This is a genomic window from Lentzea sp. CC55 (assembly GCF_021056325.1).
Classification (GTDB): Bacteria; Actinomycetota; Actinomycetes; order Mycobacteriales; family Pseudonocardiaceae; genus Lentzea; species Lentzea jiangxiensis.
In genome coordinates, this window is sequence record NZ_JAJCXE010000002.1 from 1 (window position 1) to 55571 (window position 55571).

Annotated in this window: 60 protein-coding genes and 1 pseudogene (1 of these 61 running past the window's edge); 32 read left to right on the forward strand and 29 right to left on the reverse strand. The window is 70.8% G+C overall.

The features are described from left to right. The 3 genes and pseudogenes from L6E10_RS00630 to L6E10_RS00640 form a co-directional block, all read right to left on the reverse strand. Nucleotides 1-1239 (reverse strand): annotated as a pseudogene (locus L6E10_RS00630) (hypothetical protein); the annotation flags it as partial. Nucleotide 1240: 1 nt separating this feature from the next. Further along, on the reverse strand, nucleotides 1241-1555 hold the full coding sequence (locus L6E10_RS00635; protein ID WP_236215822.1) for a WXG100 family type VII secretion target: 315 nt from the start codon (nucleotides 1553-1555) through the stop codon (nucleotides 1241-1243). After that, the gene (locus L6E10_RS00640) at nucleotides 1552-2022 is read right to left on the reverse strand and encodes a YbaB/EbfC family nucleoid-associated protein (protein WP_236215823.1); all 471 of its coding nucleotides are present in this window, start codon (nucleotides 2020-2022) and stop codon (nucleotides 1552-1554) included. The genes L6E10_RS00635 and L6E10_RS00640 overlap by 4 nt, the downstream gene beginning before the upstream one ends. 96 nt (nucleotides 2023-2118) lie before the next feature. On the opposite strand from L6E10_RS00640, the gene L6E10_RS00645 reads away from it, so the two are divergent. Further along, nucleotides 2119-2568: a MaoC family dehydratase gene (locus L6E10_RS00645; RefSeq protein WP_236215824.1), complete on the forward strand. Its 450-nt coding sequence runs from the start codon at nucleotides 2119-2121 to the stop codon at nucleotides 2566-2568. 474 nt (nucleotides 2569-3042) lie between these two features. Here L6E10_RS00645 and L6E10_RS00650 read toward each other — a convergent pair whose 3' ends face one another. From L6E10_RS00650 to L6E10_RS00660, 3 genes are read right to left on the reverse strand one after another with little or no spacing between them, the layout of a single operon-like run. Continuing rightward, entirely contained in the window at nucleotides 3043-3972 is a 930-nt protein-coding gene (locus L6E10_RS00650) for a hydroxymethylglutaryl-CoA lyase (RefSeq protein WP_236215825.1), read from the reverse strand. Then, on the reverse strand, nucleotides 3959-4483 hold the full coding sequence (locus L6E10_RS00655; RefSeq protein WP_236215826.1) for a PH domain-containing protein: 525 nt from the start codon (nucleotides 4481-4483) through the stop codon (nucleotides 3959-3961). Before L6E10_RS00655 ends, L6E10_RS00650 begins: the two co-directional genes overlap by 14 nt. A 13-nt stretch (nucleotides 4484-4496) precedes the next feature. After that, nucleotides 4497-5303, reverse strand: a complete 807-nt coding sequence (locus L6E10_RS00660) for a biotin--[acetyl-CoA-carboxylase] ligase (RefSeq protein ID WP_236215827.1) — start codon at nucleotides 5301-5303, stop codon at nucleotides 4497-4499. Between the two features lie 117 nt (nucleotides 5304-5420). Between L6E10_RS00660 and L6E10_RS00665 the strand changes: the two genes are divergently transcribed. Both L6E10_RS00665 and L6E10_RS00670 read left to right on the forward strand, forming a co-directional pair. Further along, a complete protein-coding gene (locus tag L6E10_RS00665) occupies nucleotides 5421-7067 on the forward strand; it encodes an acyl-CoA carboxylase subunit beta (protein ID WP_236215828.1) in 1647 nt (548 codons plus the stop codon). After that, complete coding sequence (locus L6E10_RS00670) at nucleotides 7064-7300, forward strand: acyl-CoA carboxylase subunit epsilon (protein ID WP_236215829.1); 237 nt, start codon at nucleotides 7064-7066, stop codon at nucleotides 7298-7300. The genes L6E10_RS00665 and L6E10_RS00670 overlap by 4 nt, the downstream gene beginning before the upstream one ends. Nucleotides 7301-7306: 6 nt before the next feature. On the opposite strand, the gene L6E10_RS00675 is transcribed toward L6E10_RS00670, so the two are convergent. Further along, complete coding sequence (locus L6E10_RS00675; protein ID WP_236215830.1) at nucleotides 7307-7696, reverse strand: hypothetical protein; 390 nt, start codon at nucleotides 7694-7696, stop codon at nucleotides 7307-7309. A gap of 77 nt (nucleotides 7697-7773) precedes the next feature. Between L6E10_RS00675 and L6E10_RS00680 the strand changes: the two genes are divergently transcribed. The 3 genes from L6E10_RS00680 to L6E10_RS00690 all read left to right on the forward strand — a co-directional run bounded on the left by L6E10_RS00680 (nucleotide 7774) and on the right by L6E10_RS00690 (nucleotide 11217). Then, nucleotides 7774-9186, forward strand: coding sequence for an MFS transporter (locus L6E10_RS00680; protein ID WP_236215831.1), 1413 nt, complete (start codon nucleotides 7774-7776; stop codon nucleotides 9184-9186). Continuing rightward, complete coding sequence (locus L6E10_RS00685; protein ID WP_236215832.1) at nucleotides 9146-9745, forward strand: nucleoside triphosphate pyrophosphatase; 600 nt, start codon at nucleotides 9146-9148, stop codon at nucleotides 9743-9745. The genes L6E10_RS00680 and L6E10_RS00685 overlap by 41 nt, the downstream gene beginning before the upstream one ends. Nucleotides 9746-9930: 185 nt before the next feature. After that, the gene (locus L6E10_RS00690; protein WP_236215833.1) at nucleotides 9931-11217 is read left to right on the forward strand and encodes a dicarboxylate/amino acid:cation symporter; all 1287 of its coding nucleotides are present in this window, start codon (nucleotides 9931-9933) and stop codon (nucleotides 11215-11217) included. An 87-nt stretch (nucleotides 11218-11304) separates the two neighbouring features. Here L6E10_RS00690 and L6E10_RS00695 read toward each other — a convergent pair whose 3' ends face one another. Next, nucleotides 11305-11961 carry a hypothetical protein gene (locus L6E10_RS00695; protein WP_236215834.1) on the reverse strand — a complete coding sequence of 219 codons (657 nt, stop codon included), beginning with the start codon at nucleotides 11959-11961 and terminating at the stop codon, nucleotides 11305-11307. A gap of 133 nt (nucleotides 11962-12094) precedes the next feature. Here L6E10_RS00695 and L6E10_RS00700 point away from each other — a divergent pair, with 133 nt between their 5' ends. The 8 genes from L6E10_RS00700 to L6E10_RS00735 all read left to right on the forward strand — a co-directional run bounded on the left by L6E10_RS00700 (nucleotide 12095) and on the right by L6E10_RS00735 (nucleotide 18729). Further along, nucleotides 12095-13867 (forward strand): biotin carboxylase N-terminal domain-containing protein, encoded by a 1773-nt coding sequence (locus tag L6E10_RS00700; protein WP_236215835.1) that lies wholly within the window; start codon nucleotides 12095-12097, stop codon nucleotides 13865-13867. Between the two features lie 31 nt (nucleotides 13868-13898). Then, a complete protein-coding gene (locus tag L6E10_RS00705; RefSeq protein WP_090094886.1) occupies nucleotides 13899-14285 on the forward strand; it encodes a DUF1707 domain-containing protein in 387 nt (128 codons plus the stop codon). Next, complete coding sequence (locus tag L6E10_RS00710) at nucleotides 14264-15061, forward strand: HAD-IA family hydrolase (protein ID WP_236215836.1); 798 nt, start codon at nucleotides 14264-14266, stop codon at nucleotides 15059-15061. The genes L6E10_RS00705 and L6E10_RS00710 overlap by 22 nt, the downstream gene beginning before the upstream one ends. Before the next feature lie 11 nt (nucleotides 15062-15072). Then, nucleotides 15073-15639: a GNAT family N-acetyltransferase gene (locus L6E10_RS00715; RefSeq protein ID WP_236215837.1), complete on the forward strand. Its 567-nt coding sequence runs from the start codon at nucleotides 15073-15075 to the stop codon at nucleotides 15637-15639. A gap of 6 nt (nucleotides 15640-15645) precedes the next feature. Next, entirely contained in the window at nucleotides 15646-16230 is a 585-nt protein-coding gene (locus tag L6E10_RS00720) for a DUF3558 domain-containing protein (RefSeq protein ID WP_236215838.1), read from the forward strand. A gap of 95 nt (nucleotides 16231-16325) precedes the next feature. Next, nucleotides 16326-16691 (forward strand): transcriptional regulator, encoded by a 366-nt coding sequence (locus tag L6E10_RS00725; protein WP_236215839.1) that lies wholly within the window; start codon nucleotides 16326-16328, stop codon nucleotides 16689-16691. A gap of 2 nt (nucleotides 16692-16693) precedes the next feature. After that, nucleotides 16694-17923: a PPE domain-containing protein gene (locus L6E10_RS00730; protein WP_236215840.1), complete on the forward strand. Its 1230-nt coding sequence runs from the start codon at nucleotides 16694-16696 to the stop codon at nucleotides 17921-17923. 14 nt (nucleotides 17924-17937) lie between these two features. Further along, nucleotides 17938-18729 (forward strand): ESX secretion-associated protein EspG, encoded by a 792-nt coding sequence (locus L6E10_RS00735; protein WP_308102640.1) that lies wholly within the window; start codon nucleotides 17938-17940, stop codon nucleotides 18727-18729. A gap of 750 nt (nucleotides 18730-19479) precedes the next feature. Here L6E10_RS00735 and L6E10_RS00740 read toward each other — a convergent pair. After that, nucleotides 19480-19929 (reverse strand): gamma-glutamylcyclotransferase family protein, encoded by a 450-nt coding sequence (locus L6E10_RS00740; RefSeq protein WP_090048059.1) that lies wholly within the window; start codon nucleotides 19927-19929, stop codon nucleotides 19480-19482. A gap of 109 nt (nucleotides 19930-20038) precedes the next feature. Between L6E10_RS00740 and L6E10_RS00745 the strand changes: the two genes are divergently transcribed. Both L6E10_RS00745 and L6E10_RS40620 read left to right on the forward strand, forming a co-directional pair. Next, the gene (locus L6E10_RS00745; protein WP_236215842.1) at nucleotides 20039-21442 is read left to right on the forward strand and encodes an NAD(P)H-quinone dehydrogenase; all 1404 of its coding nucleotides are present in this window, start codon (nucleotides 20039-20041) and stop codon (nucleotides 21440-21442) included. A 186-nt stretch (nucleotides 21443-21628) separates the two neighbouring features. Next, nucleotides 21629-22168: a sortase domain-bontaining protein gene (locus tag L6E10_RS40620; protein WP_236215843.1), complete on the forward strand. Its 540-nt coding sequence runs from the start codon at nucleotides 21629-21631 to the stop codon at nucleotides 22166-22168. A gap of 54 nt (nucleotides 22169-22222) precedes the next feature. Here L6E10_RS40620 and glpK read toward each other — a convergent pair whose 3' ends face one another. Together glpK and L6E10_RS00760 are read right to left on the reverse strand one after the other, a co-directional pair. Beyond that, a complete protein-coding gene (gene glpK, locus L6E10_RS00755; protein WP_236215844.1) occupies nucleotides 22223-23731 on the reverse strand; it encodes a glycerol kinase GlpK in 1509 nt (502 codons plus the stop codon). Between the two features lie 13 nt (nucleotides 23732-23744). Continuing rightward, complete coding sequence (locus L6E10_RS00760) at nucleotides 23745-24488, reverse strand: MIP/aquaporin family protein (protein WP_236215845.1); 744 nt, start codon at nucleotides 24486-24488, stop codon at nucleotides 23745-23747. A gap of 298 nt (nucleotides 24489-24786) precedes the next feature. Here L6E10_RS00760 and L6E10_RS00765 point away from each other — a divergent pair, with 298 nt between their 5' ends. Beyond that, nucleotides 24787-26484 carry a glycerol-3-phosphate dehydrogenase/oxidase gene (locus L6E10_RS00765; protein WP_236216155.1) on the forward strand — a complete coding sequence of 566 codons (1698 nt, stop codon included), beginning with the start codon at nucleotides 24787-24789 and terminating at the stop codon, nucleotides 26482-26484. A 78-nt stretch (nucleotides 26485-26562) separates the two neighbouring features. Here L6E10_RS00765 and L6E10_RS00770 read toward each other — a convergent pair whose 3' ends face one another. The 7 genes from L6E10_RS00770 to L6E10_RS00800 all read right to left on the reverse strand — a co-directional run bounded on the left by L6E10_RS00770 (nucleotide 26563) and on the right by L6E10_RS00800 (nucleotide 34992). Then, nucleotides 26563-26910: a hypothetical protein gene (locus tag L6E10_RS00770; protein WP_236215846.1), complete on the reverse strand. Its 348-nt coding sequence runs from the start codon at nucleotides 26908-26910 to the stop codon at nucleotides 26563-26565. A gap of 195 nt (nucleotides 26911-27105) precedes the next feature. Continuing rightward, nucleotides 27106-28326: a M20 family metallopeptidase gene (locus L6E10_RS00775; protein WP_374235533.1), complete on the reverse strand. Its 1221-nt coding sequence runs from the start codon at nucleotides 28324-28326 to the stop codon at nucleotides 27106-27108. 53 nt (nucleotides 28327-28379) lie between these two features. Continuing rightward, entirely contained in the window at nucleotides 28380-29552 is a 1173-nt protein-coding gene (locus tag L6E10_RS00780; RefSeq protein ID WP_236215848.1) for a M20 family metallopeptidase, read from the reverse strand. Between the two features lie 215 nt (nucleotides 29553-29767). Then, entirely contained in the window at nucleotides 29768-30061 is a 294-nt protein-coding gene (locus tag L6E10_RS00785) for a hypothetical protein (RefSeq protein ID WP_236215849.1), read from the reverse strand. 56 nt (nucleotides 30062-30117) lie between these two features. Continuing rightward, on the reverse strand, nucleotides 30118-31110 hold the full coding sequence (gene meaB, locus L6E10_RS00790) for a methylmalonyl Co-A mutase-associated GTPase MeaB (protein ID WP_236215850.1): 993 nt from the start codon (nucleotides 31108-31110) through the stop codon (nucleotides 30118-30120). After that, entirely contained in the window at nucleotides 31103-33238 is a 2136-nt protein-coding gene (gene scpA / locus L6E10_RS00795) for a methylmalonyl-CoA mutase (RefSeq protein ID WP_236215851.1), read from the reverse strand. The genes meaB and scpA overlap by 8 nt, the downstream gene beginning before the upstream one ends. Next, nucleotides 33235-34992, reverse strand: coding sequence for a methylmalonyl-CoA mutase family protein (locus L6E10_RS00800; protein ID WP_308102641.1), 1758 nt, complete (start codon nucleotides 34990-34992; stop codon nucleotides 33235-33237). The genes scpA and L6E10_RS00800 overlap by 4 nt, the downstream gene beginning before the upstream one ends. Nucleotides 34993-35148: 156 nt before the next feature. Between L6E10_RS00800 and L6E10_RS00805 the strand changes: the two genes are divergently transcribed. From L6E10_RS00805 to L6E10_RS00815, 3 genes are read left to right on the forward strand one after another with little or no spacing between them, the layout of a single operon-like run. Then, on the forward strand, nucleotides 35149-36759 hold the full coding sequence (locus tag L6E10_RS00805) for a serine/threonine-protein kinase (RefSeq protein ID WP_236215852.1): 1611 nt from the start codon (nucleotides 35149-35151) through the stop codon (nucleotides 36757-36759). Between the two features lie 9 nt (nucleotides 36760-36768). Then, entirely contained in the window at nucleotides 36769-37560 is a 792-nt protein-coding gene (locus tag L6E10_RS00810; RefSeq protein ID WP_374235448.1) for a purine-nucleoside phosphorylase, read from the forward strand. Further along, on the forward strand, nucleotides 37557-39158 hold the full coding sequence (locus tag L6E10_RS00815; protein WP_236215853.1) for a phospho-sugar mutase: 1602 nt from the start codon (nucleotides 37557-37559) through the stop codon (nucleotides 39156-39158). The genes L6E10_RS00810 and L6E10_RS00815 overlap by 4 nt, the downstream gene beginning before the upstream one ends. Here the strand turns inward: L6E10_RS00815 and L6E10_RS00820 are convergent. Both L6E10_RS00820 and L6E10_RS00825 read right to left on the reverse strand, forming a co-directional pair. Beyond that, nucleotides 39151-39486 carry a hypothetical protein gene (locus tag L6E10_RS00820; RefSeq protein WP_236215854.1) on the reverse strand — a complete coding sequence of 112 codons (336 nt, stop codon included), beginning with the start codon at nucleotides 39484-39486 and terminating at the stop codon, nucleotides 39151-39153. The two genes, L6E10_RS00815 and L6E10_RS00820, sit on opposite strands and share 8 nt — an antisense overlap. A 21-nt stretch (nucleotides 39487-39507) precedes the next feature. Continuing rightward, nucleotides 39508-40134, reverse strand: a complete 627-nt coding sequence (locus L6E10_RS00825; protein WP_236215855.1) for a class I SAM-dependent methyltransferase — start codon at nucleotides 40132-40134, stop codon at nucleotides 39508-39510. A gap of 93 nt (nucleotides 40135-40227) precedes the next feature. Between L6E10_RS00825 and L6E10_RS00830 the strand changes: the two genes are divergently transcribed. Then, entirely contained in the window at nucleotides 40228-40680 is a 453-nt protein-coding gene (locus L6E10_RS00830; protein ID WP_236215856.1) for a flavodoxin family protein, read from the forward strand. Between the two features lie 70 nt (nucleotides 40681-40750). Here L6E10_RS00830 and L6E10_RS00835 read toward each other — a convergent pair whose 3' ends face one another. From L6E10_RS00835 to L6E10_RS00850, 4 genes are read right to left on the reverse strand one after another with little or no spacing between them, the layout of a single operon-like run. After that, on the reverse strand, nucleotides 40751-41662 hold the full coding sequence (locus tag L6E10_RS00835) for an aldo/keto reductase (protein WP_236216161.1): 912 nt from the start codon (nucleotides 41660-41662) through the stop codon (nucleotides 40751-40753). 47 nt (nucleotides 41663-41709) lie between these two features. Beyond that, nucleotides 41710-42087, reverse strand: coding sequence for a MerR family transcriptional regulator (locus tag L6E10_RS00840; protein WP_236215857.1), 378 nt, complete (start codon nucleotides 42085-42087; stop codon nucleotides 41710-41712). Nucleotides 42088-42121: 34 nt separating this feature from the next. Then, the gene (locus L6E10_RS00845; protein WP_090094863.1) at nucleotides 42122-42508 is read right to left on the reverse strand and encodes a type II toxin-antitoxin system death-on-curing family toxin; all 387 of its coding nucleotides are present in this window, start codon (nucleotides 42506-42508) and stop codon (nucleotides 42122-42124) included. A 32-nt stretch (nucleotides 42509-42540) separates the two neighbouring features. Further along, a complete protein-coding gene (locus L6E10_RS00850; protein ID WP_090094862.1) occupies nucleotides 42541-42747 on the reverse strand; it encodes a type II toxin-antitoxin system VapB family antitoxin in 207 nt (68 codons plus the stop codon). Between the two features lie 56 nt (nucleotides 42748-42803). Between L6E10_RS00850 and L6E10_RS00855 the strand changes: the two genes are divergently transcribed. Further along, nucleotides 42804-43403, forward strand: coding sequence for a TetR/AcrR family transcriptional regulator (locus L6E10_RS00855; RefSeq protein WP_090094861.1), 600 nt, complete (start codon nucleotides 42804-42806; stop codon nucleotides 43401-43403). A gap of 87 nt (nucleotides 43404-43490) precedes the next feature. Here L6E10_RS00855 and L6E10_RS00860 read toward each other — a convergent pair whose 3' ends face one another. Then, nucleotides 43491-44789: a glycoside hydrolase family 18 protein gene (locus tag L6E10_RS00860; RefSeq protein WP_236215858.1), complete on the reverse strand. Its 1299-nt coding sequence runs from the start codon at nucleotides 44787-44789 to the stop codon at nucleotides 43491-43493. Between the two features lie 95 nt (nucleotides 44790-44884). Then, a complete protein-coding gene (gene upp / locus L6E10_RS00865) occupies nucleotides 44885-45508 on the reverse strand; it encodes a uracil phosphoribosyltransferase (RefSeq protein WP_236215859.1) in 624 nt (207 codons plus the stop codon). A gap of 33 nt (nucleotides 45509-45541) precedes the next feature. Between upp and L6E10_RS00870 the strand changes: the two genes are divergently transcribed. The 8 genes from L6E10_RS00870 to L6E10_RS00905 all read left to right on the forward strand — a co-directional run bounded on the left by L6E10_RS00870 (nucleotide 45542) and on the right by L6E10_RS00905 (nucleotide 51922). After that, nucleotides 45542-46153: a maleylpyruvate isomerase N-terminal domain-containing protein gene (locus L6E10_RS00870; protein WP_236215860.1), complete on the forward strand. Its 612-nt coding sequence runs from the start codon at nucleotides 45542-45544 to the stop codon at nucleotides 46151-46153. Between the two features lie 33 nt (nucleotides 46154-46186). Continuing rightward, nucleotides 46187-47179 carry a Gfo/Idh/MocA family protein gene (locus L6E10_RS40625; RefSeq protein ID WP_236215861.1) on the forward strand — a complete coding sequence of 331 codons (993 nt, stop codon included), beginning with the start codon at nucleotides 46187-46189 and terminating at the stop codon, nucleotides 47177-47179. A gap of 111 nt (nucleotides 47180-47290) precedes the next feature. Further along, nucleotides 47291-47488, forward strand: a complete 198-nt coding sequence (locus L6E10_RS00880) for a hypothetical protein (protein ID WP_236215862.1) — start codon at nucleotides 47291-47293, stop codon at nucleotides 47486-47488. Between the two features lie 19 nt (nucleotides 47489-47507). Beyond that, nucleotides 47508-48152: a DUF1707 domain-containing protein gene (locus tag L6E10_RS00885; RefSeq protein ID WP_236215863.1), complete on the forward strand. Its 645-nt coding sequence runs from the start codon at nucleotides 47508-47510 to the stop codon at nucleotides 48150-48152. Further along, a complete protein-coding gene (locus L6E10_RS00890) occupies nucleotides 48152-48466 on the forward strand; it encodes a hypothetical protein (RefSeq protein ID WP_236215864.1) in 315 nt (104 codons plus the stop codon). Before L6E10_RS00885 ends, L6E10_RS00890 begins: the two co-directional genes overlap by 1 nt. A gap of 211 nt (nucleotides 48467-48677) precedes the next feature. Continuing rightward, on the forward strand, nucleotides 48678-49634 hold the full coding sequence (gene deoC / locus L6E10_RS00895; protein WP_236215865.1) for a deoxyribose-phosphate aldolase: 957 nt from the start codon (nucleotides 48678-48680) through the stop codon (nucleotides 49632-49634). 4 nt (nucleotides 49635-49638) lie between these two features. Then, nucleotides 49639-51066 carry an aldehyde dehydrogenase family protein gene (locus L6E10_RS00900; protein WP_236215866.1) on the forward strand — a complete coding sequence of 476 codons (1428 nt, stop codon included), beginning with the start codon at nucleotides 49639-49641 and terminating at the stop codon, nucleotides 51064-51066. Continuing rightward, on the forward strand, nucleotides 51059-51922 hold the full coding sequence (locus L6E10_RS00905; protein ID WP_236215867.1) for an aldehyde dehydrogenase family protein: 864 nt from the start codon (nucleotides 51059-51061) through the stop codon (nucleotides 51920-51922). Before L6E10_RS00900 ends, L6E10_RS00905 begins: the two co-directional genes overlap by 8 nt. A gap of 5 nt (nucleotides 51923-51927) precedes the next feature. Here the strand turns inward: L6E10_RS00905 and L6E10_RS00910 are convergent, their stop codons facing one another. The 3 genes from L6E10_RS00910 to L6E10_RS40630 form a co-directional block, all read right to left on the reverse strand. Beyond that, nucleotides 51928-52125 carry a hypothetical protein gene (locus tag L6E10_RS00910; RefSeq protein ID WP_236215868.1) on the reverse strand — a complete coding sequence of 66 codons (198 nt, stop codon included), beginning with the start codon at nucleotides 52123-52125 and terminating at the stop codon, nucleotides 51928-51930. Nucleotides 52126-52285: 160 nt separating this feature from the next. Then, nucleotides 52286-52912, reverse strand: a complete 627-nt coding sequence (locus L6E10_RS00915; protein WP_236215869.1) for a response regulator — start codon at nucleotides 52910-52912, stop codon at nucleotides 52286-52288. Further along, on the reverse strand, nucleotides 52909-54039 hold the full coding sequence (locus L6E10_RS40630; protein WP_236215870.1) for a sensor histidine kinase: 1131 nt from the start codon (nucleotides 54037-54039) through the stop codon (nucleotides 52909-52911). The genes L6E10_RS00915 and L6E10_RS40630 overlap by 4 nt, the downstream gene beginning before the upstream one ends. A 109-nt stretch (nucleotides 54040-54148) precedes the next feature. On the opposite strand from L6E10_RS40630, the gene L6E10_RS00925 reads away from it, so the two are divergent. Both L6E10_RS00925 and L6E10_RS00930 read left to right on the forward strand, forming a co-directional pair. After that, complete coding sequence (locus tag L6E10_RS00925; RefSeq protein WP_236215871.1) at nucleotides 54149-54838, forward strand: ABC transporter ATP-binding protein; 690 nt, start codon at nucleotides 54149-54151, stop codon at nucleotides 54836-54838. Then, on the forward strand, nucleotides 54835-55571 hold the 5' end (the start) of the coding sequence (locus L6E10_RS00930) for an FtsX-like permease family protein (RefSeq protein ID WP_236215872.1). It continues 1453 nt past the right edge of the window; only the first 737 of its 2190 coding nucleotides appear in the window; its start codon is at nucleotides 54835-54837; its stop codon lies beyond the right edge, outside the window. The genes L6E10_RS00925 and L6E10_RS00930 overlap by 4 nt, the downstream gene beginning before the upstream one ends.

Here is a 55571-nt window from a genome sequence, read left to right on the forward strand (position 1 = left end):
GGCGGGAGCGGCAGGAGCCGCGGGCGCGGACGCCTGCGCCGCCGCAGCCGCCTGGCCGGGCACGTCACCGCGGACCAGCGGCTGCTCGAGCACGGCGGCCGACGCCCGGGTCGTGCCCTCGGCGATCGGGCCGAGAGTGCCCTGAACACTCGGAATCGCTTCCGCCGCGTGGTGCGCGGCAGGCGCGACGGCGTGCCCCACGGCGTGACCCGTGTCGGCCACGAGCCCCGGAAGACCCCGGCCCTCGCCTCGTCCCTGCCCTTCGCCGCGGCCGTGCCCGTCACCGGGACCGTCACCACGCGGCCCGTCGCCCCGCGGCCCGTCACCGTCGCCACGGCCGTCGAGCACCGGGCCGACGGCCTGGTGGGCGCCGGGCACCGCGTCGACGACGGGCTGCACCACGGCGGCGGCGGGGGCCGTCACGGGAGCAGCGGCGTCCAGCACGGGCGCGACGGCCTCGGTCACCGCGCCGGCGACCGGTGCGACGGGCGCCGTCACGGCACCGACGACAGGGGCGACCGGAGCGGTCACCGCACCGACGACGGGTGCGACGGCCTCGGTGACCGGGGCGACCACGGCCGCGACGGGCTCGACGACGGGAGCGACGACGCTCGCCACCGGAGCCACGACGCCACCGACGACGTCCGTGATCGGCGACAGCAGCCCACCGCCCCCTCCGCCACCGGGACCGTGGGCACCGGGCGAGGTGTTGACGGGCGGGGAACCCTGGCTCATGTCCACGCCGCTGTCGAGGCGGATGGCGGACGACAGCAGGTTGGTGAGGTTCGCGACGTTGGCCGCCGCGCCCTTGGTCAGCGTGTCGAGGCCGAGCAGCGCGTTGGGGTTGCCGGCGCTGGCCGACGCCGTCGCCGCGTCGTTGTTCTTGGCGAGCGCCACGAGTTCGCGGACGATCTCCACCTTGGCCGCACCGACCTGCTGGGCGGCGTGGTCGAGCCGGTCGGCGGCCGCGTGGCACCCGCGCGCCGCGCGCTGGAAGTCGCCGTCCGGCGCCACGACCTCGGCCCACCGGCCGCGCGCAGCGTCACCCGTGCCGCCCGTCAGCCCGTCGAGCGCGCGCGTGGCGACGCCGTCGGACGAGGTGCCCAGAGTCTTGATCTTGTCGCCCGCCTCGCGCCACGCGGTGGCGCTGGAGCGCATGGCGTCCTCGTCGGCCTTGGGCCACGAGACGCCCGCCTTGGCGGCGATGCCGGCGAGTTCGGCGGGAAGCTCGATGCCCATGTCAGCCGTCCAACCTTCTCATCGCGGAGGCGTTGCTCTGCTCGACGTGCCGGTACGTCTCGGCCGTCGCGGCGAGCTTCTCGCCCACGTCCCCCAACGTCGTCGCGAGCCCGGCCAGCGCCCCGGCGGCATCCCCGGAGGGCTTCTCGTGCGAGGCGGCGAAGCTCTGCCCCACGGCGTCGTCCCCCCAGCAGGCGCCGAACGCGGCCAGCGCCCTGTCGAGCGCCCCCGCGATCTCGGTGGCCTGCCCGGCGAAGCCCTTGAGGTCGCGCGCCCCGGCGTCCAGCCGCCCGAGGTCGGCCCCGTACCCGGTCATCGGACCCTCCTGTCGATGAGCTCGGAGTCGAGCCAGCTCTCCCGTTGCTCGTTGTCCTCGTCGTCGACGACACGACCACGAACGGGCTGCTGCACCCGATCCACGGTTTCGTATTCCGAGGGCCGCAGATCGGCGGTACCGGCGACCAGCGCGGCGGGGTCGGTGGCGGCGGGCAACACAGTGCTCAACGCCTTGTAGGTGTCCTCAGCCGCACCGGCGGCAGCAGCCGCCACGGTCCGCACGATCAACTCGGCCAGCTGCTCCGGCCGGTGCCGCCGGTAGGCCAGCTCGGAGAGCTCCAGCGAGGCGAGCTTCCCCCCGCCGTCCACGGTCGCGGTGACGGTCCCGTCAGGACTGGACGCCTGCCCGGACACGGCAGCGAGCTCGCGCTGGACGGCAACCAGCTGCTCGCGGCTGCGCCGGTAGTCGGCGAGCAGCTCCTCGACCTGCGCACGGTGGTCGTCCACCGAGTCCCCCTCACACGCATAGCCCTGGGCTCGGGCTCTAGGACGCCCCCGCCCGGGAATCGGTTCCCAGCGAATTCAGTTACGTACGATCAACGCGTGATCGCCTACGAGGATCTGCCCGCAGGCCGCATCATCCCGCTCGGCGAGATGATCGTCGACCGGGAGGACATGCTGGACTTCGCGAGGAAGTTCGACCCGCAACCCTTCCACCTGGACGAGCAAGCGGGCAGGAACTCGATTTTCGGCGGTTTGTCCGCCTCCGGCTGGTACACGGCCTCCCTCTGGATGCGCCGCTGGGTGGACGAGGTCCTCTCCGACAGCACCTCCCAGGGCTCACCGGGCGGCCGCGAACTCTCGTGGCTGGCCCCGGTCCACCCCGGCGACCGCCTGACCTTCGCGGCAACGGTGCTCAGCGCCCGCCGCTCGAAGAAGCGCCCGGAGCTGGGCCTGGTGGAGTTCGAGGGAACGGCGAAGCGCGGCGACGAGCTGGTCTACCGCTTCGTGGCGACGGGCATGTTCACGTCCCGGGCCGCTCAGGACGCCTGACAGCGCGAAGCTGAAGGCGAGCCGAGCCCCAGCGCGAAGCCGAAGGCGAGCAGTCCCGGCTTTTCAGCAAGGCCGCCCGGTGGGGTGCCCCATCACGAGTCGCACCTCAGCTCTCGCTGGCTCGCTCCGGTGCGGCTCGGGACGGGGCGCCACACCGGGACGCACCCCGCTACGCACCAGGCAGCCGCCCAACGCAACAGGCGTGCCATCAACCCGCGAGCGGCGCGGGCCCCTGATCAGATTGCCGGGGGTCTGGGGGCAGAGCCCCCAGGGGAACAACGCAACGCAACCAGGCCGCACGCAACAGCAAGAACCCACGGACAGAGCGCGCACACCCACGCCAAATCCGCCAAACCGCAAGCTGACGCAGGCGTCCCCCCACTCTCAGGACCCCTCGCAACACAACCTACCCAGCACCCCCGACAAGATCGCCGACCCGAGCCGGCCACCCGCGGACAACGCGTCCGGGAGTCGTCACCCGGCCAGCGCCCGGACCACCCGGGAAGGACTGGGCCGCCCCAGCCGCTCGGCCATCCACACCGAGGTCTCCACCAACCTGTCCAGGTCGACCCCGGTCTCGACGCCCAGCCCGTCGAGCATCCACACCAGGTCCTCGGTGGCGAGGTTGCCGGTGGCGGACTCCGCATAGGGACAGCCGCCGAGCCCGCCGGCGGAGGAGTCCACGGTGGTCACCCCGCACCGCAGCGCGGCCAGGGTGTTGGACAACGCCTGCCCGTAGGTGTCGTGGAAGTGCACGGCCAACGACGACACGTCCGAGAACCCCGCCAGCAAAGCCTCGACCTGCCCCGGCGTGGCGACCCCGATGGTGTCGCCGAGGGAGAGCTGCGAACAGCCCATCTCCAGCAGCCGCTGCCCGACCTCCACGACCTGGGAGCGGGCGACGGGACCCTCCCAGGGGTCCCCGAAGCACATCGACACGTACCCGCGGACCTGCAGCCCGGCGGCCAGCGCACGGGAGACGGTCGGCTCGAACATCTCGAACTGCGAGTCGAGCGTCCGGTTCAGGTTCCGGGAGGCGAAGGTCTCCGTGGCCGACGCGAAGATCGCGATGTGCGAGACCCCGGCCTCCAGCGCCCGGTCCAGGCCGCGCTCGTTGGGGACCAGCACGGGGTACACGACGCCGGGCGCGGGTTCCAGCCCGGCCAGCAACTCGGCGGCGTCGGCCAGTTGCGGCACCCACTTGGGGTGCACGAACGACGTGGCCTCCAGAACGGACAGTCCCGAGGCGGCCAAGCGCGCCAGGAACTCGAGCTTCACCGAGACCGGCACCACGACCGACTCGTTCTGCAGGCCGTCGCGGGCGCCGACCTCCCAGATCGTCACCCGCGAGGGCAGCGACCCGGACCCCACGACGTCGGGCAGGCCGACCTCACGCGCGCCCATCGACGACTCCCGGGTGGTGGTCGTCGCCGGGGTTGTCGTTGACCTCTCGGTACAACATCGTGTGCACCTTCTCCACGGACGGGATGTCGTCGAACTCGAGCGGCTCGTCCGAGGCCGACTCGATGACCAGCGTGCCGCAACCGAGCAGCCTGTCCACGAAAGAGTGCTCGAAGCGGACGCTGTTCACACGAGCCAAAGGGATGTCGAGGCCTGTGCGCTTGAACACTCCCTCGCGGTACATCACGCGGTCCGACGTGAGGGTGAAGTGCGTCGTCCGCCAGCGCACGAGCGGGGCGATCGTCAGCCAGAGGACCAGCACGGCGCCGATCACGGCCAGCGCGATCAGCGCGACGGAGGCCCACGACTGGTCCGCGACGAGTCCTGCGAGGTAGGTGCCGAGAGCGACCACCACCAGCAGCCAGAACACCGGGAAGATCAGCACCTTCCAGTGGGGGTGCCGGTGGATCACGACGTGCTCGCCGGAACTCAGCAGGTCGTCGGGGTAGGCCATGGGCCAACCCTAATCACGCCCGGCGCAAATGCACCACGTCACCAGCGGACACGCCGTGGTCCACCCCATCGGTGCCGCGCACGGTCAGCGTGCCGTCGGGTTCGATGCGCACAGCGACGCCTTCCAGCTCCACGCCACCCGAAAGCTCGACGCGCACCCGCTGCCCGATGGTCGCCGAGTGCTCCTGGTACTCCTCCAGCACGCCGGACTCCTCGGCGTCGCCGCCGTTCTTGCGCCACACGCCTTCGAGGCCGGCCAGCTCGACCAGCAGCCGGAACGCCAGCTCCTCGCGGTCGAGTCCGGCGGCACCCGCGTCCTCCAGCGACGTCGGGGCGAGGCCGCCGGGGGCGGGCTGGACGTCGGAGGGCAGCTTCGCGACGTTCAGGCCGATGCCGACGACGACCGAGCCGTCGGCGGTGATCTCGGACAGGATCCCGGCGCCCTTGCCCGCGTCCGGGCCGAGCAGCAGGTCGTTCGGCCACTTCAGCGAGGCCTCGACGCCGACGGACTGGGCGACGCGCACGAGGGCCAGGCCGGCGATCAGGTTCAGCCACGGCAGCCGCGACGGCGGCACGTCGGCGGGGCGGAACAGCACGCTGACGTAGAGGCCACCGCGCGGTGACGACCAGGTGCGGCCGCGACGGCCCTGGCCGGCGGTCTGCTCCAGCGCGATCAGCACGGTCCGGTCGGCGGCACCGGGCGTCGCGGCGAGGTCGGCGTTCGTGGACGGAGTGCTCTCCACGACGTCGAGGGCGGCGTACGGGCCGTTGGGTGCGACGAGCTTCGCGCGCAGCGCTTCGGCGTCGAGTGCGGTGTCCATCGCGCCAGGCTATTGGAACGGAAGAGGGTACGTGCGATCGAACACGACGAACAGGTTGCCGTGACCTGGACAACTGCACGGAGCAGTTCAGCAATGGTCTCGTTAGGCTGCGAGCCCATGAGCAGTGCGACCGAGCCGATTGGGCACGCCCCCACCGAGGCCTCAGGCGCCCCGGACGTCCACACCACCGCGGGCAAGCTCGTTGACCTCTACCGGCGCAACGACGAGGCGGTTCACGCCGGCTCGGAACGCGCGGTCGAGAAGCAGCACGCGAAGGGCAAGAAGACAGCCCGCGAGCGCATCGACCTCCTGCTCGACCCCGGCTCGTTCGTCGAGCTGGACGAGCTGGCGCGCCACCGCTCCACGAACTTCGGCCAGGAGCGCAACCGGCCGTACGGCGACGGCGTGGTGACCGGCTACGGCACCGTCGACGGCCGTCCGGTGTGCGTGTTCTCCCAGGACGTCACGGTCTTCGGCGGCTCGCTCGGCGAGGTCTACGGCGAGAAGATCGTCAAGGTCATGGACCTCGCGATCAAGACCGGCCGCCCGATCATCGGCATCAACGAGGGCGGCGGCGCGCGCATCCAGGAGGGCGTGGTCTCGCTCGGCCTCTACGGCGAGATCTTCTCCCGCAACGTGAAGGCCTCCGGCGTGATCCCGCAGATCTCGCTGATCATGGGCTCGAACGCGGGCGGGCACGTGTACTCCCCCGCGCTGACCGACTTCGTCGTGATGGTCGACCAGACCTCGCACATGTTCATCACCGGCCCGGACGTCATCAAGACCGTCACCGGCGAGGACGTGTCGTTCGAGGAGCTCGGCGGCGGTCGCACGCACAACACGAAGTCGGGCAACGCGCACTACCTCGGCAGCGACGAGGAAGACGCGATCGCGTACGTCAAGGAGCTGCTGAGCTACCTGCCGTCGAACAACCTCTCCGACTCGCCCACGTTCGAGGGCACGCTGGCGCAGGGGTCGATCTCGGACTCGATCACCGACTCCGACCGCGAGCTCGACACGCTCATCCCGGACTCCGCGAACCAGCCGTACGACATGCACGAGGTGATCAACCGCGTGCTCGACGACGGCGACTTCCTGGAGGTCCAGCCGCTGTTCGCGCCGAACATCCTCGTCGGCTTCGGCCGCGTGGACGGCCACAGCGTCGGTGTCGTCGCGAACCAGCCCACGCAGTTCGCCGGCTGCCTCGACATCGACGCCTCGGAGAAGGCCGCGCGGTTCGTGCGGACCTGCGACGCGTTCAACATCCCGGTGCTGACGTTCGTCGACGTGCCCGGCTTCCTGCCCGGCACCGACCAGGAGTGGAACGGCATCATCCGCCGCGGCGCCAAGCTGATCTACGCCTACGCCGAGGCCACCGTCCCGCTCGTCACCGTCATCACGCGCAAGGCGTACGGCGGCGCGTACGACGTCATGGGCTCCAAGCACCTCGGCGCCGACATCAACCTCGCGTGGCCCACGGCGCAGATCGCCGTCATGGGTGCCAGCGGCGCCGCGAACATCGTGCACCGCAAGACGCTGGCCGCCGCCGCTCAGAACGGTGAGGACGTCGACGCCCTGCGCGCGCAGCTGCAGCAGGAGTACGAGGACGCGCTGTGCAACCCGTACGTGGCCGCCGAGCGCGGGTACGTCGACTCGGTGATCCCGCCGTCCTACACCCGCGGCCACGTGGCGCGGGCGCTGTCGATGTTGCGGGACAAGCGCGAGACCCTGCCGCCCAAGAAGCATGGGAACATCCCGCTGTGACCGCGCCCGAGGAGAACAAGCCCCAGGAACAGCCGCTGCTCCGGGTCGTCAAGGGCGACCCGGACGACCACCAGCTGGCCGCGCTGACCGCGGTCGTCGCGGGGCTGGCCTCGGCCGCTCCCGCCGAGGACGAGCCGGAGCGGCGTTCGGAGTGGGCGAACCACGCCCGCCGGGTGCGCCGGCCGGTGCAGCACGGCCCGGGCGCGTGGCGCGCGTCCGGCTTCCCGGGCTAGGCCCGGCTAGGAACACTCCACCCGGCGGCTCGAGACGGTGAGACCGACGGCGACCTCGCGGCAGCGGGTCTCGCCGTCGACCTCGAGCTTCAGCGTCCAGAACGCACTGCCGTAGGCGGTGGTCCGCCTCAGCACCTGCACGCCTGCCTGGTTGACCGGCAGGTTTCCGCGCACAGCGGGCACGACGGACGTGAGGAGCGCGTTCTCCGCGCGATCGGCGGTGTCGGCGAACGGCCAGACGGGAACTCCATAGCCGATCGGGTCGCTCGCGAGCACGCTTCCAACGCCCCACGATCCAATCAGTCCGCCGAGGACGACGAGCAGGGCCGCGATCCGTCTGCGCTTGCCTTCGCGATCGGAACCGCGTTCGGTGAGGACAAGCACCCAGCGCTTCACTCCGCTGAGAGTGCCGACTGAAGAGGTGATCGCGCATCAGCAGTACTACTCAATCGGACCGTGCGAACTGGCGAACCGTGTACGCGCTGTGCATCGGCTTCTTCATGACGCTGCTGGACACGACCATCGTGAACGTGGCGCTGCAGTCGATGATCACGGACCTGGGCGCCTCCCTGAACGACGTCATCTGGGTGGTCAGCGCCTACCTGCTCGCGTTCGCGGTGCCGTTGCTGCTGACCGGGCGGCTGGGCGACCGGTACGGACCCAAGCGGCTCTACGGCGCCGGGCTCGTGCTCTTCATCCTCGCGTCGCTGGCGTGCGGCCTCTCGACCAGCGTGGAGGCGCTGATCGCGTCCCGCGTCCTCCAGGGCCTGGGCGCGGCGGCCATGACCCCGCAGACGATGGCGTTCATCACGCACCTGTTCCCGCCGGACAAGCGCGGTGCGGCCCTGGGCACGTGGGGGTCGGTGGCCGGGTTCGCGACGGTCTCCGGGCCGCTGCTCGGCGGCGTGCTGGTCACGCACCTCGGCTGGGAGTGGATCTTCTTCGTGAACCTGCCGATCGGCGTGCTGGCGGTGGTGCTGCTGGTGCTGTGGGTCCCCGACCTGAAGCCGCGCCGCGCGCCGAGGTTCGACGTGCTCGGGGTCGTGCTGTGCTGCCTCGGGCTCGGGCTGCTGGTGTTCGGCGTCCAGAACGGCGAGCACTACGGGTGGGGCCGGGTCGCAGGGCCGATCACGATCGCCGAGATCATCGCGGCGGGCGTGCTGTTCCTCGCCGCGTTCGTGCTGTGGCAGGCGTCCGCGCGCAACCCCGGGCCGTTGATGCCGTTGCGGATCTTCCGCAACCGCAACTTCTCGCTCGGCAACGTCGCGAACATCGCCATCGGCATCACCGTGACCGGCGTCTTCGTCCCGCTGGCACTGTTCCTGCAGACCGTGCCGAAGCTGTCGCCGCTGATGACGGGCCTGGTCACGGCACCGGCGTCGCTGATGTCCGGCGTGGTGGCGCACTTCGCGGGACGGCTGTCGAACCGGGCGGACGCCAAGTACCTGCCGATCACCGGCTTCGCGCTGATGGCGCTCGGCACCGGCGCGATGACGTTCCTGCTCGGCGACGGTCCGCAGTGGGTCCTGCTGCCGTCGATGGTGGCGCTGGGCATCGGCATGGGCCTCGTGTTCTCGCCGCTCACGAACATCTCGACGCGGACGCTCGACCGGTCGCTGCTGGGCGCCGGGGCCGGCGTCTACAACACCTCGCGGCAGTTCGGGAACGTGCTGGGCAGCGCGACGACGGCCGCCGTGCTGCAGATCGTGCTGACGGCCACGGGTGACTTCACCACGGCCGTGCGGGCGTCGTTCTACCTGCTGCTCGCGGTGATGGCGGTCGGGATCGCGGCCGCGTTCGCCTTTCGCAGGGTCGCCCCTCCGAGCGGCGTGACAGACTCCGCGCGTGCGTCTGATCCTGGCCTCCCAGTCACCCGCCCGTCTTAGCGTCCTGCGGTCCGCGGGCGTCGAGCCCGTCGTCCGGGTCTCCGGCGTCGACGAGGACGCGCTCGTGGCGTCGCTCGACGACCCCACGCCCGAGGAGACCGTCGTCGCGCTGTCCGCGGCGAAGGCCGAGGCGGTCGAGCACGACGACGAGTGCGTCGTCGTCGGCTGCGACTCGATGCTGCTCTTCGAGGGCGAGCTCGTCGGCAAGCCCGGCACGGCCGAGGTCGCGCGCGAGCGGTGGCGCCGGGTGGCGGGCAAGAGCGGTGTGCTGATCACCGGCCACACCGTGCTGCGCGTCTCCGACGGGGTGGTCGTGGACCGCGCGTCGGCCGCCGAGTCGACGACCGTGCGGTTCGGCACGCCGACGGACGAGGAGCTGGAGGCCTACCTCGCGACCGGGGAGCCGCTGCACGTCGCCGGCGGCTTCACGATCGACGGCCTCGGAGGCTGGTTCATCGACGGCATCGAGGGCGACCACACGTCCGTCATCGGCATCAGCCTGCCCCTCACCCGGAGGCTGCTCGGCCGGCTGGGCGTTCCCGTGTCCGCACTCTGGTAGACGCTGGTCACAGTTCACCCGATCAGGGAAGACCCGGCCCCGATGCCGGCGTTGGGACCTAGCGGTGAACATGTACTTGACGCGTCGCAGGCACATCGACCTGGCACGCAGGACGAGCACGGGTTGTCGGAGCTAACGCCTCCGCCACCCCCGTTCAGCTCATCCCTGCCCAGGAGATGTCCCCCGTGTCGTTCGTCCAGACGTACCGCAAACCCAAGGTCTTCGGACTCACCGTCCTCGGCGCGCTCGTGCTCGGAGCGCTGGCCGGCTGGCTCGGCAAGGGCACGTGGCTCGCGCCCGTCCTCGCCAAGATCGGCTCCACGTTCACCGCGCTGCTGCAGCTGACGGTCATCCCGCTCGTCTTCACCGCGATCGTCGTCGGCATCGCGTCGCTGCGGAACCTCGGCGGCGGCCGCACCGCCGCCCGCCTCGGCGGCAAGACGTTCCTGTGGTTCGCCATCACGTCGTTCATCGCGGTGCTGATCGGCATCGCGGTCGCCTCGATCGTCAAGCCCGGCGCGGGCCTGCAGATCGAGCCCGCCGCCGGCGCCGTCGACAAGCTCGCCAAGCGCGCGTCCGGCTCGTGGCAGGCGCTGCTCGACAACCTGGTGCCCACCAACATCTTCAGCGCGTTCACCGAGGGCGACGTGCTGCAGGTCGTGTTCATCGCCGTGCTGGTCGGCTTCGCCGCCTACGCGCTGGGTGACAAGGCCGCGCCGTTCACCAACCTCGTGCGCTCGTTCTTCGAGATCGTCCAGAAGGTCGTCGGCTGGATCATCCTGCTGGCCCCGATCGGCATCTTCGGTCTCATCGGCAACGCCGTGGCGTCCTACGGCAACTCGTTCGTCAAGCCGCTGTTCTCGCTGATCCTGACCGTGTACCTCGGCTCGGCGCTCGTGCTGTTCGTCGTCTACCCGGTGCTGCTGAAGTTCGTCGGCAAGACCTCGCCGGTCGAGTTCTTCCGCAGGGCGGGCACCGCGCTGCAGTTCGCGTTCGTGTCGCGCTCCTCGGGCGCCACGCTCCCGCTGTCCCGCAAGGCGGCCGCCGACCTCGGCGTCCCGGACGAGTACGCGAACTTCGCCGTGCCGCTGGCCACGACGACCAAGATGGACGGCTGCGCCGCGGTCTACCCGGCCGTCGCGACGATCTTCATCGCGAACCTGTTCGGCATCCAGCTCTCGGTGTGGCAGTACGTCGCCATCGTCGGTGTCGCCGTCTTCGGCGCGCTGGCCACGGCCGGCACGACCGGCTGGTACACGATGCTCACGCTGACCCTGAGCGTCGTCGGCCTGCCGCCGCAGGTGATCGCGACCGGTGTGGCCGTGGTCTACGCGATCGACCCGATCCTCGACATGATGCGCACCGCGACCAACGTGGCCGGCCAGATCACCGTGCCGGTGGTCGTCGCCCGCGGCGAGGGCCTGATCGAGGAGCCCGCCGCTCCGGCGGAGAAGGACCTCGTCAACGCCTGACGCCTGCTCCTGGAGTTCGAGGGGACGGAGAGCCGCGGCTCTCCGTCCCCTCTTCCGTTCTCGGCCGGGGTTCGGCGTGGCACGTCGCTAGGAGTCGGCGCAGGGCCGCAGCTGCGACAGCTTCGGAACGGGCGTGGGCCAGCCGGGGAGCTGTTCGCGCGCGGGGGTCGGCGTCGTGCAGCCCACGTTCGGCCCGAGCGCCGAGAACACCTGCACGAACGAGTCCTTGCACAGGCCGTCGCAGGCGAGCTGGGCCGCGACGATGTCCGCGGTGCCGTCCTCGTTGACGTCGTGCAGCCCGAGGTAGCCGGCACTGGACAGATAGGCCGCTTGGGCGCGTGACCACGTGCCGTCCTTGCGGAGCAGCACCTCGCCGAGCACCTTGCCGCCGTGCTCGCCGCGCACGAGGCACACGCTGACCGCCGCCTCCGCGCACTGCAGCGACTTGTCGGTCACCACCGCGCCGGACTCGGCGATGGTCATCTCGAAGATGAACGGCCCCGAGTCGCCGGTCACCCTGATGCGGCCGCCGCCGGTGCCGGAGAGCAGCTCGACGAGGTCCCCGCCGACCGACTTGCCGATGACCACCTGGCAGACGGTGGTACCGCAGCGCATTCCGGGGTCGGTGCCGTACTGACCTGAATCGGTGTTGTCCGGGCGTTGGAAATAGGCGAACACCAGCCCCGCGACGACGATTGCGGCAGCGGCGACGGCGACCACCTGCACGGACCTGGTTCCACCCACGTCGAAGATTGTGCTCGATGTGCCCGCAACGGATGTGAAGTGAGCCGTCTCTCCCTCTCGGAGTTCACCGATTTCCGTAGACTGCGGCACCAGCCCGAGCCGTAATTACCGGTCCAGCAGGAGGTACGACGCCGTGTCGCTGCGCAAGGTCCTCATCGCCAACCGCGGTGAGATCGCCGTCCGGGTCATCCGCGCCTGCCGTGACGCCGGTCTGACGAGCGTCGCCGTCTACGCCGATCCCGACCGCGACGCGCCGTTCGTCCGGCTCGCCGACGAGGCGTTCGCGCTCGGCGGCAACACGCCCGGTGAGAGCTACCTGTCGTTCGAGAAGGTGCTGAACGCCGCCGCGCAGTCCGGTGCCGACTCGGTGCACCCCGGCTACGGCTTCCTGTCCGAGAACGCCGACTTCGCGCAGGCCGTGATCGACGCCGGTCTGGTGTGGATCGGCCCGACGCCCCAGGCGATCCGCGACCTCGGTGACAAGGTGACGGCGCGGCACATCGCGATGCGCGCGGGCGCGCCGCTGGTGCCCGGCACCAAGGACCCGGTCAACGGGCCGGACGAGATCATCGCCTTCGCCCGGGAGCACGGGCTGCCCGTCGCGATCAAGGCCGCGTTCGGCGGCGGCGGCCGCGGCCTGAAGGTCGCCCGCACCCTCGAGGAGATCCCGGAGCTGTTCGACTCCGCGGTCCGCGAGGCCGTCACGGCGTTCGGCCGCGGCGAGTGCTTCGTCGAGCGCTACCTGGACAAGCCGCGCCACGTCGAGGCGCAGGTCCTCGCCGACACCCACGGCAACGTGATCGTCGTCGGCACCCGCGACTGCTCGCTGCAGCGCCGCCACCAGAAGCTGGTCGAGGAGGCGCCCGCGCCGTTCCTCACCGACGAGCAGCGCGCCACGATCCACAGCTCCGCCAAGGCGATCTGCCTGGAGGCGGGCTACCACGGCGCCGGCACCGTGGAGTACCTCGTCGGCCTCGACGGGTCGATCTCGTTCCTGGAGGTCAACACCCGCCTCCAGGTCGAACACCCGGTGTCGGAGGAGACGACGGGTCTCGACCTCGTGCGCGAGCAGTTCCGCATCGCCGCGGGCGAGAAGCTGCGCCACACCGAGGACCCGACGCCGCGCGCGCACTCCATCGAGTTCCGGATCAACGGCGAGGACGCCGGTCGCGGCTTCCTGCCCGCGCCGGGCACGGTGACGACGTTCACCGCGCCGTCCGGTCCCGGTGTCCGCGTGGACGCCGGTGTCGAGAGCGGCTCGGTGATCGGCGGGCAGTTCGACTCGTTGCTGGCCAAGCTGATCGTCACGGGCGAGACCCGCGAGGAGGCCCTGGCGAGGTCGCGGCGGGCGCTCGACGAGATGGTCGTCGAGGGCATGGCGACGGTGCTGCCGTTCCACCGCGTGATCGTGCGGGACGCGGCGTTCACCGCCGAGAAGCCCGAGGGCTTCACCGTCCACACCCGCTGGATCGAGACCGAGTTCGACAACCGCATCGAGCCGTTCACCGGCGGCGGTGCCGAGTCCACCGACGAGACGCCGCGCCAGACCGTGGTCGTCGAGGTCGGCGGACGCCGCCTGGAGGTGTCGCTGCCGGGCGACCTCGCCGTGGGTGCGCGGCCCGCCGCGGCCGGTGGTGCCGCGAAGAAGCCGAAGACCAAGCGCGCCGGTGGCGGTGGCGCCGCCGCGTCCGGTGACGCGGTGGCCGCGCCGATGCAGGGCACGATCGTGAAGGTGGCCGTCGAGGACGGGCAGACCGTCGAGGCGGGCGACCTGATCGTGGTGCTGGAGGCCATGAAGATGGAGAACCCGGTGACGGCGCACAAGGCCGGCACCGTGACGGGGCTCGCGGCCGCGCCCGGCGACCCGATCACCCAGGGCACCGTGATCTGCGAGCTGAAGGACTGACCCGCCGGGTCGCTCACCTACGATTGGGTGCGTGAGCGACCCGTCCAGGGACATCCGCGTAGGTGACACCGAGCGCCAGCAGGCGTTGCAGGTGCTCGGCGAGCACATGAGCGCCGGCCGCATCGACGTCGAGGAGTACGGCGAACGGTCCGCGAGGATCACCACCGCGAAGACCCGCGGCGAGCTGATGGCGTTGTTCCACGACCTGCCCGACCCGCGGCCGCAGTTCGTCGCGCCGGTGCCGATGTTCGCCGAGCCGGCCAAGGCGCCCGCGCGCCGCTGGGAGGGCGCGGTCGTGCCCGTCGTGGGCGTGGCTGTCGCGATCGCGTTCTTCGTGCTCGTGAGGAACCCGCTGATCTTCCTGCTCATCCCCGCCTTCGCCATCCTGTGGGGCGCGTGGAACGGACGCCGGCGCTGAAACCGCTGCTGCTGCTGGACCTCGACGGCGTCCTGCGCTCCTGGCCGCCGACGCCACCGCACATCGCCGAGGTCGCCTTCGAACCCTCGCTGCTGCGCCGTGCCGTCACCGGGCAGATCACCGACGAGCAGTGGCGCGACGAGATCGCCCGCCAGGTCCCGCGGGCCGAGGTCGAGGCCTGGGCCGGCACCGGCGAGGTGATCACCGAGGCGCTGGCGCTGGTGCGGCTGGCCCGGCGGCGGTGCTTCGTCGCGTTGCTGTCCAACGCCACCACGCGGCTGGAAGACGACCTGGCCGTGCTGGGCCTCGACACCGAGTTCGACGCGGTCCTCAACTCGGCGCGGCTCGGGCTCGCGAAGCCCGACCCCGCGCTCTACCGGCGGGTGCTGGACGAGCTCGGGTACCCGACCGGCGTCTTCTGCGACGACTCCGAGGAGAACGCGGTCGCCGCGACGGCGGCAGGGCTCGACGGCGTGCACGTGCCGGACACGGCGGCGTTGCGGAAGGCGCTGGCGGTGCGCGGGCTCGTCCCCGCGACCGTGCTGCTGATCCTGCCGGACCGCGACGACGCCGAGGAGCTCGCGACCGAGCTGCTGGAGGCGGGCTGGGGCCCGTGCGCGGTGCACCGCGACATGCTGGCGGGCGAGGACGACGCCGAGGACGTGGACTGGGTCGTCGAGCTGACGACCGCGCCGGACGGCCTGCCCGCGTCGGCGCACCGCCCGGAGCTCGACGAGGTGGCGGAACGGCACGACGGCTTCACCGGCGACCACTAGCCTCCACGCCTGTGGAGCCAGTTGAGATCAACGCGGGTGAGTACTACCTGCGCGCCTTCCGCCACGACGACCGCGTCGACGACGTCCCCGCGATCGTCGAGGCGTTCGCCGACGAGGAGACCAACCGCTACCTCGGGAACCTGGAGATCACCAGCCCGGGGGCCGCGGAGATCTACGTGCGGTTCCTGACGAGCAGCTGGAAGCACGACCACCGGTGGTCGTGGGCGGTGTGCGACGCGACGACGGCGGAGCTGCTGGCCGGGATCGTCGTCCGCGACCTCGACCTCAAGACGGGCGTCGGCGAGGTGATGTGCTGGTCGCAGCCCCGCCACCGCGGCAAGGGCGTGCTGCCGACCGCGCTCAACTCGATCCTGGGCTGGGTGTTCGGCGGAGCGGGGCTGCACCGGATCGCCTATCGGCACGCCGCCTCGAACAAGGCGTCGCAGCGCGTGGCGGAGAAGTGCGGGTTCACCCTGGAGGGTCGTCTTCGCGAGGAGACGATCGTCGATGAGCAGCGAGAAGACCAGTTGCTGTGGTCACGACTGGCCACCGACCCCTACCCGGAGCAGCTACGGTGACCGGCCATGCGGACGCCGGCGCTCCTGATCGTCGCGGTGGCGCTGGCCGGTTGCACGGCGGTGCCCCAGCAGAGCTCGTTGACCACCCCGCCGCCCCCTCCCCCGCCGACCACCACCTCCGCCACGCCGCTCGACCTCCCGCCGCGGCCGCGCCCGGTGCCGCTCGACGAGGTGGACCCCTGCGCTCTGCTCACCGCTGACCAACGCACGTCGCTGAGCCTCGACAACCCGCCCGGCGCGTACGTCGAACCGAGCTTCGGCGGCGCGCGTGCGTGCACCATCAGGAGCACCACGAGTGGAAATGTGGCGAGGATCGCACTCGTCGTCGTCTCGGGCGCCGACGTGTGGCTGTCGGAGAACGCTCAGGTGGAATACGCGCTCGGCACGATCGAGGGCTTCACGGCGATCACGGTCCGCACACCCGACGTGCACGACGTCTGCAATGTGGAAATAGACGTTGCCGATGGGCAGTTCGTCGACGTCATGTTCCGCGACGGCGGCAATTCGACTGCGGTACAACAAGATCATCTCTGCCTCGGGGCCCAGCGCGTGGCCGAGGCCGTGATGGCCAGTTTGCTCCAAAAGCGCTGACCCACACGGGCGGATGTCACTGATCGCACTCCACAGCGTTACCTCGGGTGGATAGAGTGTCGAAGCTCGCAGGTACAACCGCCGGAGGTTTCACGATGCCGCCAGGGGGACGCAGCGGGGCAGACTCCTCGCCGCCCGTCCAGCACCAGCTGAACGTGGAACCGGAGGCGATCCCAGCGTTGCGCAACACGTTCTCGGCCGCCCTGATCAAGCTGGACAAGCAGATCGAGATGGCGATCACCGAGTTCCGCGTGCGCCCGTGGGCGGGTGATCCGGTCAGCGCCGAGGCCGCGGACAAGTTCAACGACCGCTCCATCAGCGACGGCGACTCGGCGTTGCAGGCGCTGCTGAACTACCAGCGGCAGCTCAAGACCGCGATGGACAACCTGAACCAGATCGAGCGCCAGTACCGGACGGTCGAGGGCGACAACACCGGCATGATGAACAAGAGCGGGTGCTGACGATGGCTGATCACCGCTGGCAGGGCTACAGCCACAAAGAGCTGTACGAACGCATCCACTCCGGTCCCGGCCCCTCCGCGTCGTTCGCCTCCATGGAGCGCTGGGCGGGCGTGTCGGCCGCGCTGACCGAGATCAACGAGGACCTGCACAAGGGCATCGCGTCGTCCGGCGCGAAGTGGAGCGGCAAGGCCGCCGAGATGGCGCAGTCGGGCCTCAACCCGGTCGCCGCCTGGGCGGACACCGCGCGCACCGGCTCGGACGTCATGCGCTACTCCGCCGAACTGCAGGCGGGTTACATCTCGAAGGCCCGCGCCGACATGCCGGCCCCGGTCGCCGTGACCGCGGAGCAGCCGGGCGCCCTCGTCACGGGCCTCACGCACCTCTTCGGCGGCCAGACCGACCACGAGAAGCAGGAGGCGGCCCAGGACGCGGCCGAGCGCCGCGCCCGTGAGGTCATGTCCACCTACGCGTCGTCCACGACCGCGAACACCTCGACCCTCGGCCAGTTCACCCAGCCCCCGCAGTTGCAGATCAGCGGTGCCGGCACCGTGAGCGGCGGCGGCACCCAGATCGGCACGGCGGCCGTCTGGGGCTTCGGCCCGCACGGCACGGGCGGCAGCGCCACCCGCGGCCGCACCGGCTCGGGCTCGCGCGGCTCGGCCACCTCGTCGCCGCGCCCCACCACGACCACGACGCCGGGTTCCACGACCCGCACCTCGGGCACCGCGGTGACCTCGGCCGCGGCCGCGAAGGGCTCCACGTCGATCTCGTCGTCGTCGTCGACGACGGGCACGGGCCTCGTCGGCACCGGAACCGGCACCGGAACCGGGACCGCGGGCGTCGGCCTGCCGGGCCAGCGCACCTCCGGCCGTTCCGACTCGTCGAAGTCCGGTTCCGAGGTGAAGCAGATGGAGGACGGCGCGACCGCGGCCTCCAGCGCCGCCGTCGGCACGGTCATGCAGCAGGGTCACGCGGCCGGCGTCGCGAACGTCTCGGGCTCGGCCATGGGCCCGATGGGCACGGTCGGCGCGTCGAACAACAACGACCAGGTCCACCGCCGCGCCGTGCCGATGCCGCAGGCGTTCGACCCGTTCGGCGGCATGGGCCCGCGCAAGGGCGAGGAAGAGGAGGACCTCGAGCACAAGGCCGCCGACTACCTCCGCGAGCGCGACGACATCTACGGCGTGGGCAGCTACGCGCTGCCCGTGATCGGGGAGAGCACGACGGACTGATGACTCTGTTCGGCTTGGACGTCGGAATGAACGACACGCGCGACCCGGTGATCATCTCTGCACTGGAGTTCGACGTCCTCTGGGAGCACCTGGGCCTGGAAACGATGCCGCTGGTCCTCAAGGTCCCCTCCCCGGGCAAGACCACGGAGGAACGCCGCGCCATCGAGGACCAGGTGTGGCTCCAGCTGGGAGCGCGAGGCCTGGGCGGCCCGCGCTCCCTGGACCCGACCCTCGAAGACCTGCTGCACGTCCTGAACCGCCCGCAGCAGGAGATCGACGGCCGCATGTGGCTCCAGGAACGCAGCGTCCGGGTCCTGGCGGCCGGCAAGGGCCAGGCAGGCGTGCTGGCCGTCCTCGACGGCGGCCAGCTGGTCCTGCGCCCGGCGGAAGCCGACGGCCTGCCACGGGAAGCACTGACCGCCCTCCCCACCGCCCCGGCGGGTGAAGGCCACTCCATCACCCTGCCCTCGGCGGAACTGGACGCGGCCGCCTCCTCCGCCAGCACGCCGGAAGACCTGGAACAGGCCCTCCAGGGCCGAATCCGGGCAGACGACGCCCACACCCTGTCCGAAATGGTCCGGGACGCCTCGAACCGGGGCCAGTTCGGCGCCGCGGCCCGCGACAAGTGGGGCAAACGAGTCCGCCCGGACCGCGTGGTCGCCTTCTACGACACGCCGAAGGGCCGCTACCTGCAGATGCGCCGCGCCTCCGAAGGCCAGGAGCCGTGGTCGACCATCACGCCGGTGGACTACCGCCGCCTGCACCACCACCTGGTGGAGCTGCTGGCGGAGGCGACCGGGGCCTGAGGCTCGGGCGCTGGGGGCGGTCCTCGGCAGGCACGGACTCGGGGACATGACGGCATCCGCTTGGACGCACAGCGGGCGAGGCGGCCTGCGCAGCAGGCGAGACGGCCCGCGCAGCGGGCGAACGCGGCAGGCGCAGCAAGCAAGGCGGCCCGCGCAGCGGGCGAACGCGGCGAACCACGCGGTAGGCGCACCCAAGCGCGAAGCGAGCCCGGAGAGCAGGCTGACGCAGGGGTCCCCTCAGATTTCGGGTCCCCCGCGACCGAATGTACTCAGAGGGTCTGACATTTCCGACGCCGAGCAATGCGAAGCCGAAGGCGAGCCGTCACGAGAATTCCCCCAGGGCAAAGCCGAAGGCGAGCCACCAGTCCACCAACCGCAACGGCGAAGCCGAGCCGTGCAAACCACACGGCTCTGACCAGCGGTGATGACGCAACCACGACGGCGATCGGGGCTTGACTTCGGGTGCGAGATGCTACCGTTGCCCGGATCGGCCGAGCCTTTCTGCTCGGCTTTTCAGGCCGACCCAGCATCTCGCGAGGGCCCCGAAGTCAAGCGCCGATCGCAATCGTCGCGAAGCGGCGATGAATCAACCACGCGCGATGCAGGACTCAAGGCGACCACCCGCACAAAGGTGACAACGCCACACAAGGCGACCACCCCGCTGGAACAGGCACCAGCCACCCAGGCCGACCCGCACCAACCCAGGCCGAACCGCCTCAGCCCTGAACCGTCACCCCCGACCGTCACCGGTCAGGGCCCGATCCCCTGACAAGGCCGGGTCCGCAGGTCGTTCACGTAGTCGTCCGGCGCCCCGGCGGCCTCGGCCGCGTCCGCCACGACCCCGATGTACCGAGCCGACGGCAGCCCGCCCTCGTACGCGTCCAGCACGTAGAGCCAGGCCACCACGGATCCCTCGAGGGTCTGCACCCGCAACCGGATCTTCTTGTACAGGCCGAGCGCGCCCTCCCACCGGTCCAGCCGCGACTCGTCGCGCGGGGACACGTCGTAGAGCACGCAGAACGTTTGGTGGTCGGGCTCCTCGACGATCGTCGCGAGGGCACCCTCCCAGCCGAGGTCCTCGCCGCCGAAGGTCAGGCGCCAACCGACGAGCCAGCCGGTCCCCGCGAGCGGGGAGTACGGGGCTCGCTCCATCATCTGGTTCGGATCCATGTTCGACCCGTACGCGGCATAGAGCGGCACGTCCGACAGCGTAGCGACCCATCGATCAGCTTTCGGTACTGACGACACGCTGGTTTCGGCCAACGCGTACGGTTGTGCCGGCCAGCAAGCACGCAGAAGGGAACTGATCGTGACCCGCATCGTCATCATGGGCGGCGGACCCGCAGGTTACGAGGCAGCCCTGGTCGCGGCCCAGCACGGCGCCGACGTGACCGTGGTCGAGAACGACGGGGCGGGGGGCGCGTGCGTGTTGTACGACTGCGTGCCGTCCAAGACCTTCATCGCTTCCGCGGGGGCTCGCAGCGCCTTCCGCAATGCCGGTGAGCTGGGGATTCAGACCCACAACGAGCAGGCCGCGGTGGATCTGCCGGTCGTACACGGACGGGTGAAGGGCTTGGCCCTGGCGCAGTCCGCGGACGTCCGGGCGCGTCTTCAGCGCGAAGGTGTGCGGCTGATCAACGGGCGCGCGAAGTTCGTCGACGACTCGCGCGGGCTCGCTCAGCACCGGGTCGTCGCGACGGGCGCGGACGGGTCGGAGGAGGTCCTCAACGCCGATGTGGTGCTCATCGCAACGGGCGCGACGCCGCGCGTGTTGCAGGGCGCGGAACCCGACGGCAAGCGGATCCTCACCTGGCGGCAGATCTACGACCTCCCCGAGCTGCCCGAACACCTCGCGGTGATCGGGTCGGGCGTCACGGGTGTCGAGTTCGCCAGCGCCTACACCGAGATGGGCGTGAAGGTGACGATGGTCTCCAGCCGCGACCGGGTGCTGCCCCACGAGGACGCCGACGCGGCCGTGGTGCTCGAGGACGTGTTCGCCGAGCGCGGCACCGCCGTCGTCAAGCACGCCCGTGCCGACCGGGTCGAGAACACCGGCGACGGCGTTCTGATCCACCTGGAAGACGGTCGCACGATCGAGGCATCGCACGCCCTGATGACGGTCGGCTCGGTGCCCAACACGAACGACATCGGCCTCGACAAGATCGGCATCGAGCTCGGGCGCGGCGGGTACATCCCGGTCGACCGGGTCAGCCGGACGAACGTGAGCGGCGTCTACGCCGCGGGCGACTGCACCGGTGTGCTGCTGCTCGCGTCGGTGGCCGCCATGCAGGGCCGCATCGCGATGTGGCACGCGCTGGGCGAGGGCGTCAGCCCGATCAAGCTCAAGACCGTCGCCGCGAACGTCTTCACCAACCCCGAGATCGCGAGCGTCGGCATCAGCCAGCAGGCGATCGACTCGGGTGAGGTGCCCGCGCGCACGATCATGCTGCCGCTCGCGACGAACCCCCGCGCGAAGATGGAGGGCCTGCGCCGCGGCTTCGTGAAGCTGTTCTGCCGCCCGGCGACGGGGGTGGTCATCGGCGGTGTCGTCGTGGCCCCGAACGCGAGCGAGCTGATCCTGCCGATCGCGCTCGCCGTGCAGAACCAGCTGACCGTCGAGCACCTCGCGACGACCTTCTCGGTCTACCCGTCGCTGTCGGGCTCGATCACCGAGTCGGGCCGCCAGCTCATGCGGCACGACGACCTCGACTGAGCGGCACCGGTACGACGAGCAGTGCCCCGGACACGACGTGTCCGGGGCACTGCCGCTTCTCCGGCCAAGTCCGAAGTGGACGGAACCCGCCGTCGACCGGCGCACCGGCGGCGTCGTGACGATCACATTTCGGATCTTCCCGGTCCTGACGGGCAACGAGCCCACCGGATGTGCGTCAATGGGTTCGTGGGGACTCGTGTCTTGATCGCGGTGCTGAGCGTGGCGCTCGCCACGGCCTGCTCGCAGACGCCGGCACCGAAGCCGTCGGCGGCGCCGGCGAGCGACACCGCTCCGGCGCCGGTGGTGTCGCCGCTTGGGAACTCCGACCCGATGGAGCTGCGGATCGAACGGATCGGCGTGCGGTCCTCGCTGATCGCGCTGGGGCTCGACCCGCAGGGCCTCGTCCAGATGCCGCCGGTCAACGAGGGCATGCAGGCCGGCTGGCACCAGACGCGACCCCAGCAGTGGATCATCGTCGGCCGGATCGAGAGCAACAAGGCGATAGGGGTCTTCTACCGGCTCAACGACCTGCTCCAGGGCGACCTGGTCGAAGTGTCCAAGAAGGACGGTTCGGTCGCCCGCTTCACCGTGGCGCGCACGGAGAGGATCATCCGCGACGACTTCTTCGAGGAGGCCGTCGCCAGGGACCGGGACGAGCAGGGGCTGCGGCTGATCACGTGCGGCACCCGCGACAACGTGATCGTGCACGCCGTCCCGGCCCAGTGACGAGGGTGCGCCCCGGAGCCGCCTGAACGGCCCCGAGGCGCACCCGTCGAGAACTCAGTCCTCGACCCAGTCGAAGGTCTTCGTCACCGCCTTCTTCCAGTTCTTGTACTCGGAGTCGCGGCGCGCGGAGTCCATCCGCGGCTCCCACTGCTTGTCCTGCGCCCAGTTCTCGCGGATGTCGTCCTCGGTCTTCCAGAACCCGACCGCGAGACCGGCGGCGTAGGCGGCACCCAGCGCGGTGGTCTCGTTCACCACCGGCCTGATCACCGGCACGCCGAGGATGTCGGCCTGGAACTGCATCAGCAGCTCGTTCACGACCATGCCGCCGTCGACCTTCAGCGCGGTCAGGTCGACGCCCGAGTCGGCGTTCATCGCGTCGAGCACCTCGCGGGTCTGGAAGGCGGTCGCCTCCAGCACGGCCCGCGCGAGGTGGCCCTTGTTGACGAACCGGGTCAGGCCGACGATCGCGCCACGGGCGTCGGAACGCCAGTACGGCGCGAAGAGGCCGGAGAACGCCGGCACGAAGTACGCGCCGCCGTTGTCCTCCACCGTCTTCGCGTGCTCCTCGATCTCGGCCGCGGTGCTGATCATGCCGAGGTTGTCGCGCAGCCACTGCACCAGCGAGCCGGTGACCGCGATCGAGCCCTCCAGGGCGTAGACCGGGGCGGCCTCACCGATCTTGTAGCAGATGGTGGTGAGCAGCCCGTTCTCGCTCATCACCTTCTCGGTGCCGGTGTTGAGCAGCATGAAGTTGCCGGTGCCGTAGGTGTTCTTGGCCTCGCCGGGCGACAGGCAGGCCTGGCCGAACGTGGCCGCCTGCTGGTCGCCGAGGATGCCCGCGATCGGCACCCCGGCCAGCGCGCCGCGTTCGCGCACCTGGCCGTAGACCTCCGACGAGGACCGGATCTCCGGCAGCATCGACATCGGGATGCCCATGTCGGCGGCGATCGAGGAGTCCCACTGCAGCGTGTCGAGGTCCATCAGCATGGTGCGCGACGCGTTCGTCGGGTCGGTGACGTGCACGCCGCCGTCCACCCCGCCGGTCATGTTCCACAGCACCCAGGTGTCCATGTTGCCGAACACCAGGTCACCGGCCTCCGCCCTCTCCCGCGCGCCCTCGACGTTGTCGAGGATCCAGCGGACCTTGGGGCCGGAGAAGTACGTCGCGAGCGGCAACCCGACCTTCTGCCGGTAGCGCTCCTGCCCGCCGCCGAGGTTGCCGAGCTCGGTGACGATCTTGTCGGTCCTGGTGTCCTGCCAGACGATGGCGTTGTAGACGGGTTCGCCGGTGGTGCGGTCCCAGACCACCGCGGTCTCGCGCTGGTTGGTGATGCCGACGGCGGCGATGTCCGAAGTGGTCAGGTCGGCCTTGGCGAGCGCGCCCGCGGCGACCTGGCGGGTGTTCTGCCAGACCTCCTTCGGGTCGTGCTCGACCCAGCCCGCCTTCGGGAAGATCTGCTCGTGCTCCTTCTGGTCGACCGACACCACCCGACCCGAGTGGTCGAAGATCATGCACCGGGTCGACGTGGTGCCCTGGTCGATCGCGGCCACGTACTGCGTCATGCGAGAAGTCCTTTCAGACCGGGAGAACCAGGAAGAGCAACGCGGCGAGCGCGCCACCCACGAGGGGTCCGGCGACGGGGACCCACGAGTAGCTCCAGTTGGCGTTGCCCTTGTTGCGGATCGGCATCATGAACGCGTAGGCGATGCGCGGACCGAGGTCGCGCGCCGGGTTGATCGCGTAGCCGGTGGGGCCGCCGAGCGACGTGCCGATCACCAGGACGACGAACGCGACACCCGCGTAGCCGAGCGCCGAGTTGCCGAACTGCGGGACCCCGTCGACCGACTCCTTCGCGCCGGGGGACAACAGGATCCAGAGGACGAGCACGAACGTGCCGATGATCTCGGAGACGAGGTTCCACGGCGCGCTCGGCACGGTCGGGCCGGTGGAGAAGATGCCGAGCGTGTTCTGCGGCTCGTCGTGCGTGTCGAACTGCAGCTTGTAGGTGGCCCAGCAGAGCATGGCGCCGAGAACGGCACCGACCATCTGCCCGAGGACGTAGAAGGGAACGTCGCCCCACGGAGTCTTGTCCGCGATCGCGAGTCCGAGGGTGACGGCGGGGTTGAGGTGCGCCCCGCTGGGGTTGGCGATGCTCGCGCCGGCGAAGACCGCGAAGGCCCAGCCGACGTTGACGAACAGGAAGCCCGTGCTGTTGCCGAGCGTGTTCTTGAGCACCTGGTTCGCGACGACACCGGTGCCGAGGAGGATGAGGACCGCGGTCCCCAGCGTCTCCCAGACGAAGATCGAGCCTGCGCTCATCGTCGGCCTCCACTCGTTTGCGGCCAGGACAGGACGCGCAAACCCGAGGTCAGGGCCGCGCCGCCCGCCTGCAACGTGCTCGGACGCTATTACCGAGCTGATCAGTTGTCCATGCCGGGTGCCGGGGAAAGGGCCATTTTCAGGCCGTTGGGTACCGGGCCGCGCGCCCGGCGGCGGAGCGGCGTTGCTGCAGGTAACGTGATCTGCGAGTCGTCACAGGGAGGCGCCTGTCGTGACCACGCGAAACAACGCAGCTGCAGCACCGCACAGCCCCACCGCCCCGCCGGCCACCGGCAGGCTGGGCCCGGCCGAGCGCGAGGAGTCGTGGCGGCGGCTCGGCTCGGAGACGTTCGACCTCGTGGTGGTCGGTGGTGGTGTCGTCGGCGTCGGCGCGGCACTCGACGCCGCCACGCGCGGCCTGCGGGTCGCCCTCGTCGAGGCCCGCGACCTGGCGTCCGGGACGTCGAGCCGGTCCTCCAAGCTCTTCCACGGCGGTCTGCGCTACCTGGAACAGCTGGAGTTCGGGCTGGTCCGCGAGGCCCTGCGCGAGCGCGAGCTGATGCTGACGCGCATCGCCCCGCACCTGGTGAAGCCCGTCGCGTTCCTCTACCCGCTGGCGAACCGCATGTGGGAGCGCCCGTACACGGCGGCCGGCCTGCTCCTCTACGACACGATGGGCGGCGCCCGGTCCGTGCCGGGGCAGAAGCACCTCACCCGCGCCGGCGCGCTGCGGCTGGTCCCCGCGCTCAAGCGCGACGCGTTGATCGGCGGCATCCGCTACTACGACGCCCAGGCCGACGACGCCCGGCACACGATGATGGTCGGCCGCACCGCCGCCCACTACGGCGCCGTGGTGCGGACATCGACCCAGGTGGTCGGTTTCCTGCGCGAGGCGGACCGCGTGTCCGGCGTGCGGGTGCGCGACGTCGAGGACGGCCGCGAGGTCGACGTGCGGGCGCACGCGGTGATCAACGCGACCGGTGTGTGGACCGACGAGCTGCAACGGCTCTCCGGCTCGCGCGGCCGGTTCCGCGTGCGGGCGTCGAAGGGCGTGCACATCGTCGTCCCGCGCGACCGGATCGTCGCCGAGGCCGGGATGATCCTGCGCACCGAGAAGTCCGTGCTGTTCGTGATCCCGTGGCGCAACCACTGGATCGTCGGCACCACCGACACCGACTGGAACCTCGACCTGGCGCACCCGGCGGCCACCAAGCACGACATCGACTACATCCTCGACCACGTCAACTCGGTGCTCGCGACCCCGCTGACGCACGACGACATCGAGGGCGTCTACGCGGGCCTGCGGCCGTTGCTGGCGGGCGAGTCGGACTCGACGTCGAAGCTCTCGCGCGAACACGCCGTGGCACGGGTCGCGCCCGGCCTGGTGGCGATCGCGGGCGGCAAGTACACGACGTACCGGGTGATGGGCGCGGACGCCGTCGACGCGGCGCACGTCGACCTGCCGGGCCGCATCCAGCCGTCGATCACGGACAAGGTGCCGCTGGTCGGCGCCGACGGCTACCACGCCCTGGTCAACCAGGCCGACCAGCTCGCGGCCAAGCACGGCCTGCACCCGTACCGCGTCCGGCACCTGCTGGACCGCTACGGCTCGCTGGTGCACGAGGTGCTGTCGCTGGCCGCCGACAACCCGGAGCTGCTGAAACCGATCCCGGCCTCCCCCGACTACCTCCAGGTGGAGGCGGTGTACGCGGCCTCGCACGAGGGCGCGATGCACCTCGAGGACGTGCTGACGCGCCGCACCCGCATCTCCATCGAGTACGCGCACCGCGGCGTCGACTCGTCCGAGGCGGTGGCACGGCTGATCGCCCCCGTCCTCGGCTGGGACGAGGACGCGATCAAGCGCGAGGTCGAGGTCTACAACGCCCGCGTCGAGTCCGAGCGCGCGTCCCAGACCAAGGCGGACGACCAGGCGGCCGACGCCGTCCGGGCCGCGGCGCCCGAGGCCCGTCCGCAGTTGGAAGAACCGGTCAGCTGAACCTGTGAAACGACTCCGGCGGGGCACCTGTGGTGCCCCGCCGGAGTCGTTCGCGGATCGACGATCCGGAGCGGTGGGTCACCGGAACTCGTGCACGACCTCGATCGGACCTACGAGGTGCGCGTTGAACTCGTCGAGCTCCTCGGCCGGAACCCACAGCTCCAGGATGGTCCTGCCGCCCGCCTGCTGAACCGGGTAGCGCCGGAGGAACTCCGACTCGACCCGGAAGCGGGTGACGTAGCCGACCCCGTGGTGCGGCACGTTCCACTCACGGGCGATCTTGATCGCGTACTCCTCGTCGAGCACGGGGTAGAAGATCGGCTGCTCGGGGAGGCGGGGTGGCCACGCGTACCAGCCGGACTCCCGGACGAGTTCCAACTCCTCCGGGCCGGTCGGCCGCCACAGCACGGTGGTCGACTGGTCCACGGTGCACCCCCGCCCGCTCAGTTGCTCAGATCATTCGCGGCGAAAGCCCAATGAGCGGTGTCATCCGCTTGCCAGCCGATTTCGCGAGCGGTCCGGCGTTGCGGGATCGCCTTGAACGGACCCCGGACAGCGTTGTGGCGCGTGCGCAACTGCTCCGCACGCGCCACAACACTGCCCGGACCGAAGGGCTCCGCTTTAAGCCAGAGCGGCGAGCGCCGTGTGGACCATGACGCGGACGCCGACGAGCAGCGCGCGCTCGTCCAGGTCGAACGTCGGCTGGTGCAGGTCGCGCTGCTTCTCGACGCCGTTCCACACGCCGAGGCGCGCGAACGAGCCGGGCACGTGCTCCAGGTACCAGCCGAAGTCCTCGCCACCGGAGGACTGCTCGGTGCCCGCCAGCGCGTCGTCGCCGAGAGCGGCCTCGATGCCGGCGCGCAGGATCTGCGTCGACTCGCGCTCGTTCACGACCGGCGGCACACCGCGGCGGTGGTGCAGGTCGAACCCGACGCCCGTGGGCGCCAGCAGACCCGTCACCAGGTCCTTGACCAGCGGCTCCAGCTCGGCCCAGATGTCGCGGTCACCCGTGCGCAGCGTGCCGCGCACCAGGCCTTCCTGCGGCACGGCGTTCGGCGCCTCGCCCGCGTGCACCGCGCCCCACACCAGGACGGTGCCGGAGCGGGGGTCGACGCGGCGCGACAGCATCGTCGGCAGGCCGGTGATCACCGTGCCGAGCGCGTGCACCAGGTCGGCCGTCAGGTGCGGGCGCGAGGTGTGGCCGCCCGGCGAGGACAGGCGCAGCTCCAGCAGGTCGGAGGCCGACGTGATGGCGCCGATGCGCGTGCCGATGCGGCCGACCTGCAGGCGCGGGTCGCAGTGCAGGCCGAAGATCCGCTCCACGCCGTCGAGGCCGCCGGCCGCGAGCACGTCGAGCGCGCCACCGGGCATGACCTCCTCGGCGGGCTGGAAGACGAGCCGCACCCGGCCCGGCAGCTCCGTCGCGGACGCGAGGGCCAGCGCGGTGCCGATCAGGACCGTGGTGTGGGCGTCGTGGCCGCACGCGTGCGACACACCGTCCACAGTGGACGAGAACGGCTGGCCGGTGTTCTCGTGCAGCGGCAGGGCGTCCATGTCCGCGCGGAGGGCCACGCAGCGCGGGCCGCTGCCGATGTCGCAGATCAGGCCGGTGCCGCCGGGGAGGACTCGCGGCTTGAGGCCGACCTCGCGCAGCAGCTTCGCCACGAGTTCGGTGGTGTTGTACTCGCGCCGGGACAGCTCGGGGTGGGAGTGGATGTGGCGCCGCCACGCGATGACGTCCGCGGCGTGCGCTTTCAACCAGTCGTCGAGCCACGCGGGGCCGCGGCCTTCACCCAGATCATCCACAACAGACATGCTCACCCCGGTGGGGTCCACGAGCATCTCAGGGGACGTCTTCACAGTTGAGGAACCCGAAGGTCGGGAGTCCAGGACCGTCATGCCGCACCTCCGCGGGCCAGCAGCCGTTCACGCTGCCGGGAATCGGTGGCTGTCGCGATCGTCGTCCAAGCCATGGCGAGTGCTCCTTCGAGCACCGCTCGGTCGGCCGACGCCGAGGCACAGGCGGTCGCGAACTCTTGTTGGTGGTTCACCGCGTCTCCGCAGTCGATTGCGATGGTCGGGTGGATGGCGGGCAACACTCTGGTGACGTTGCCCATGTCGGTGCTCCCGATCTTCTCGCGCTGCTCCTGCTCTCGCGAGAGCGGCCGTCGTCCCAGGTCAGTGGCAGCACGCCGGTAGGCGTCCGCGAGCCACGGGTCAGGAGTCAGCTCGGCGTAGATCGGTGAGACCTGCACGACCTCATGGGTGCAGCCGGTCGCGAGCGCGCCGGCCGTGAAGCAGTCCCGGATCCGGTTCTCCAGACGCTGCAACGATTCCAGGTTTTCCGCCCTCACGTCGAACATCGCCGACGCGTGGGCGGGTATTACGTTCGGCACGGTACCGCCGTGGGTGACGATGCCGGTCACCATCTGGCCGGGTTCGAGGTGCTGCCGCAGCAGGCTGATCGAGATCTGCGCGACGGTCACCGCGTCCGCGGCGTTGATGCCGAGGTGCGGAGCGGCGGCCGCGTGCGACGGCTTGCCCTGGTAGTGCACCTCGAGATCGGTGATGGCCAGCGACTTCGCGGCACACGACTCGTACGGCGCCGGGTGCACCATCATCGAGAACGAGACGTCGTCGAACACGCCCCGTTCCAGCATGAGCACCTTGCCGCCGCCGACCTCTTCCGCCGGGGTGCCGATCACCTTCACGGTGACGCCCAGCCGGTCAGCGACGTCACGCAGCGCAAGGGCCGTTCCGACCGAGGCCGCGGCGATGACGTTGTGCCCGCACGCGTGCCCGACCTCGGGCAACGCGTCGTACTCGGCGCACAGGCCCAGCACCAGGTCACCGCCGCCGTACGTCGCGACGAAAGCGGTGTCCAGGCCGGCCACCCCGCGGTCGACCTCGAAGCCCTCGCGGGCCAGCAGGGTGGTGATCTTCTCGGCGCTGCGGTGCTCCTCGAAGGCCAACTCGGGTTCCGAGTGGATCGAGTGCGACAGGTCCAGCAGCGCGTCGGAGTACCGCTCGACGGCCGAGCGCGTGCTGGTCTTCAAGTCGGTACCCATTGGCCACCATCCTGCATCACCACCCGTGGGACGCGGTGCGCTGATGATGATCAACCGGACGGCCGGTCGCAGCGCTGCGCCAAGCGGTGAGCGAGTTTCAGTCTGACCGATCAACGATGACGCAGATGGTCGGGAGACACGCTTAACTTCCACTATTACGTCCCACCAGGTGGAACGCGGTGTCTCAGCGTCGAACGGTCGGGACGGCCGCCCGGCTACCCCTTCTTGGCCGCCCGCTCCTTGCGCCACTTCGCCCACCGCTTCTTGTTGCGGTAGTAGACCAGCGCGAACAGCACCACGGCGATGCCGCCGATCCACAGCTTGCGCTTGGTCTCCTGACGAGCTTCAGGCGACGGCTCCTGCGGCGCGTTCACGTCCGGAGCCGGGTTGACCGTGGTCTGCTGCGCAGCCGCCACAGGCGTGTCCGCCGCCTCTTGCGCGGACGCCGCACCGGCGATCCCGAGAACGCTCATCAGCGAGAACACGCAGGCCAGCAGCAACCTCGACATGGCCTGAACTCTACCTCGAATACCACGATCGAAGGTCACCCAAACTAGTTAAGCGCCTACGGGGAGTCCGATTGGAACGCCTGCAGGAGCTGCTCGGCGGCCAGCGTCGCGGTGAGCTCTCCCGACCGCACCTTCTCCTCCAGGACACCGGCGGCGGACCGCACGGCGGGGCTCTCGCGGACCTGCCGCCACAGCTCGTCGCGGACCATCATCCAGGTCCAGTCGACCTGCTGGCGGCGGCGCCGTTCGTCCAGTTCGCCCGCCTGCTCGAGGGTGCGGCGGTGTTCCAGCACGCGGGACCACAGCTCGTCGAGACCGGTTCCGGTGAGGCCCGAGCAGGTGAGCACCGGCGGGTGCCACACCGCGTCCGGCGGGCGCAGCAGCTTGAGCGCCCCGGCCAGTTCGCGGGCGGCCTTGCGGGCGTCCAGCTCGTGCTCGCCGTCGGCCTTGTTGACCGCGATGACGTCCGCGAGCTCCAGGATGCCCTTCTTGATGCCCTGCAACTGGTCACCCGTGCGCGCGAGCGTGAGGAACAACGAGCAGTCCGTCATGTTCGCGACGGCCACCTCCGACTGCCCGACGCCGACCGTCTCCACCAGCACCACGTCGAAGCCCGCGGCCTCGACCAGCACGATCGTCTCGCGGGTGGCCTGCGCGACGCCGCCGAGCGTGCCGCTGGTCGGCGACGGCCTGATGAACGCGTCGCGGTTGACCGACAGCCGCTGCATGCGCGTCTTGTCGCCCAGGATGCTGCCGCCCGTGCGGGTCGAGGACGGGTCGACGGCGAGCACCGCCACCCGGTGCCCCCGCTCGGTCAGCATGGTGCCCAGAGCGTCGATGAACGTCGACTTGCCCACGCCGGGCACGCCGGTGATGCCGACCCGGATCGCGTCACCGGACTTCGGCAGCAGCTCGACCAGCAGCTCCTGCGCCCGGGCCCGGTGATCGGCGCGCGTCGACTCGACGAGCGTGATGGCCCTGGCCAGCACACCGCGGTTGCCGTCGAGGACGCCCTTCGCGTACTCGGCGACGTCGAGGACCCTAGGCATGGTGCCCGAGCTGGCCGGCCAGCTTCACGAGCAGGTCCTTCGCCGCGTCGGCGATGACGGTGCCGGGCGGGAAGATCGCCGCCGCGCCCGCCGCGTGCAGCTCGTCGAAGTCCTGCGGCGGGATCACGCCACCGACGACGATCATGATGTCCTCGCGGCCGAGCTTCGCGAGCTCCTCGCGCAGCGAGGGCACGAGCGTGAGGTGGCCCGCGGCGAGCGAGGAGACGCCGACGATGTGCACGTCGGCCTCGACGGCCTGGTGCGCGACCTCCTCCGGCGTCTGGAACAGCGGGCCGACGTCGACGTCGAAGCCGAGGTCCGCGAACGCCGTGGCGATCACCTTCTGGCCGCGGTCGTGCCCGTCCTGGCCCATCTTGGCGACCAGGATGCGCGGGCGGCGGCCCTCCTGCTCCGCGAACGCCTCGACGACCTCGCGGCAGCCGTCCACGTTGGACACCGAACCGACCTCCTGCCGGTACACGCCGGAAATGGTGCGGATCTGCGCGCTGTGGCGGCCCCACACCTTGCCGAGCGCCTCGGAGATCTCCCCGACCGTGGCCTTGGCGCGAGCGGCGCCGATCGCCAGCTCCAGCAGGTTGCCATCGCCGCCCGCCGCGTTCGTCAGGGCGTCGAGCGCGCTGTCCACCGCGGACTGGTCGCGCTCCTGCCTGAGCCTGCGCAGCTTCTCGAGCTGCTGGGCGCGCACGCCGGCGTTGTCGACCTTGAGGACCTCGATCTGCTCGTCGGCGTCCACGAGGTACTTGTTGACGCCGATGACGGGCTGGCGCCCGGAGTCGATGCGCGCCTGGGTCCGCGCCGCCGCTTCCTCGATGCGCAGCTTGGGGATGCCCTCGTCGATCGCGCGGGCCATGCCGCCCGCCTTCTCGACCTCGGTGATGTGCTCCCAGGCCTTGGCCGCGAGCTCCGCGGTGAGCCGCTCGACGTACGCGCTGCCGCCCCACGGGTCGATCACGCGCGTCGTGCCGGACTCCTGCTGCAGCAGCAACTGCGTGTTGCGGGCGATGCGCGCGGAGAAGTCCGTCGGCAGCGCGAGCGCCTCGTCGAGTGCGTTGGTGTGCAACGACTGCGTGTGTCCCTGCGTCGCGGCCATCGCCTCGACGCACGTGCGCGCGACGTTGTTGAACACGTCCTGCGCGGTGAGGCTCCACCCCGACGTCTGGCAGTGGGTGCGCAGGCTGAGGGACTTCGGCGACTTGGGCTGGAACTCGTTGACGAGCTTGGCCCAGAGCAGGCGCGCGGCCCGCATCTTGGCGATCTCCATGAAGAAGTTCATGCCGATGGCCCAGAAGAAGCTGAGCCGCGGCGCGAACGCGTCCACGTCCAGCCCGGCCTCCCTGCCCGCGCGGAGGTACTCGACGCCGTCCGCGAGCGTGTAGGCCAGCTCCAGGTCGGCCGTCGCCCCGGCCTCCTGCATGTGGTAGCCGGAGATCGAGATGGAGTTGAACTTCGGCATGTGCCGCGAGGTGTAGCTGAAGATGTCGGAGATGATCCGCATCGACGGCCGCGGCGGGTAGATGTAGGTGTTGCGGACCATGAACTCCTTGAGGATGTCGTTCTGGATCGTCCCCATGAGCTGCTCCGGCTTCACCCCCTGCTCCTCCGCCGCCACGACGAACAGGGCGAGGACGGGCAGCACCGCGCCGTTCATCGTCATCGACACGGACATCCTGTCCAGCGGGATGCCGTCGAACAGCGTGCGCATGTCGTAGATCGAGTCGATCGCCACCCCGGCCATGCCGACGTCACCGGCGACGCGCGGGTGGTCCGAGTCGTAGCCGCGGTGCGTGGCGAGGTCGAACGCCACGCTCAGGCCCTTCTGCCCGGCCGCGAGGTTGCGGCGGTAGAAGGCGTTCGACTCCTCGGCCGTCGAGAAACCCGCGTACTGGCGCACGGTCCACGGCTGGTTGACGTACATCGTGGGGTACGGGCCGCGCAGGAACGGCGCGATGCCGGGGTACGTCCGCAGGAAGTCGAGACCCTCCACATCGGACGGACCGTAGACCGGTTTGACCGCGATGCCCTCCGGCGTCTCCCACGGCGGCAGGTCGGTCTTGTACTCCGCCCGCGGGAGAGGACCGAGGTCGACGTCCGCGAAGTTGGGGATCATCGCTCCGCTCCCTTGTCGATGCCGAGGAACCCGTACGTGTTCGTGAGGATTTCGAGCGCCGGGCAGCCGAGGTGGACGAACCCGTCGACCTCGGCGTCGGTCTTCTTGCCCGCGAGGAGCACCCGTTCGGCGCCCGCGGCGCGCAGGGCCTCGACGGTGGCGACGGCCTGGTCGGCGTAGCTGCTGTCGCTGCCGCACAGGACGGCGATCCTGGCGCCGGACTCCTCGAACCTGCGGGCCACCTCGTCCGCCGAGCCGGTCGCGCCCGCGTCCGGGGTGGCGAAGCCGCCCGCGTTGAAGAGGTTGGCGGCGAAGGTGGCCCGCGCGGTGTGGGCCGCGACCGGTCCGAGGGTGGCCAAGAAGACCAGGGGGCGTTCGGGCTGGGCGTCGGCGAGGTCGCGCAGCTCCTCGAAGGCCTGGGCGTAGCGAACCCTCGGGAGGCCGAAGGTGTCAGACCCGCTTGGGACACTTGAGGTGGGGGGCGCGTCCCCCCTGGGGGCCTGCGAGTCGGAATCGATTCCGGGGGCCCGGTCGCGCACCACCGGCTTCTCCGCCAGGTTCGGGAACTCGCTCACCCCGGTGATCGGGTCGCTCCGATCCGCCAGCCGAGCCGACCGCGCCGCCCAGGTCGAGGCGATCCGCGCGGCCACCAGGCCGTGCGCGGACGGCAGCCCGCCCGCCCGTTCGATCTCCTGGAACCACTTCCAGGCCTCGACCGCGAGCGCGTCGGTCAGCTGCTCCACGTACCAGGAGCCCGCCGCGGGGTCGATCACCTCGCCGAGGTGCGACTCCTCCAGCAGCAGGTTCTGGGTGTTCCGCGCGATCCGCCGCGCGAACTCGTCCGGCAGCCCGATCGCCGCGTCGAACGGCTGCACCGTCACGGAGTCCGCGCCGCCGAGTCCGGCGGCCAGGCAGGCGACGGTGGTGCGCAGCATGTTCACCCACGGGTCGCGGCGGGTCATCATCGCCGACGAGGTCACCGCGTGCTGCACCTGCACGGTCTCGACGCCCGACACCTCGGCGACGCGGGCCCAGAGGCGGCGGGCGGCGCGGAGCTTGGCGATGGTCGTGAACTGGTCGGCGGTGGCGGCGAAGCGGAACTCCAGCTGCTCGAACGCCTCCGACGCGGTGAAACCCGCGCCGGTCAGGGAACGCAGGTACGACACGGCCAGCGCGAGAGAGGCGCCCAGCTCCTCGGAGTCCGAGCCACCGGCGTCGTGGAACGGCAGCGCGTCGACCACCACGGTCCGCAGGCCGGGGAACCGCGAGCGGGCGTCGCGGATGACGTCCAGGGCTTCACCCGAAGGCCGCAGGGCGAGGTTGCCGCGCACCTCGGTGGCCAGCACCGGTGCCTGGTCGTAGATCCGGAGCATCGCGCGGGCGGCGTCGGCGGAGCCGTCGAGCACGATCGGCGCGAGGTCGAGGTGGACGCCGTCCAGCAGGCGTTCCAGGGAGGAGGCGGGGACCGCGAGCCACAGGGAGGTGACGCCGCCCTCGAGGTCGTTCATCAGGGCGACCGGGTCGGGGACCGAGTGGCGCTGGCGGACGTCCCAGCCCTGCTTCACCGGCGCGAGCGCGTACGGCTCCAGGGCGTCGTCGAGGGTGTAGAGCGGCTGGAGCTCGATGCCGTCGTAGGTCTTCGTGACCAGCGAGTCGAAGCTCGCGCCGGTCTTGCGGAGAACCGCGTCGACCAGCTCCCGCCACTGTTCCCCCGACGCGGCGGGGAACTCGTTCGGGCGGAATTCGGCGGTCAAAGCCAACTCCATCATGCGTTGCAGTGTCGCCGAACGGTACCGGCACGGCTATGTGAGGTTCACCGCCGTTGACGGGGCCCAGCTTTCCGCTCCCCCCGGAACGGACCACGGCGTGTCGGGAAGAATGACGTCGTGGAGAACGGTGACCAGGATCGCTTGATCGCGGCTAGGTACCGGCTGCTGCACCTGCTGGGCCAGGGCTCGATGGGCACCGTCTGGGCCGCTCACGACGAGGTGCTGCGCAGGCAGGTCGCGGTCAAGGGGATCCTGAGGCCGCCCGGCATGCCCGACGTGGCCGCCGAGGAGCTGCGCGAGCGGACCATGCGCGAGGCCCGCGCCGTCGCCGCGCTCTCCCACCCGAACGTCGTGACGCTCTACGACGTCGTGCAGCACGAGGGCGACCCGTACGTCGTGATGGAGCTCGTGCCGTCACGCAGCCTCGGCGACGTGTTGCAGGAACAGGGCTGTCTCACCGAGAAGCAAGGTGCGGCGGTGCTGGACGCGGTCGCGGCGGCGCTCGCGGCGGCGCACCGGGCGGGCATCACGCACCGGGACGTCAAGCCGGGCAACGTGCTGATCGCCGACGACGGCCGGGTGAAGCTCACCGACTTCGGCATCGCGCGCAACGTCGCCGAGGCCACGATGACCGCGCGCGGCATCACGCTGGGCACGCCCGCGTACATCGCGCCCGAGGTGGCGCAGGGCGGCGACGTGTCGGAGGCCGCGGACCGGTGGTCGCTCGGCGCCACGGTGTGGGCCGCGATGGCCGGCGAGCCGCCGTACGTCGGCAAGAACGTCATGCAGACGATCAACGCGGTGATCAACGGCGACGTGCCGGTGCCCGCGGGCGCCGGGCGGCTCGCGCCGGTGATCAGCGGGCTGATGCGCAAGGACCCGGCCGAACGGCTGTCGCTCGTCGACGTGCGCAAGCAGGTCTACCCGCTGCTGCCCGAGCCCGGCACGGACGCGTTCGAGGTCCGCGAGACGGTGCCGCTGCCGGTGGTCGTGCGGCCCAAGCCGAGGATCGAGCCGGACGCGCCGCTGGCCGACGACCCCGGCCCGCTGCCGTTCCCGCTCACCGCACCGCTCCCGCCCGCGCCGCGGGGACGCCTCGCCTCCGCGCTCGTGCTGCTCGCCGCCGTCCTGCTGTTCCTGGCGGGGTCGGGCGGCGGGTTCGCGCTGACGAGGCTCGCGGCCGGCGCGACGCTGCTGCCGCCGACCCGGCAGACGGTGCAGACCCTGCCGTCGCTGCCCACGTCGGCGACGCTGCAGCCGCGCACCGCGTCCGCCGTGACGGCCATCGGCGACCAGGGCGGCGAGTTCACCGTGAGCGTCGACCAGAGCTGGGCGACGTACGCCGAGCAGCGGGCCGCCGACGCGCGGTTCCCGGTGTCGGCGGTCGTGCACTTCGTGTCGGGCAGCGGCGCGTACGAGGTGACCGTGCAGCGGTTCCCGGACTACTACCCGAAGCGCGACATCAAGGCGTACGTCGCGGGTGTGCAGGCGCGGTGGCCAGGGCGGTTCTTCGGCGGCGAGAGGGTGCCGACGCCGGACCTCGCGGGGCCGCGCGCCGAGGCGAGCACCCAGTTCATCTACCGCACGGTCGAGGGTGACGAGCCCAACGCGCTGCGGCGGTCGCACCTCTCCCGCGTGCTCCCCCACGGCGACGACCTGTGGGTGGTCGAGGTCGTGGTGCCCACGGAGCAGGAGGACGAGGCCAGGGTGCGCCTCTTCGACGCGATCGCCTCGACGTTCGCCCCGGTTTAACATCTGGCGGTGACTCCAGAAGAGCTGGCCGGCAAGGCCGCGGAAGAGATCCAGAGCCGCACCGGCAACGACGAGCACGACATCGCCATCGTGCTGGGCTCCGGCTGGCGGCCCGCCGCCGACGTGATCGGTGAGCCCGTCGTCGAGATCGGGGTGGGCGAGCTGACGGGCTTCGAGGCGCCGACCGCGCTCGGCCACGGCGGCACCATCCGTTCCGTCGAGGTCGGCGGCAAGAAGGTCCTCGTCGTCCTCGGCCGCACCCACGGCTACGAGGGCAAGGGCGTGCAGAAGGTCGTGCACGGCGTGCGTGCCGTCGCGGCCGCGGGCGTGAAGACGGTCGTGCTGACCAACGCCGCCGGTGGCCTGCGGCAGGGCATGACCGTCGGGCAGCCGGTGCTGATCTCCGACCACCTCAACCTCACCTCGCTGTCGCCGCTGGTCGGCGCGCGGTTCGTCGACCTCACGGACCTGTACTCGCCGCGGCTGCGCAAGCTCGCGCAGGAGATCGACCCGTCGCTGGAGGAGGGCGTGTACGCGGGCCTGCCGGGACCGCACTTCGAGACGCCCGCCGAGATCCGGATGCTGCGCACCCTGGGCGCCGACCTGGTCGGCATGTCCACCGTGCACGAGGCCATCGCCGCACGGGCCGAGGGCGTCGAGGTGTTCGGCCTGTCGCTGGTCACGAACCTCGCGGCGGGCATCACCGGCGAGCCGCTGAACCACCAGGAGGTGCTGGACGCCGGCGCCGCCGCGGCCCAGCGCATGGGCACCCTGCTGCGCGAGCTGGTGGACCGGGCATGAGCCTGACGCCGGCACTGCGTGACGCGACGTTCCGGTGGATCGCCGACGACCCGTCGGACGCGACTCGGACCGAGTTGCAGGGCGTGTTGGCGCGGGCGATGGGCGGCGACCCCGCCGCCCTGGAGGACCTGCGGGACCGCATGGCCGGTCCGCTGACGTTCGGCACCGCTGGGCTGCGCGGGCCGGTGCGGGCGGGCACGAACGGCATGAACGTGGCCACCGTCGTCCGCGCGACGGCCGGCCTGGCGTCGTGGCTCAGCACGTCCGGCCTGGTGTTCGTGGGTCGTGACGCGCGGCACGGGTCCGAGGAGTTCGCCACCGCCGCGGCCGAGGTCATGGCGGCGGCGGGCTTCGACGTGCGGGTGCTGCCCGAACCGTTGCCGACGCCGGTGCTGGCGTACCTGGTGCGCGCGCACGGCGCCGTGGCGGGCATCCAGATCACCGCGTCGCACAACCCGCCCGCGGACAACGGCTACAAGCTCTACCTGGCCGGTGGTTCGCAGATCGTCCCGCCGTCCGACGGCGAGATCGAGAAGGCGATCGAGGCCGTTCCCGCGGCGGTGTCCGTCCCCCGGAACTCCTCGTACACCACGGTTTCCGACGCGGAGGTGGACGCGTACCTCGAACGGGTGGCGTCGCTGCCGCGCGGGAACTCGCGTGAGCTGAAGATCGCGCTGACGCCGATGCACGGCGTCGGCGGCGCGTTCGCCGTGGAAGCGTTGCGGCGCGCGGGTTTCACCGACGTGCACGTGGTGCGGTCGCAGGCGGTGCCGGACCCGGATTTCCCGACCGTGGTGTTCCCGAACCCGGAGGAGCCCGGCGCGGCCGACGAGCTGCTGTCCCTCGCGGCGTCGGTGGACGCCGACCTGGCGATCGCGCTCGACCCGGACGCGGACCGGTGTGCCCTCGGTGTGAAGGACGGCGACACGTGGCGGATGCTGCGCGGTGACGAGACGGGCGTGCTGCTCGGCTCGCTCGTGCTGTCCACCACCGAGTCGGCGGACCCGCTGGTGGCGACGACGATCGTGTCGTCGTCGCTGCTCAAGTCGATCGCGGCCGCGCACGGTGCCCGCTACGCCGAGACGCTGACGGGCTTCAAGTGGCTGGCGCGCGCGGGCGAGGGCCTGGTGTTCGCCTACGAGGAGGCGCTCGGCAACTGCGTCGACCCCGAGCACGTGGCCGACAAGGACGGCATCTCGGCCGCGGTCGTCGCCGCGGACCTGGCCGCCGGGCTCAAGGCCTCGGGCCGCACGCTGCTGGACGCGCTCGACCAGCTCGCGGTGGACCACGGCCTGCACCTGACCGACCAGGTCTCGTTGCGGTACACCGATCTGAGCCTGATCGGCGCGACGATGGCGCGGCTGCGCGCCGAACCACCGCCGGACTTCGCGTCGGAGGACCTGCTGCCCGGCGCGGACGTGCTGCGCTGGACCGCGGACGGCGTGCGCGTGATCGTGCGGCCCTCCGGCACCGAGCCGAAGCTCAAGGCGTACCTCGAGGTCGTCGAGCCGGTCACGGACGGACTGGAGTCCGCCCGTGCGGCGGGCAGGGCCAGGCTCGCGGAACTGCGGGAACGGGTGACGGCGCTCGTCAGCTAGCGATCGCGATCGCGAGGCACAGCGCAGCCAGGGCGAAACCCCCGCCGGCCACGAAGTAGGCCCTCCTGGTCGGCGGGGACACCGCGTTGCGGCGTCCCTCGGTGAACGCCGCGACGGCGATCCGGCCGAAGATGTACGCGATCGTGCAGAGCCCCACGCCGAGCCCGAGCAGCATCGTGTTGACGTCCCACGGGCTGTGGTCGAACCCCGGCCACACGGACGCGAAGAGGGGTCCGATCCCGATCATGCCGATGCCGACGGCAAGGCCGGCACCCCAGGTGATGCGGCGCTGGCGAGGACTGGTGTGCATTAGGGCGGTGGTCTTCATGGTCCCTCCTGTGTACACCTTCTAGGACGTGCTTCCGGCCGCGGGGTTCCGTTTGCGCAGCAACAGGAACGCCTGCGGCCCTCCTTCGTCCGCACCCCTGCGGCGTTGCAGCCGTGCCACTTCGTCGAACCCGGCCGCGGTCGCGTTGGCCACGGTTTCCTCGATGCCGTGCCAGTACACCTCCAGGTCCACGTCGTGGCCGTAGGCGTGGGACAGGTGCTGCTTCCGGTCGCCCAGCTTGAAGGCGTGCAACAGGTGCCCGCCGGGCTTCAGGACCCGGCAGAACTCCTCCCACGGCACCTCGCTCGCCGGCATGTGGACCGTGGAGTACCAGACGACGGCGCCGCCGAGGATGTTGTCCTGGAGGTCGAGCCCGTTCAGGTCGCCCTGGGAGAAGGCCAGGTGCGGGTAGGCCCGCCGCGCCTGGTCGACCATGCCGTCGGACAGGTCGATGCCGAACGAGGTGAGGCCCAGCTCGTGCAGGTGCTGGGTGATCCGGCCGGTGCCGCAGCCCAGGTCCGCCACCAGGCCCTCGGTCATCTCGGCGAACGCGCGCATGATGGCGGCGTCGAGGGGGCGGCCGTCGTGCGCGTCCGGGAGGAGCCGGGCGTAGTCGGCGGCGACGGTGTCGTAGGAGGCGCGGGTCATGGTCGTCCATGCTGCTGCACCGCGGGCCCCGTTGTCCGGCGAACGCCGGTCGTGCGGCTTGCGCGTCCGCGATCAGCACGTCAGCGTGGGGCCATGCCGCGCCTCTTGATCGTCCACCACACCCCGTCGCCCGCTCTCCAGGCGATGTTCGAGGCCGTGCTCGCCGGCGCCACCACCCCGGAGGTCGAGGGCGTCGAGGTGGTGCGCCGGGCCGCGTTGTCCACAACCGCTGTGGACACCCTGGAAGCCGACGGCTACCTGCTCGGGACGCCCGCCAACCTCGGGTACATGAGCGGCGCGCTGAAGCACTTCTTCGACACCGTGTACTACCCGTGCCTCGACTCCACGCGCGGCAGGCCGTTCGGGCTTTACGTGCACGGCAACAACGACACGACAGGGGCGGTGCGCGGCGTGGAGGCCGCCACGACCGGGCTGGGCTGGGAGAAGGCGGCTCGGCACGTGCTCGTCACGGGTGAACCGGGGAAGGCCGACCTCCAGGCGTGCTGGGAGCTCGGCGCCACCGTGGCGGCCCAGTTGTCCACATGATCCCGGGGTTGTCCACAGCTTGTTGTCCCCACCCTGTGGACAACCCTGGGGATGCTTTCGAACGTGTGTTCTAACGCCCGATCGAGCTCATGTCCGGGTACCGGTCACCGGCGACGGCGGACGCGGGCACCGCGGCCTCGACGGCGGCGAGGTCGGCGTCCGAGAGCTCCAGGGACGCCGCCGCGACGTTCTCCTCCAGGTACCTGATCCGCTTGGTGCCCGGGATCGGCACGACGTCGGAGCCCCGGTGCTGCACCCACGCCAGCGCGAGCTGACCGGCGGTCACATCGCGCTCGGCGGCCAGCGCCTTCAGCTCGGCGACCATCTTCAGGTTCGCGTCGAGGTTCTCGCCGGAGAACCGCGGGTTCACGGCGCGGAAGTCGCCCTCGCCGAAGTCGGCCGACGACGCGAAGCGGCCGGTCAGCACGCCACGGCCGAGCGGCGAGTACGGCACGATGCCGATGCCCAGCTCACGCGCGGTCGGGACGATCTCGGCCTCGATGTCGCGCGACCACAGCGACCACTCGCTCTGCAGGGCGGTGATCGGGTGCACGGCGTGGGCGCGGCGCAGCGTGTCGGCGCCCGCCTCGGACAGGCCGAGGTGCCGCACCTTGCCCTCGGTGATCAGCTCGGCCATCGCGCCGACGGTCTCCTCGATCGGGGTGTCGGACGGCACGCGGTGCAGGTAGTACAGGTCGATCGTCTCCACGCCGAGGCGCTTGAGCGAGCCCTCGACCGACGAGCGCACGTAGGCGCGGTCGCCGCGGATCGACCGGCCGCCGCCCTCGCGGACGATGCCGAACTTCGTGGCGAGCACGTAGCCCGAGCGGCCGGCGAGCGCGCGGCCCACCAGTTCCTCGTTCATGTGCGGGCCGTACATGTCGGCCGTGTCGATCAGCGTCACGCCGAGCTCCAGGGCCCGGTGGATGACGGCGATCGACTCCCCCTCGTCGCCGGCGCCGTAGAACTCCGACATCCCCATGCAGCCGAGGCCCTGCGGCCCGACCTGCAGCGATCCCAATGAACGGCTCACGCCGTCGCCTCCAAGTCCCGCTCGACCACCGCGTAGTGGTCGATCTTGTAGTCGAGCACCTCCAGGCACGTCTGCAGCTCCGCGATGCGGGCGCGGACGTCGCTGCGGTGCTCGACGAGGATCTGCTTGCGGCGACCTGCCGTCAGGTCGCCCTTGTGCCTGAGCTGCGCGAACTCGCGCATCATGCGGATCGGCATGCCGGTCGTGCGCAGCCGCGTCACGAAAGCCAGCCAGCCGAGGTCTTCCTCTGAGTAGCTGCGACGGCCGCCCGAGTCCCGGGCGGGCGGGTCGACGAGCCCGATTCGTTCGTAGTAGCGCAAGGTGTCGATGGACAACCCGCTGCGCTGCGCGGCTTGGGCTATCGAGTAACTCACGGACTCGACGCTATGACCTGGAGTGCACTCTAGGTCAAGCGGAATCCTTCGAGATGCCCCACGCTTCGAGATGACCCGCCATCTCCGGCACGTCGATCTTGTCGCGGCCGAGGGAGCGCACGAGGTCCAGCGCGTCGTCCTCGTCGGCGTCGATCCAGTAGCCGTTGATGTCGCACATCGTGACGGCGGCGACCCAGGCGAGCCGCCAGTTGCCCTCGACGAGAGGGCGGGTCCTGACGATGGAGTCGAGCAGGGCGGAGGACTTGAGCCACAGCGTGTCGTACGCCTCCACGCCGAGAACGGTCGCGCGGGGACGGTACGCCGCCGTGTCCAGCAGGCCGATGTCCCTGACGACGAGATCGCCGCCGGTCACGGCTGTGGCCAGCACCAACAGGTCCCCGGCGTCGAGGTAGGAGATCACGGCATCCAGTTGATCACAGAGGTCTGACAGTTTCAGGAAGAACCGAGCCTATCCAAAAGACCTCGGTACTTGGGCAGCACCCGCCCCAGCACCTCGCCGAGCTTCTCCTCCTGCTGCATGCGCCGGTAGCGCTCCGCGATCGCGAGCCGCACGACCTCCTGCTTGGAGCGGCCCTCGGCGTGCGCCAGTTCAGCGAGCCGCTGGTTCTCCTCGTCGGTCAACCGCAAGGTCATCGCCATTCCCAGCACGGTATCAACTTGATACCACTGCGACCAGGGGCAGATAGGATCGGCTGATGCCCAGGCCCAAGACCCACGACGACGCGCTGCGGCGGCGTCTGCTCGAGCGGGCGGGCGAGCTGCTCAGCACCGAAGGTCCCGCCGCGGTGAGCCTGCGCAAGATCGCCACCGACGTCAACACCTCGACGACGGCGGTCTATTCCCTCTTCGGCGGGAAGCCGGCGCTGCTCGAGGCGCTCTACGACGAGGCGTTCACGCGGTTCGGCCGCAACCTCGCCGCGGTGCCGGTCACGGACGACCCGGCGGAGGACCTGCTGCGGATCGGGCTGGCGTACCGGCGCAGCGCGTTGGAGGACCCGCAGTTCTACTCGGTGCTCTACTCGAAGGTCGTCGCGCCGACGAAGGAGATGAGCCGCGCGGCGGGCAGGACGTTCGCGCCGGTGATCAACGCGGTGCGGCGCGCGGTGGAGCAGGGCGTCTACCTCGCGGAGGACCCGGAGCAGATCGCGATGTCGATGTGGGGCATCGCGCACGGCCTCGTGAGCCTGGAGCTCAACGGCAACCTGCCGCCCGGCGTGGACGCGGCCGCCACCTACGAGCTGGCGTTGCGCGCGCACGGCAGGGGGTGGCGGGCGGAAGCCGGGAAAACCCTGTAGAACCACGGAATCCGGGGAGGCGGCCGCCGCGAAACCTCCCCGGACCCGCTGAACTGTCCGATTAGGACAGTCCGTCTTCGGTGCGGCCTACCTGAGAGCGCCGTCGAGCGCCTTGATCAGCTCACCCTGCGGCGTGTCGCCGTCGAGCGACCAGACCATCGCGCCGCCGAGCCTGCGGTCGTTGATGTAGCGCGCCTTGCGCTTCATCTCCGTCGCGTCGTCGTAGGTCCACCAAGTCTTGCCGTCGTAGATCCACGCGAAGCCGGCGCGCTCGTCGCGGTAGATCTTGTACGTGTTGCCCGGCTCGGAGAGCTTCGCCTTGATGCGGTGGAAGTCCTCGTACCCCGCCTCGTACTTGGCGGGCGCGGGAACGCCGGTGCCGAACAGGCCGTTGCGCGTGCCGGGGGCGACGCCGTCCCAGCCGCGGCCGTAGAACGGCACACCGAGCACCGCCTTGGACCGCGGGGCACCGCGCGAGAGCCACGCGTTGACCGTCACCTCGGAGCTGAACTCGAACTCCGACGGGTCGCCCTGGGGCACGCGCAGCGCGGACTGCTGGTTCGCCGCCGGGTCCCACGCGCCGTGGTAGTCGTAGCCCTGCAGGGTGCCGAAGGTGAGGTAGGAGAACACCTTCCTGACCTCGAAGCCGGCGTCGACCTGCCTCGGGTCGGCCGGCAGGAACGCCGTCAGGTCGCGGTTCCAGCCCATCTGCCTGCGGTACTCGGCGAGCAGCTTGGTGAAGTTCTGCTTGTCCTCGGGGCGCACGACGTTCGGCGGCGTCATGTTGCCGTTGCTGCCGGGCCACTCCCAGTCGAGGTCGACGCCGTCGAAGACGCCCTTCGCGGCACCCTCGGGCAGACCGGGCAGGTTGCCCTTGATCCACATGTCGGTGCACGACTTGACGTGCGCGGCACGTGACTCGGGCGTCAGCGCGGCGTTGGAGAACCAGCGCGAGCCCGTCCAGCCGCCCAGCGAGATGTTGACCTTCAGCCTGGGGTACTTGGCCTTGAGCTGCTTGAGCTGGTTCAGGTTGCCCATCAGCGCCTGGCCCGCTTCGTCGGCCTTGCCGCTCACCGACTGCTCCGCGGTGTGGGGCATCTGCCAGTCGGCCCACGGGTCGGAGCTCACGCACTTGCCCGACTCGTCGAGGAAGCCGAAGGCGTAGTTCAGGTGCGTGAGCCGCGCGGCGGCGCCACTGTCCACGAGGTTCTTGACCCGGAAGTTCCGGTCGTACACGCCCCACTGGATGAAGTACCCGACGGTGCGGGTCTTCGAGAAACCGTGGTGCCCGGTGGTCGCGACGTCGGCGTGCGCGGGCGCGGAGGCCAGCGACGCTGACAGGGCGCCGACCGCGAGCGCGGCGACACCCCATCTCCGTCTGGACATGTGACTCCTCAGTCAGATCGCGGCAGCGGCGATGTGGTCCTCAGCACGATAGGCCGAAGGTCTAGACCACTGCTACGTCCGATCGGAGGTATGTCCTAAACCGCCCCGTACAGACGGTCACCGGCGTCGCCCAGGCCGGGCACGATGAAGCCGGAGTCGTTCAGCCTCTCGTCGACCGACGCCGTGACGAGGCGGCACGGCAGCTTCGAGTCCTCGAGGTGGTTGATCCCCTCGGGGGCCGCGAGCACGCACACGGCCGTCACGTCGGTCGCGCCGCGCTGGGTCAGCAGCCGGATCGTGTAGGCCATCGACCCGCCGGTCGCGAGCATCGGGTCGAGCACGAACACGGGCCGTCCCGCGAGGTCCTCCGGCAACGACTCCATGTACGGCGTCGGCTGGAGCGTCTCCTCGTCGCGCGCGAGACCGACGAACCCCATCTGGGCGTCCGGGATCAGCTTGTGCGCCTGGTCGGCCATGCCCAGACCGGCCCGCAGCACCGGCACGAGCAGCGGCGGGTTTGCCAGCCTGTAGCCGGTGGTACGAGCTACCGGCGTGTGCGTGCGCTCTTCCTTCAGCGGTGCCTCGCGCATCGCTTCGTAGACGAGCATTACGGTCAGTTCGTGCAACGCGGCGCGGAACGCGGCGTTGTCCGTGCGCGCGTCGCGCATGGTTGTGAGTCTCGCCTTGGCGAGTGGATGATCGACGACGAGAACGTCCATGCCCGACACCGTAACCGCTGGGAGGAGCGAGGGGTGTTCGAAGAGATCTACCGCGAGGCACGTCAGCGGATCGTCGGCCTGACCATGGGGCTGAGCGCCGAAGAGCTGTCGCGCACCGTCCCCGCCTGTCCTGAGTGGACCGTGCACCAGCTCCTCGCGCACCTGTCCGGCGCGGCGTCCGACCTCGCCGGCGGCCGCATGGACGGAGCGCCGTCGGACGAGTGGACCGCGCGGCACGTGGCCGAGCGCGCGGACGTGCCCGCCGACGACCTGCTGGAGCAGTGGAACGCCTCCGGCGACCGGATCGCCGAGATGGCGCGCATCCCCTACCAGCTGGCACTCGACGCGCTCACGCACGAGGCCGACCTGCGGGCGGCGCTTCGCCGCGAACGCCTGCCCGACTCGGCTTGGCAGCCCACGCTCGTCTGGATCACCCCCCGCCGGCTGGCCGGCGTGGCGGTGAAGACGGAACTGGGGGTGATCGGCGACGGCCCGATCACGCTGGAGACCGACGGATACGAGCTGTGGCGCGCGTTCTTCGGCAGGCGCTCGCGGCGGCAGGTGGAGTCCTGGGGCTGGTCGGACCCGTCGCCGGTCGACCAGCTGCCGTTCTTCCCGTTCAGAGACACCGATCTGGTGGAGTGAACGCCGTTAACGAGCCGGTGTAGCGTCGGCCGGGTGACTGACCACGTGCGCATCGGAGTGCTCGGCGCGGCCGCGATCGCGCCCATCGCCGTCGTCCGCCCGGCCCGTTCCTCGACGGTCGCCGAGGTCGTGGCCGTCGCCGCGCGGTCGGCCGAGCGCGCCCGGACGTTCGCCGACAGGCACGGCATCGCGCGCGTGCACGACTCGTACGAGGACCTGCTGGCCGACCCGGCCGTCGACGCCGTCTACAACCCGCTCCCCAACGGCCTGCACGGCAGGTGGACGCTCGCGGCCCTGGAAGCCGGCAAGCACGTCCTGTGCGAGAAGCCGTTCACCGCGAACGCCGCCGAAGCGGCCGAGGTGGCGAAGGCCGCGCAGGCCTCCGGTCTCGTGGTGATGGAGGCGTTCCACTACCGCTACCACCCGCTGGCCGTGCGCGTGGACGAGATCGTGCGGTCCGGCGTGCTCGGACCGCTGCGGCACGTCGAGGCGTCGGTCTGCTTCCCGCTGCCGAGGTTCTCCGACATCCGCTACGACTACTCGCTGGCGGGCGGCGCGATGATGGACGCCGGCTGCTACGCGGTGCACATGGTCCGCCTGCTCGGCGGCGAGGAACCCGAGGTGCGGTCCGCGAAGGCGCTGCCGCACGGGCCTTCCGTCGACCGGGCGATGCGCGCGACGCTGCGCTTCCCGTCCGGCCACACGGGATCGGTGCACGCGTCGCTGTGGTCGTCGACGGTGCTCAAGCTGTCGATGAAGGCGATCGGCGAGAACGGCGTGCTGCACGTCCTCAACCCGCTCGGCCCGCAGCTGGCGCACCGGTTGTCGTTGCGGCTCAAGGACAGGAAGTCCACGGAGACGTTCGGGCGGCGCTCGACCTACGCGTACCAGCTCGACGCGTTCACCGCGGCGGTGCTGCACGGCCGACCGTTCCCGACGACCGCCGACGACGCGGTGCGCACCATGACCGTGATCGACGCGGTCTACCGCGCGGCCGGGCTGCCCCTGCGCAGGCCGACGTCATGATGCGACCGAAAACCACCTGATCAGGGGGCTTTACAACCCGTTCCGGGAATGCAGAACCGCCCCAGCGGCACCGATGTGTCTCGTAGTTGGTGAAGACGCGGAGGTGCGGCAGTGAGAATCGAACAGAAGCCCGTCCAGCAGTGGTGCGAGTCGCCGCTGGTCATCATGGGCGTGTCGGTGTCGATCGCCGTGGTGATCGGGGTGCTGCCGGTGACGTGGGGCTACAGCCCGGCCCTGGCCTCGGCGCTCGCCGCCGCCCTGCTGCTCGCTCTCGCGATCACGGTCAAGTACGCACCGAACCGCAAGTGAGCGCTCTAGACTCGATCGGGTGAGCGACGAGCTGGTACCCGCTGATCAGAGTCACCTGCGCGCCTCGGACGCGGACCGGGAACAGATCGCGCAGGTGCTGCACAAGGCGACCGCCGAAGGCCGCCTCGACATCCACGAGCTGGACGAGCGCCTGGCGGCCGTCTACGCCGCGAAGACCTACGGCGAACTCGTCCCGATCACGGCCGACCTGGTCGTCAGCGGCCTGCCGCGGAACCCGGCGATCCCGCAGTACCAGCCCGCGGTGAGCGACCGCATCGGCGGCGAACCGGGCAGCGCGGTGTCGGTGGCGTTCTGGTCGGGCGTGCACCGCAAGGGCCAGTGGGTCGTCCCGCGCATGCACAACGCGGTCGCCGTGATGGGCGGCATCGAGATCGACCTGACCCACGCCCGGTTCGCCGAGCAGGAGGTCACCATCAGCTGCTTCGCGTTCTGGGGCGGTGTCGAGATCCGGGTGCCCGACGACATCAACGTCCACGTCGACGGTTTCGGCTTCATGGGCGCCTTCGAGGACCGCGCGCCCGCCCGCCGGCACATCCCGGGCGCGCCGACCGTGCGGATCACGGGGCTCGCGCTGATGGGCGGCGTGGAGGTGAAGGGACCCAAGCGGAAGAAGTCCCAGATCCTGCGCGAGCTGCTGGACTGATGCGGCTGGCCGACCTGGTCGAACTGGCGGAGATGACCGGTGCGCGCGTCTGGCTCAAGATGGACGGGCAACGCGCCACGCACCGGTGGACGGTGATCATCTCCCACCCCGGCACCGGCTTCCACCACCGGCGTGACGTCAACCGCCTCGACCACGTGGTCACGATCCTGCGCGACGAGCTGGTGCGGCTGCCGGGCGACTGGTCGTGGCTGCGGGAACCGGTCGAGGACCTGAACGAGGTCGCGGAGTTCTACGAGGAACAGGGTGGCGCCGGGGAGGTGGTCGTCATCGACCGGCCTGACCTGCTGCGCTGAAACGGGTCTTCCGCCGCACTGTGGAGCCGGTCGACGTCCGGCGTCCGCACGCCGTCCCTGAGGTCGCCGTGCTGCAGCCGCTGAACCGCCGCGCCGGCAGTGCCCGCGCAGGTGCGGTGAGCGAGGCCTGTCACACCTCCTCGTAGCCCCGCTGATCTGCGCGAACACGCTCACTTAGGACGGGCGTCCCATTCCGCTTAGACTCCTGGGCATGGCTGCTCCAACGACACTGCCGTCGGCCCTGGCTGACGCCGTGCGCGACGACTCGTCGCTGCGGCGTTTCCTGCACGGGCTCCCCGGCGTCGACCAGGTCGGCGTCGAGCAACGAGCCGCGGGCCTCGGCACGCGGAGCATCAAGAAGGCCTCGAAGCTGCACGCCATCGACCTGGCGATCAGCATGGTGGACCTGACCACGCTCGAGGGCGCGGACACGCCCGGCAAGGTGCGCGGCCTCGCCGCCAAGGCGAAGCGGCCCGACCCCGAGCGGCCGGACGTGCCGCGGGTCGCGGCGGTCTGCGTCTACCCGGACATGGTCGCCACGGCGGCGAAGGAGCTGCAGGGCACCGGGATCAACGTCGCCAGCGTCGCGACGGCGTTCCCCAGCGGGCGCAGCACGCTCGACATCAAGCTGGCCGACACCCGGTTCGCCGTGCAGGAGGGTGCGAGCGAGGTCGACATGGTGATCGACCGCGGCGCGTTCCTGAGCGGCCGGTACGGGCAGGTGTTCGAGGAGATCGTCAAGGTCAAGGAGGCGTGCGGGGACGCGCACCTCAAGGTCATCCTCGAGACCGGCGAGCTCGTGACGTACGACAACGTGCGCCGCGCGTCGTGGCTCGCGCTGCTGGCCGGCGGCGACTTCATCAAGACCTCGACCGGCAAGGTGCAGCCCGCCGCGACGCTGCCGGTCACGCACGTGATGCTGCAGGCCGTGCGCGACTGGAAGGCGCAGACCGGTGAGCTGCGCGGGGTGAAGCCCGCCGGCGGCATCCGCGCGACCAAGGACGCGATCAAGTACCTGGTGGCCGTGCACGAGGTGGCCGGTCCGGAGTGGCTCGACCCGAACCTCTTCCGGTTCGGCGCGTCGACGTTGCTCAACGACCTGCTCATGCAGCGTCGGACCCAGTTGGACGGCCACTACAGCGGCCCGGACTACGTGACGGTGGACTGAAGACATGTGGGAATACGCCCCCGCGCCCGAGTCGCGGGACATCGCGAACCTCAAGCCCTCGTACAAGATGTTCGTCGACGGCAAGTTCGTCGAGGGCACCGGCGAGCCGCTCAAGACCGTCAACCCGGCCACCGAGGAGGTGCTCGCGGAGGTCTCGACGGCGTCGCAGTCCGATGTGGACACCGCGGTCAAGGCCGCGCGCAAGGCCTACGACCGCGTGTGGTCGAAGATGCCGGGCAGCGAGCGCGCCAAGTACATCTACCGCATCGCGCGGCAGATCCAGGAGCGCGGCCGTGAGCTCGCGGTGCTGGAGTCGCTCGACAACGGCAAGCCGATCAAGGAGTCGCGCGACGTCGACGTCCCGACGGCCGCCTCGCACTTCTTCTACCACGCGGGCTGGGCGGACAAGCTCGGCTACGCGGGGTACGGCCCGGACCCGAAGCCGCTGGGCGTCGCGGGCCAGGTCATCCCGTGGAACTTCCCGCTGCTGATGGCGGCGTGGAAGATCGCTCCCGCGCTCGCGTGCGGCAACACGGTCGTGCTCAAGCCCGCCGAGACCACGCCGCTGACGGCGCTGGTGCTGGCGGACGTCATCCAGCAGTGCGACCTGCCACCGGGCGTCGTGAACATCATCCCGGGCGCCGGTGACGTCGGCGCCGCGCTCGTCGGCCACGAGGACGTGAACAAGGTCGCCTTCACCGGCTCGACCGACGTCGGCAAGGTCATCCAGGGTCAGCTGGCGGGCACGTCGAAGAAGCTGACGCTCGAACTGGGCGGCAAGGCGGCGAACATCGTCTTCGACGACGCCCCGCTCGACCAGGCCGTCGAGGGCATCGTCAACGGCATCTTCTTCAACCAGGGCCACGTCTGCTGCGCCGGCTCCCGCCTCCTCGTGCAGGAGTCGATCGCCGACGAGCTGGTCGAGAAGCTGCACGCGCGCGTCAGCACGTTGCGCGTCGGCGACCCGCTCGACAAGAACACCGACGTCGGCGCGATCAACTCCCGCGAGCAGCTCACCAAGATCAAGGAGCTGACGGAGTCCGGCGAGGCCGAGGGCGCCCAGCGCTGGACGTCCTCCTGCCCGTTGCCGGACAAGGGTTTCTTCTTCGCCCCGACCGTCTTCTCCGGCGTCTCGCAGGCGATGCGCATCGCCCGCGAGGAGATCTTCGGCCCGGTCCTGTCCGTCCTGACCTTCCGCACGCCTGAAGAGGCGGTCGCCAAGGCGAACAACACGCCGTACGGCCTGTCCGCGGGCATCTGGACCGAAAAGGGCTCGCGCATCCTCTGGATGGCACAGCGCATGCGCGCCGGCGTCGTGTGGTCCAACACGTTCAACCGCTTCGACCCGACCGCCCCGTTCGGCGGGTACCAGGAGTCGGGCTTCGGCCGTGAGGGCGGCCGCACCGGTCTGGAGGCCTACCTCGATGTCTGATCGACTCACGGTCGCGAAGACCTACAAGCTCTACATCGGCGGCAAGTTCCCGCGCTCGGAGTCCGGCCGCAGCTACCCGGTGACCGATCCCAAAGGCACCTTCCTCGCCAACGCCGCACAGGGTTCGCGCAAGGACGCCCGCGACGCCGTGGCCGCCGCCCGCAAGGCCTTCGACGCCTGGTCCGGCGCCACCGCCTACAACCGGGGCCAGGTCCTGTACCGCGTGGCCGAGGTCCTCGAAGGTCGCCGCGAGCAGTTCATCTCCGAGGTCGCCACCTCGGAAGGCGTCCCGGCGAAGAAGGCCCAGTCCCTGGTGGACACGGCCATCGACCGCTGGGTCTGGTACGCGGGCTGGACCGACAAGATCGCGGCCGTCCTGGGCTCCTCGAACCCGGTCGCGGGCCCGTACTTCTCGTTCTCCACCCCCGAACCCACGGGTGTGGTGGCGGTGCTGGCCCCCCAGCAGTCCTCACTGCTGGGCCTGGTCTCGGTGATCGCCCCGGTGGTCGTCTCCGGCAACACCTGCGTGGTCATCACCTCCCAGGACCGCCCGCTCCCCGCCATCACCCTGTCCGAGGTGCTGGCCACGAGCGACGTCCCCGGCGGCGTGGTCAACATCATCACCGGCCGCACGGCGGAGATCGCCCCGTGGCTGGCCTCGCACGCGGACGTCAACGCCCTGGACCTCACCGGCGCCCCGGACTCCCTGCGCGCCGACCTGGAACGCGCGGCGGCAGGCACCGTGAAGCGCGTGCTGCGCAACAAGCCGAACGAGGACTTCACCGCGACGCCGGACATGTCCCGCCTGCGCGCCTACCTCGAAACGAAGACGGTCTGGCACCCCATGGGCGTCTGACACCCTCAGTCGGCGGCGTAGGCCTTCCCCTGCGCCGCCAACTCCTCACCGAGGATCCTGATCGCCTTCGGCCCCACGCCGTGGATCTCCAGCAGCGCCTTGGCCGACACCTCCGTCAGCGAGTCGAACGTCGCATAGCCGTGCGCGACCAGCTCACGGTTGGCAACCTTGCCGATGGTGCGCGGAAACTCGGACTCGGACATGCCAGGAAGTCCACCACACCACACGCCCACGCGATGCCGAAGGCGAAGACGAGCCACCTGCTCACCGGGCAGCAGCCCGGCGGAACGAGCGTGCCCACCCCGCGACCGGCGCGGAACCCGGTCCGGTTGCCGGGGGCCGTGACCACGCGCGGCAAGGCGATCAGGAGTTGACCAACCCCGCCCGCCAAGCCCAAGAAGCGATCCCCACCCGGTTGCGGACGTTCAACTTGGCCTGCACCGACGCCAGATGCGTCTTGACGGTGGACAAGGAGAGGTAGAGCTCGGAAGCGATCTCCTGGTTGGACAACCCCCGGGCCACCTCCCGGACCACGTCCTGCTCCCGAGCGGTCAGCAACCCCAGATCAGGCCGGGACGCCGGCCGGGCGAAGTGCTCCAGCATCCGCACCGTGACCTGGGGCGAGATCAGGGCGTTCCCGGCAGCGGCAGCGCGAACGGCCTCGACCAGCAACGCGGGCCCGGCGTCCTTGGTCAGGAACCCGGACGCACCGTTCTCAAGGGCCGTGTGCACGTACTCGTCCAGGTCGAAGGTGGTCACCACCACGACCTTCGTGGTGGGCGACAACTTCTTCGTCACCTCGAGCCCGTCCAGGCCGGGCATCCGGATGTCGAGCAACGCGACGTCCGGCTTGTGCTCGCGAGCCGCGGTGACAGCCGCGACCCCGTCGGCGACATCAGCCACCACGGTGATGTCCGGCTGCTTCTCCAGGATCATCCGAAACCCGACGCGGACCATCTCCTGGTCGTCGGCGATGAGGACCGAGATCACTTCTTCCCTTCCAGGGGTAGCTCGGCGAGCACCTGCCAGCCGGTCTCACGCGGGCCCGCGGAGAACAGGCCGCCCAGCAGGTCGACCCTCTCACGCATCCCCACGAGACCGTAGCCACCCCGGTTCAGCTCGTGCGGCTGACCGTCGTCGGCCACGACCACGCGCAACGCCCCCGCGGGCGTCCGGGAGATCTCCACGTCGACCACCGAGGGCGAGACCGCGTGTTTGTGCACGTTGGTGAGGGACTCCTGGACCAGGCGCAGCACCGAGCGGCCGAGCTCCGGCGCGACCTCGTCGGGCAGGTCGATGCGCAGGCGGGTGTCGAAGCCGAGTTCGCGGGTGCGTTCGACGGCCGAGATGACGTCGGCGGCGAGGTCGGTGGTGGCGGCCTCGTTCTCGCCCTGGCGCAGGGTGCCGACGAGGCGGCGCATGGCGCCCAGGGCTTCCGTGCCCGACCGGACGATGCCGGGGAGCAGGCGGTGCGCGGCTCGCGGGTCGTCGTCGGAGACCTCCAGGGCCGCCTGGGCCTGCACGAGCATGCCGGTCACGTGGTGGGCGACCACGTCGTGCAGCTCGCGGGCCAGGGCGATGCGCTCCTCCTTCTGCGCGTCGATGACGGCGGCGGCGATCAGGCGGCCGCTCTCGGTGTCGCGGGCGCGGAAGTAGAGGCCCGTGCCGACGGCGGCGAAGCCGAGGACGAGCGAGCCGAGCATCTCGTTGTAGTTGCCGCCGGAGAGCCAGTTGTCGCGGACGATCGCGGCGAAGAAGCTCACGGCCATCAGGGCGCCGACCGACCACGTGGCCGCGCGGCGTGGTTCCTCGCGGACCACGACGGCCGTGATGACCAGGCAGGCGGCGGTCTCGGCGACGGTCAGCGGGCTCAGGACCGTCGGCACGTAGACCTGGAAGACCCGGATCGCGAACGACGACAGGAAGATCGACACCACCGCCACCGGGATGACGAAGGCGCGCGACTTGAACGACGTGACCGCCACGATGCACACGGGCACGGTCATCAGCCACACCAGCGCCTGGCGGCTGCCGCCCCCGCTCGTCAGCAGCAGCTCGCCGAGCATCAGCAAGGCGAGCACGGCGGCGATGGGCCATTGGCCCCGGTGACTGTCCACGGCGGACAACGGTAGGACCACCAGACCTCTGCGGCCTCGGTCATCCGGCTGATCCGGTGTGTCGTCAAGGCTGAGGTTTTCGCCGCGCGCGAGGAGCACCTTGAGGACCATGAATCCGGTTCTGGCCGCTCGTGGCCTGGTCAAGACCTACGGCGACGTGCACGCGCTCGCCGGGATGGACGTCGACATCTCCGCAGGGGACGTGCTGGCGGTCGTCGGCCCGTCCGGGTCCGGCAAGACGACGCTCCTGCACGTGCTGTCCGGCATCCTGCGCGCCGACGGGGGCGAGGTGTTCCTCGACGGGCGCGCGATCGGCGAGCTGAACGAGACCGGGCGCAGCGCGCTGCGGCGCACCGCGTTCGGGTTCGTGTTCCAGTCGGGCATGCTCGTCGCCGAGCTCACGGCCGAGGAGAACGCGGCCCTGCCGATGCTGCTCGCGGGCGGCTCGCGCGAGGAGTCGCTCGGTGCCGCGAGGCTGTGGCTGTCGCGGCTCGGCCTGCAGGGGCTCGAGAAGCGGCTGCCGGGCCGGCTCTCCGGCGGGCAGGCGCAACGGGTCGCGATCGCGCGGGCCCTCGCGCACCGGCCACGCGTGATCTTCGCCGACGAGCCGACCGGCGCGCTCGACACGCGCACCGGCCAGGAGATGATGACCGCCCTGCTGCGGGCCGCGGAGGAGACGGGCGCGGCCGTCGTGATCGTCACGCACGACAAGGCCATCGCGGACCGCGCGCTGCGCGTCGTCGAGATCCAGGACGGCAGGATCGCGAACACCGACTCCGCCAGGGCGGTGTCCGCGTGAGGATCGCTCTCGCGGTGCTGCGCCGCGACCGCCGCAGCCAGGTCGCGACCGGCCTGGTCGCCCTCGGCGTGATGATCGCGGTGTCGCTGGTCCTGTGGTTGCTCGCGGCACCGAACGGCCTCCAGGCGCGTGCCGAGCGCACGGCGTGGCGCGACATCTCCGCCGGCGCGGACGGCGGGAGCGCCATCTCCGTCGCGGCGACCAGGGACTCCTACCGGGGCAGGCTGATCGAGCGGTACGACGTCGCCCGCGACCGGCCCGGCGAGGTGCCCGTCGCGAAGGGCATCGCACGGTTCCCGGAGGCGGGCGAGGTGCTGCTGTCCCCCGCCCTCGCGGACCTCGTGCGCGCGGCCCCGGCGGAGAACCTCGGCAACCGGTTCCCCGGCGCGGTGATCGCCGAGCTCGGCCCGGAAGCGCTGAAGTACGAGGGCGAGCTCGTCGCGGTCGTCGGTCACGAGGAAGTGGCCAACGGCCTGCCGACGACCGGGCTCGCGAACACCCGTGCGACGTACACCGACGACTACAGGGGCTTGCTCCACCTGCTCACCCGCGTGGGCCTGGTGGTGCTCGTGGTGCCGTGCCTCGTGCTGGTCGCGTCGGCGGCCAGGCTGACGGCGGCGAAGCGCGAACGGCGGCTCGCCGCGCTCAGGCTCGCCGGCGCGTCCCCGCGGCAGGTCGTCGTGATGACCGCGATCGAGACCGCGGTCGGCGCCGTCGTCGGCAGCGTGCTCGG

Bases quoted from the DNA above. Each gene is read 5' to 3' on its own strand.
- L6E10_RS00635 (WP_236215822.1), bottom strand. From the start codon at position 1,555: ATGACCGGGTACGGGGCCGACCTCGGGCGGCTGGACGCCGGGGCGCGC.
- L6E10_RS00650 (WP_236215825.1), bottom strand. From the start codon at position 3,972: ATGGGCGCGCGTGAGGTCGGCCTGCCCGACGTCGTGGGGTCCGGGTCG.
- L6E10_RS00655 (WP_236215826.1), bottom strand. From the start codon at position 4,483: ATGGCCTACCCCGACGACCTGCTGAGTTCCGGCGAGCACGTCGTGATC.
- L6E10_RS00660 (WP_236215827.1), bottom strand. From the start codon at position 5,303: ATGGACACCGCACTCGACGCCGAAGCGCTGCGCGCGAAGCTCGTCGCA.
- L6E10_RS00665 (WP_236215828.1), top strand. From the start codon at position 5,421: ATGAGCAGTGCGACCGAGCCGATTGGGCACGCCCCCACCGAGGCCTCA.
- L6E10_RS00720 (WP_236215838.1), top strand. From the start codon at position 15,646: ATGCGGACGCCGGCGCTCCTGATCGTCGCGGTGGCGCTGGCCGGTTGC.
- L6E10_RS00725 (WP_236215839.1), top strand. From the start codon at position 16,326: ATGCCGCCAGGGGGACGCAGCGGGGCAGACTCCTCGCCGCCCGTCCAG.
- L6E10_RS00730 (WP_236215840.1), top strand. From the start codon at position 16,694: ATGGCTGATCACCGCTGGCAGGGCTACAGCCACAAAGAGCTGTACGAA.
- glpK (WP_236215844.1), bottom strand. From the start codon at position 23,731: ATGACGCAGTACGTGGCCGCGATCGACCAGGGCACCACGTCGACCCGG.
- L6E10_RS00760 (WP_236215845.1), bottom strand. From the start codon at position 24,488: ATGAGCGCAGGCTCGATCTTCGTCTGGGAGACGCTGGGGACCGCGGTC.
- L6E10_RS00775 (WP_374235533.1), bottom strand. From the start codon at position 28,326: ATGCTCGTGGACCCCACCGGGGTGAGCATGTCTGTTGTGGATGATCTG.
- L6E10_RS00780 (WP_236215848.1), bottom strand. From the start codon at position 29,552: ATGGGTACCGACTTGAAGACCAGCACGCGCTCGGCCGTCGAGCGGTAC.
- L6E10_RS00785 (WP_236215849.1), bottom strand. From the start codon at position 30,061: ATGTCGAGGTTGCTGCTGGCCTGCGTGTTCTCGCTGATGAGCGTTCTC.
- meaB (WP_236215850.1), bottom strand. From the start codon at position 31,110: ATGCCTAGGGTCCTCGACGTCGCCGAGTACGCGAAGGGCGTCCTCGAC.
- scpA (WP_236215851.1), bottom strand. From the start codon at position 33,238: ATGATCCCCAACTTCGCGGACGTCGACCTCGGTCCTCTCCCGCGGGCG.
- L6E10_RS00815 (WP_236215853.1), top strand. From the start codon at position 37,557: ATGAGCCTGACGCCGGCACTGCGTGACGCGACGTTCCGGTGGATCGCC.
- L6E10_RS00820 (WP_236215854.1), bottom strand. From the start codon at position 39,486: ATGAAGACCACCGCCCTAATGCACACCAGTCCTCGCCAGCGCCGCATC.
- L6E10_RS00825 (WP_236215855.1), bottom strand. From the start codon at position 40,134: ATGACCCGCGCCTCCTACGACACCGTCGCCGCCGACTACGCCCGGCTC.
- L6E10_RS00830 (WP_236215856.1), top strand. From the start codon at position 40,228: ATGCCGCGCCTCTTGATCGTCCACCACACCCCGTCGCCCGCTCTCCAG.
- L6E10_RS00835 (WP_236216161.1), bottom strand. From the start codon at position 41,662: ATGGGGATGTCGGAGTTCTACGGCGCCGGCGACGAGGGGGAGTCGATC.
- L6E10_RS00850 (WP_090094862.1), bottom strand. From the start codon at position 42,747: ATGGCGATGACCTTGCGGTTGACCGACGAGGAGAACCAGCGGCTCGCT.
- L6E10_RS00855 (WP_090094861.1), top strand. From the start codon at position 42,804: ATGCCCAGGCCCAAGACCCACGACGACGCGCTGCGGCGGCGTCTGCTC.
- L6E10_RS00860 (WP_236215858.1), bottom strand. From the start codon at position 44,789: ATGTCCAGACGGAGATGGGGTGTCGCCGCGCTCGCGGTCGGCGCCCTG.
- upp (WP_236215859.1), bottom strand. From the start codon at position 45,508: ATGGACGTTCTCGTCGTCGATCATCCACTCGCCAAGGCGAGACTCACA.
- L6E10_RS00890 (WP_236215864.1), top strand. From the start codon at position 48,152: ATGCGGCTGGCCGACCTGGTCGAACTGGCGGAGATGACCGGTGCGCGC.
- deoC (WP_236215865.1), top strand. From the start codon at position 48,678: ATGGCTGCTCCAACGACACTGCCGTCGGCCCTGGCTGACGCCGTGCGC.
- L6E10_RS00900 (WP_236215866.1), top strand. From the start codon at position 49,639: ATGTGGGAATACGCCCCCGCGCCCGAGTCGCGGGACATCGCGAACCTC.
- L6E10_RS00905 (WP_236215867.1), top strand. From the start codon at position 51,059: ATGTCTGATCGACTCACGGTCGCGAAGACCTACAAGCTCTACATCGGC.
- L6E10_RS00910 (WP_236215868.1), bottom strand. From the start codon at position 52,125: ATGTCCGAGTCCGAGTTTCCGCGCACCATCGGCAAGGTTGCCAACCGT.
- L6E10_RS00925 (WP_236215871.1), top strand. From the start codon at position 54,149: ATGAATCCGGTTCTGGCCGCTCGTGGCCTGGTCAAGACCTACGGCGAC.